Source organism: Rheinheimera lutimaris, from assembly GCF_013283795.1.
GTDB classification, from domain to species: domain Bacteria; phylum Pseudomonadota; class Gammaproteobacteria; order Enterobacterales; family Alteromonadaceae; genus Alishewanella; species Alishewanella lutimaris.
In genome coordinates this window covers 1-56796 of sequence record NZ_JABSOD010000014.1, presented here as the reverse complement: position 1 = coordinate 56796, position 56796 = coordinate 1, and the positions used below count along the sequence as shown (strand labels likewise).

The 56796-nt window shown below is 50.0% G+C and carries 57 protein-coding genes and 1 riboswitch (1 of these 58 only partly in view); of the genes, 33 read left to right on the top strand and 24 right to left on the bottom strand.

The window, feature by feature from the left end; translation table 11 throughout:
- A protein-coding gene (locus HRH59_RS13675) for a type I restriction endonuclease subunit R, EcoR124 family (RefSeq protein ID WP_173501835.1) crosses the window boundary here: on the top strand, positions 1 to 1266 show its 3' end. The gene continues 2559 nt to the left of window position 1, outside the view; 1266 of the gene's 3825 nt are visible here — the last part of the coding sequence; the start codon falls outside the window, past its left edge; the stop codon is at positions 1264 to 1266.
- 50 nt (positions 1267 to 1316) lie between these two features.
- Here HRH59_RS13675 and HRH59_RS13670 read toward each other — a convergent pair whose 3' ends face one another.
- Complete coding sequence (locus tag HRH59_RS13670; protein WP_173501834.1) at positions 1317 to 2177, bottom strand: YicC/YloC family endoribonuclease; 861 nt, start codon at positions 2175 to 2177, stop codon at positions 1317 to 1319.
- Positions 2178 to 2302: 125 nt separating this feature from the next.
- Between HRH59_RS13670 and rph the strand changes: the two genes are divergently transcribed.
- From rph to HRH59_RS13655, 3 genes are all read left to right on the top strand, one after another.
- Positions 2303 to 3016 carry a ribonuclease PH gene (gene rph / locus HRH59_RS13665; RefSeq protein WP_092789284.1) on the top strand — a complete coding sequence of 238 codons (714 nt, stop codon included), beginning with the start codon at positions 2303 to 2305 and terminating at the stop codon, positions 3014 to 3016.
- A 50-nt stretch (positions 3017 to 3066) separates the two neighbouring features.
- Positions 3067 to 3714, top strand: a complete 648-nt coding sequence (pyrE, locus tag HRH59_RS13660) for an orotate phosphoribosyltransferase (RefSeq protein WP_173501833.1) — start codon at positions 3067 to 3069, stop codon at positions 3712 to 3714.
- A gap of 185 nt (positions 3715 to 3899) precedes the next feature.
- Positions 3900 to 4271 (top strand): diacylglycerol kinase, encoded by a 372-nt coding sequence (locus HRH59_RS13655; RefSeq protein ID WP_173501832.1) that lies wholly within the window; start codon positions 3900 to 3902, stop codon positions 4269 to 4271.
- A gap of 172 nt (positions 4272 to 4443) precedes the next feature.
- Here HRH59_RS13655 and slmA read toward each other — a convergent pair whose 3' ends face one another.
- The 3 genes from slmA to coaBC all read right to left on the bottom strand — a co-directional run bounded on the left by slmA (position 4444) and on the right by coaBC (position 6929).
- Entirely contained in the window at positions 4444 to 5034 is a 591-nt protein-coding gene (gene slmA, locus HRH59_RS13650) for a nucleoid occlusion factor SlmA (RefSeq protein WP_173501831.1), read from the bottom strand.
- A 177-nt stretch (positions 5035 to 5211) separates the two neighbouring features.
- Positions 5212 to 5670, bottom strand: coding sequence for a dUTP diphosphatase (dut, locus tag HRH59_RS13645; protein ID WP_173501830.1), 459 nt, complete (start codon positions 5668 to 5670; stop codon positions 5212 to 5214).
- A gap of 47 nt (positions 5671 to 5717) precedes the next feature.
- Positions 5718 to 6929, bottom strand: a complete 1212-nt coding sequence (gene coaBC, locus HRH59_RS13640) for a bifunctional phosphopantothenoylcysteine decarboxylase/phosphopantothenate--cysteine ligase CoaBC (RefSeq protein WP_173501829.1) — start codon at positions 6927 to 6929, stop codon at positions 5718 to 5720.
- An 82-nt stretch (positions 6930 to 7011) separates the two neighbouring features.
- On the opposite strand from coaBC, the gene radC reads away from it, so the two are divergent.
- The 5 genes from radC to mutM all read left to right on the top strand — a co-directional run bounded on the left by radC (position 7012) and on the right by mutM (position 9640).
- Positions 7012 to 7686 carry a RadC family protein gene (radC, locus tag HRH59_RS13635; protein ID WP_173501828.1) on the top strand — a complete coding sequence of 225 codons (675 nt, stop codon included), beginning with the start codon at positions 7012 to 7014 and terminating at the stop codon, positions 7684 to 7686.
- A 164-nt stretch (positions 7687 to 7850) separates the two neighbouring features.
- Positions 7851 to 8087, top strand: coding sequence for a 50S ribosomal protein L28 (rpmB, locus tag HRH59_RS13630; protein ID WP_040551802.1), 237 nt, complete (start codon positions 7851 to 7853; stop codon positions 8085 to 8087).
- 11 nt (positions 8088 to 8098) lie between these two features.
- On the top strand, positions 8099 to 8254 hold the full coding sequence (gene rpmG / locus HRH59_RS13625) for a 50S ribosomal protein L33 (protein WP_008219722.1): 156 nt from the start codon (positions 8099 to 8101) through the stop codon (positions 8252 to 8254).
- 91 nt (positions 8255 to 8345) lie between these two features.
- Complete coding sequence (locus HRH59_RS13620; protein WP_173501827.1) at positions 8346 to 8828, top strand: hypothetical protein; 483 nt, start codon at positions 8346 to 8348, stop codon at positions 8826 to 8828.
- Positions 8829 to 8830: 2 nt separating this feature from the next.
- Positions 8831 to 9640 carry a bifunctional DNA-formamidopyrimidine glycosylase/DNA-(apurinic or apyrimidinic site) lyase gene (mutM, locus tag HRH59_RS13615; protein WP_173501826.1) on the top strand — a complete coding sequence of 270 codons (810 nt, stop codon included), beginning with the start codon at positions 8831 to 8833 and terminating at the stop codon, positions 9638 to 9640.
- Position 9641: 1 nt separating this feature from the next.
- Here the strand turns inward: mutM and HRH59_RS13610 are convergent, their stop codons facing one another.
- The 3 genes from HRH59_RS13610 to HRH59_RS13600 form a co-directional block, all read right to left on the bottom strand.
- Positions 9642 to 11258, bottom strand: coding sequence for a BamA/TamA family outer membrane protein (locus HRH59_RS13610; RefSeq protein ID WP_173501825.1), 1617 nt, complete (start codon positions 11256 to 11258; stop codon positions 9642 to 9644).
- 84 nt (positions 11259 to 11342) lie between these two features.
- Positions 11343 to 12191 carry a mechanosensitive ion channel family protein gene (locus HRH59_RS13605; protein WP_173501824.1) on the bottom strand — a complete coding sequence of 283 codons (849 nt, stop codon included), beginning with the start codon at positions 12189 to 12191 and terminating at the stop codon, positions 11343 to 11345.
- 12 nt (positions 12192 to 12203) lie between these two features.
- The gene (locus HRH59_RS13600) at positions 12204 to 13004 is read right to left on the bottom strand and encodes a DUF432 domain-containing protein (RefSeq protein ID WP_173501823.1); all 801 of its coding nucleotides are present in this window, start codon (positions 13002 to 13004) and stop codon (positions 12204 to 12206) included.
- Between the two features lie 162 nt (positions 13005 to 13166).
- On the opposite strand from HRH59_RS13600, the gene mgtE reads away from it, so the two are divergent.
- A complete protein-coding gene (mgtE, locus tag HRH59_RS13595; RefSeq protein ID WP_173501822.1) occupies positions 13167 to 14510 on the top strand; it encodes a magnesium transporter in 1344 nt (447 codons plus the stop codon).
- 218 nt (positions 14511 to 14728) lie between these two features.
- Here mgtE and HRH59_RS13590 read toward each other — a convergent pair whose 3' ends face one another.
- Positions 14729 to 15682: a Fic family protein gene (locus HRH59_RS13590; RefSeq protein ID WP_173501821.1), complete on the bottom strand. Its 954-nt coding sequence runs from the start codon at positions 15680 to 15682 to the stop codon at positions 14729 to 14731.
- Between the two features lie 40 nt (positions 15683 to 15722).
- A complete protein-coding gene (locus HRH59_RS13585; protein ID WP_173501820.1) occupies positions 15723 to 17363 on the bottom strand; it encodes a hypothetical protein in 1641 nt (546 codons plus the stop codon).
- Positions 17364 to 18771: 1408 nt separating this feature from the next.
- Between HRH59_RS13585 and HRH59_RS13580 the strand changes: the two genes are divergently transcribed.
- Positions 18772 to 19347 carry a hypothetical protein gene (locus HRH59_RS13580; protein ID WP_173501819.1) on the top strand — a complete coding sequence of 192 codons (576 nt, stop codon included), beginning with the start codon at positions 18772 to 18774 and terminating at the stop codon, positions 19345 to 19347.
- Positions 19348 to 19368: 21 nt separating this feature from the next.
- Here HRH59_RS13580 and HRH59_RS13575 read toward each other — a convergent pair whose 3' ends face one another.
- The 9 genes from HRH59_RS13575 to HRH59_RS13535 all read right to left on the bottom strand — a co-directional run bounded on the left by HRH59_RS13575 (position 19369) and on the right by HRH59_RS13535 (position 30341).
- Complete coding sequence (locus HRH59_RS13575; RefSeq protein WP_173501818.1) at positions 19369 to 20421, bottom strand: HlyD family secretion protein; 1053 nt, start codon at positions 20419 to 20421, stop codon at positions 19369 to 19371.
- Entirely contained in the window at positions 20421 to 21749 is a 1329-nt protein-coding gene (locus tag HRH59_RS13570; protein WP_173501817.1) for a glycosyltransferase family 2 protein, read from the bottom strand. The genes HRH59_RS13575 and HRH59_RS13570 overlap by 1 nt, the downstream gene beginning before the upstream one ends.
- Complete coding sequence (locus tag HRH59_RS13565) at positions 21746 to 23134, bottom strand: TackOD1 domain-containing metal-binding protein (RefSeq protein WP_173501816.1); 1389 nt, start codon at positions 23132 to 23134, stop codon at positions 21746 to 21748. The genes HRH59_RS13570 and HRH59_RS13565 overlap by 4 nt, the downstream gene beginning before the upstream one ends.
- A 314-nt stretch (positions 23135 to 23448) precedes the next feature.
- Positions 23449 to 25353 (bottom strand): putative bifunctional diguanylate cyclase/phosphodiesterase, encoded by a 1905-nt coding sequence (locus HRH59_RS13560; protein WP_173501815.1) that lies wholly within the window; start codon positions 25351 to 25353, stop codon positions 23449 to 23451.
- Positions 25354 to 25421: 68 nt separating this feature from the next.
- Complete coding sequence (locus HRH59_RS13555) at positions 25422 to 26285, bottom strand: cation diffusion facilitator family transporter (protein ID WP_173501814.1); 864 nt, start codon at positions 26283 to 26285, stop codon at positions 25422 to 25424.
- A gap of 58 nt (positions 26286 to 26343) precedes the next feature.
- A complete protein-coding gene (gene arsJ / locus HRH59_RS13550; RefSeq protein WP_218573525.1) occupies positions 26344 to 27546 on the bottom strand; it encodes an organoarsenical effux MFS transporter ArsJ in 1203 nt (400 codons plus the stop codon).
- Positions 27547 to 27569: 23 nt separating this feature from the next.
- Positions 27570 to 28580: an ArsJ-associated glyceraldehyde-3-phosphate dehydrogenase gene (locus HRH59_RS13545; RefSeq protein ID WP_173501812.1), complete on the bottom strand. Its 1011-nt coding sequence runs from the start codon at positions 28578 to 28580 to the stop codon at positions 27570 to 27572.
- Positions 28581 to 28597: 17 nt separating this feature from the next.
- Positions 28598 to 29371: a metalloregulator ArsR/SmtB family transcription factor gene (locus HRH59_RS13540; protein WP_173501811.1), complete on the bottom strand. Its 774-nt coding sequence runs from the start codon at positions 29369 to 29371 to the stop codon at positions 28598 to 28600.
- A gap of 121 nt (positions 29372 to 29492) precedes the next feature.
- The gene (locus tag HRH59_RS13535; protein ID WP_173501810.1) at positions 29493 to 30341 is read right to left on the bottom strand and encodes a hypothetical protein; all 849 of its coding nucleotides are present in this window, start codon (positions 30339 to 30341) and stop codon (positions 29493 to 29495) included.
- Positions 30342 to 30454: 113 nt separating this feature from the next.
- Positions 30455 to 30551: riboswitch (TPP riboswitch) on the top strand.
- A 39-nt stretch (positions 30552 to 30590) separates the two neighbouring features.
- Here HRH59_RS13535 and HRH59_RS13530 point away from each other — a divergent pair.
- The 4 genes from HRH59_RS13530 to HRH59_RS13515 are packed head-to-tail and all read left to right on the top strand — an operon-like array spanning position 30591 to position 34410.
- Positions 30591 to 32678: a TonB-dependent receptor gene (locus HRH59_RS13530; RefSeq protein ID WP_173501809.1), complete on the top strand. Its 2088-nt coding sequence runs from the start codon at positions 30591 to 30593 to the stop codon at positions 32676 to 32678.
- 30 nt (positions 32679 to 32708) lie between these two features.
- On the top strand, positions 32709 to 32957 hold the full coding sequence (locus tag HRH59_RS13525) for a YkoF family thiamine/hydroxymethylpyrimidine-binding protein (RefSeq protein ID WP_173501808.1): 249 nt from the start codon (positions 32709 to 32711) through the stop codon (positions 32955 to 32957).
- Positions 32954 to 33583, top strand: a complete 630-nt coding sequence (gene pnuC, locus HRH59_RS13520; protein ID WP_173501807.1) for a nicotinamide riboside transporter PnuC — start codon at positions 32954 to 32956, stop codon at positions 33581 to 33583. Before HRH59_RS13525 ends, pnuC begins: the two co-directional genes overlap by 4 nt.
- Positions 33535 to 34410: a phosphotransferase gene (locus HRH59_RS13515; protein WP_173501806.1), complete on the top strand. Its 876-nt coding sequence runs from the start codon at positions 33535 to 33537 to the stop codon at positions 34408 to 34410. The genes pnuC and HRH59_RS13515 overlap by 49 nt, the downstream gene beginning before the upstream one ends.
- Here HRH59_RS13515 and HRH59_RS13510 read toward each other — a convergent pair.
- On the bottom strand, positions 34396 to 34578 hold the full coding sequence (locus HRH59_RS13510; protein ID WP_173501805.1) for a MerR family transcriptional regulator: 183 nt from the start codon (positions 34576 to 34578) through the stop codon (positions 34396 to 34398). The genes HRH59_RS13515 and HRH59_RS13510 overlap by 15 nt on opposite strands.
- 189 nt (positions 34579 to 34767) lie before the next feature.
- Here HRH59_RS13510 and HRH59_RS13505 point away from each other — a divergent pair, with 189 nt between their 5' ends.
- The 7 genes from HRH59_RS13505 (at position 34768) to HRH59_RS13475 (ending at position 42765) form a co-directional block, all read left to right on the top strand.
- Positions 34768 to 36891, top strand: coding sequence for a S9 family peptidase (locus tag HRH59_RS13505; RefSeq protein WP_173501804.1), 2124 nt, complete (start codon positions 34768 to 34770; stop codon positions 36889 to 36891).
- Between the two features lie 155 nt (positions 36892 to 37046).
- On the top strand, positions 37047 to 37856 hold the full coding sequence (locus HRH59_RS13500; protein WP_173501803.1) for a DUF4198 domain-containing protein: 810 nt from the start codon (positions 37047 to 37049) through the stop codon (positions 37854 to 37856).
- Between the two features lie 29 nt (positions 37857 to 37885).
- On the top strand, positions 37886 to 38506 hold the full coding sequence (locus HRH59_RS13495) for an EF-hand domain-containing protein (protein WP_173501802.1): 621 nt from the start codon (positions 37886 to 37888) through the stop codon (positions 38504 to 38506).
- A gap of 22 nt (positions 38507 to 38528) precedes the next feature.
- Complete coding sequence (locus HRH59_RS13490) at positions 38529 to 40832, top strand: TonB-dependent hemoglobin/transferrin/lactoferrin family receptor (protein ID WP_173501801.1); 2304 nt, start codon at positions 38529 to 38531, stop codon at positions 40830 to 40832.
- 68 nt (positions 40833 to 40900) lie between these two features.
- Positions 40901 to 41626 (top strand): energy transducer TonB, encoded by a 726-nt coding sequence (locus tag HRH59_RS13485; protein ID WP_173501800.1) that lies wholly within the window; start codon positions 40901 to 40903, stop codon positions 41624 to 41626.
- Entirely contained in the window at positions 41626 to 42354 is a 729-nt protein-coding gene (locus HRH59_RS13480; RefSeq protein WP_173501799.1) for a MotA/TolQ/ExbB proton channel family protein, read from the top strand. Before HRH59_RS13485 ends, HRH59_RS13480 begins: the two co-directional genes overlap by 1 nt.
- Positions 42355 to 42765 carry an ExbD/TolR family protein gene (locus tag HRH59_RS13475; protein ID WP_173501798.1) on the top strand — a complete coding sequence of 137 codons (411 nt, stop codon included), beginning with the start codon at positions 42355 to 42357 and terminating at the stop codon, positions 42763 to 42765.
- A gap of 12 nt (positions 42766 to 42777) precedes the next feature.
- On the opposite strand, the gene HRH59_RS13470 is transcribed toward HRH59_RS13475, so the two are convergent.
- Positions 42778 to 43410 carry a hypothetical protein gene (locus HRH59_RS13470; protein WP_173501797.1) on the bottom strand — a complete coding sequence of 211 codons (633 nt, stop codon included), beginning with the start codon at positions 43408 to 43410 and terminating at the stop codon, positions 42778 to 42780.
- Between the two features lie 236 nt (positions 43411 to 43646).
- Between HRH59_RS13470 and HRH59_RS13465 the strand changes: the two genes are divergently transcribed.
- From HRH59_RS13465 to HRH59_RS13455, 3 genes are all read left to right on the top strand, one after another.
- A complete protein-coding gene (locus HRH59_RS13465; protein WP_173501796.1) occupies positions 43647 to 44417 on the top strand; it encodes a hypothetical protein in 771 nt (256 codons plus the stop codon).
- Positions 44414 to 44713 carry a hypothetical protein gene (locus HRH59_RS13460; RefSeq protein ID WP_173501795.1) on the top strand — a complete coding sequence of 100 codons (300 nt, stop codon included), beginning with the start codon at positions 44414 to 44416 and terminating at the stop codon, positions 44711 to 44713. Before HRH59_RS13465 ends, HRH59_RS13460 begins: the two co-directional genes overlap by 4 nt.
- Before the next feature lie 71 nt (positions 44714 to 44784).
- A complete protein-coding gene (locus HRH59_RS13455; RefSeq protein WP_173501794.1) occupies positions 44785 to 45645 on the top strand; it encodes a DMT family transporter in 861 nt (286 codons plus the stop codon).
- Positions 45646 to 45657: 12 nt separating this feature from the next.
- Here HRH59_RS13455 and HRH59_RS13450 read toward each other — a convergent pair whose 3' ends face one another.
- Entirely contained in the window at positions 45658 to 46254 is a 597-nt protein-coding gene (locus HRH59_RS13450; protein ID WP_218573524.1) for a TetR/AcrR family transcriptional regulator, read from the bottom strand.
- A gap of 191 nt (positions 46255 to 46445) precedes the next feature.
- Here HRH59_RS13450 and HRH59_RS13445 point away from each other — a divergent pair, with 191 nt between their 5' ends.
- Positions 46446 to 46838 carry a RidA family protein gene (locus HRH59_RS13445; protein ID WP_173501793.1) on the top strand — a complete coding sequence of 131 codons (393 nt, stop codon included), beginning with the start codon at positions 46446 to 46448 and terminating at the stop codon, positions 46836 to 46838.
- An 82-nt stretch (positions 46839 to 46920) separates the two neighbouring features.
- Here HRH59_RS13445 and HRH59_RS13440 read toward each other — a convergent pair whose 3' ends face one another.
- Positions 46921 to 48423 carry a S10 family peptidase gene (locus HRH59_RS13440; protein WP_173501792.1) on the bottom strand — a complete coding sequence of 501 codons (1503 nt, stop codon included), beginning with the start codon at positions 48421 to 48423 and terminating at the stop codon, positions 46921 to 46923.
- 269 nt (positions 48424 to 48692) lie between these two features.
- Between HRH59_RS13440 and bfr (HRH59_RS13435) the strand changes: the two genes are divergently transcribed.
- Positions 48693 to 49166 (top strand): bacterioferritin, encoded by a 474-nt coding sequence (gene bfr, locus HRH59_RS13435; protein WP_173501791.1) that lies wholly within the window; start codon positions 48693 to 48695, stop codon positions 49164 to 49166.
- A complete protein-coding gene (gene bfr / locus HRH59_RS13430) occupies positions 49167 to 49634 on the top strand; it encodes a bacterioferritin (protein ID WP_173501790.1) in 468 nt (155 codons plus the stop codon).
- Positions 49635 to 49643: 9 nt separating this feature from the next.
- On the opposite strand, the gene HRH59_RS13425 is transcribed toward bfr (HRH59_RS13430), so the two are convergent.
- Both HRH59_RS13425 and HRH59_RS13420 read right to left on the bottom strand, forming a co-directional pair.
- A complete protein-coding gene (locus HRH59_RS13425; protein WP_173501789.1) occupies positions 49644 to 50012 on the bottom strand; it encodes a hypothetical protein in 369 nt (122 codons plus the stop codon).
- Between the two features lie 34 nt (positions 50013 to 50046).
- Entirely contained in the window at positions 50047 to 50508 is a 462-nt protein-coding gene (locus HRH59_RS13420; protein ID WP_173501788.1) for a hypothetical protein, read from the bottom strand.
- Positions 50509 to 50605: 97 nt separating this feature from the next.
- Here HRH59_RS13420 and HRH59_RS13415 point away from each other — a divergent pair, with 97 nt between their 5' ends.
- From HRH59_RS13415 to HRH59_RS13400, 5 genes are all read left to right on the top strand, one after another.
- The gene (locus HRH59_RS13415) at positions 50606 to 51214 is read left to right on the top strand and encodes a superoxide dismutase (protein ID WP_173501787.1); all 609 of its coding nucleotides are present in this window, start codon (positions 50606 to 50608) and stop codon (positions 51212 to 51214) included.
- Complete coding sequence (locus tag HRH59_RS19200) at positions 51211 to 51540, top strand: hypothetical protein (RefSeq protein ID WP_218573523.1); 330 nt, start codon at positions 51211 to 51213, stop codon at positions 51538 to 51540. Before HRH59_RS13415 ends, HRH59_RS19200 begins: the two co-directional genes overlap by 4 nt.
- Before the next feature lie 21 nt (positions 51541 to 51561).
- Positions 51562 to 52101: a ZIP family metal transporter gene (locus HRH59_RS19195; protein ID WP_218573522.1), complete on the top strand. Its 540-nt coding sequence runs from the start codon at positions 51562 to 51564 to the stop codon at positions 52099 to 52101.
- A gap of 143 nt (positions 52102 to 52244) precedes the next feature.
- Positions 52245 to 53714: a hypothetical protein gene (locus HRH59_RS13405; RefSeq protein WP_173501786.1), complete on the top strand. Its 1470-nt coding sequence runs from the start codon at positions 52245 to 52247 to the stop codon at positions 53712 to 53714.
- Positions 53715 to 53874: 160 nt separating this feature from the next.
- Positions 53875 to 56754, top strand: a complete 2880-nt coding sequence (locus HRH59_RS13400; RefSeq protein WP_173501785.1) for an insulinase family protein — start codon at positions 53875 to 53877, stop codon at positions 56752 to 56754.
- The last annotated feature ends 42 nt before the right edge of the window (positions 56755 to 56796 follow it).

Here is a 56796-nt window from a genome sequence, read left to right as displayed (position 1 = left end):
GAATTCGTTAAACAGTTCCGCCAGTTGATCCGAACCTTAAACAAGCTCAAGTCTTTCACTGAATTTGACTGGAAAGATCTGCAGCTTGCTCAGCAAGAGTTTGAAGATTATAAGAGTAAGTATTTGGATATTTACGATTTTGCTCACAAAAAAGAGCCCGGCGCGTCGATTTTAGAAGAAGTCGATTTTGAGCTGGAGCTGATCCACCGTGACGAAGTAAATGTCGACTACATCTTGAATTTACTCAGCCAGTTGCAGAAAAGTCAGGCGAAGGCTGGTACAGCAGCCAGCGCTGACAGCACTACACAGCAAGTGCTTAACCTGCTGGCGAAAGAAACGCAGTTGCGCAGTAAACGCGAGCTGATAGAAAAGTTTATTGCCGACTATATGCCGAAATTATCGCCGCAGCAGGATTTACGCGATATTTTTACCGGCTTTTGGCAGCGGGAAAAACGTTTCGCTATTCATCAGTTATGTGAACGCGAGCAGCTGAATAAAGAAGCTGTATATCAACTTCTTGATGATTACAGCTTTACCGGTAAAGACCCACTGCGTGAGCAAGTATTTGCGGCCCTGAATTACCGGCCGAAACTGCTGGAGCGCAAGCAAATTTACGAGCGCATACTTCATGATTTAAAAGAGATTATTCAACGCTTTGAAGATCACACTGGTGCCTATGAAACCGGCGAGGAGCCGGGTGAGTATGAGTTTATTAGTCACTATGTACATCGACTGGGTGACTATGAGTTATTTTTTGCTGACGAAGTAAAAAAGTCCCGCTATGCCCATCAGCTGGCACGTTTTAGCATAGTGCTGGATAAACCTTATCAGGACGGCTTGCCCAGCTTGGCAGCTTATCCGGTTGGCAGTAACTTGTTAGGGCACGGCATCGCTAGTGAGGTAATGTTTGAGGACTACCTGCAGCTTACCAAGCAGTTTCAACAAACGTTAAGCCAGTACGGTTTTGAGTTCGATAGCAGTGAAAACTTTAAAGACGGTAGTGTATTCTGGGCGCTTGCAGAAGCGCGTGAAGGCAGTATCATTCTTGAGTTTGTTCTCGTTGTATGGATAACAGGCAAGGTAATAAATGGCGTGATGGACTTTTTGCAGAAATATAAAGGTTCTGCTGAAGGGTTAGACCGGTTGAAATCAGATATCACAACACACTTTATTGCGAAAACCGATGATTCAGCTAAACAAACTAGCATAATTATTACTGAGGATATTGAAGAAGAATTAAGAAAACTGCGTAATAAAAAACATTAAACAGCAGGTTGCTGATTGAACCTGCTATTTAACTGGTGATAGCTTTGCGTTTATTCCACGTTTTGGATCTGCTCGCGCATCTGCTCGATTAATACTTTAAGCTCTACCGCGGCATTAGTAATTTCAGTGCTGATGGCTTTGGACGACAGCGTGTTGGCTTCGCGGTTAAACTCCTGCATCATAAAATCGAGACGCCTTCCGCAGGCGCCGCCTTTTTTCAGCGTGTGGCGGGTTTCTTTGATGTGGGCATCAAGCCGGTCGAGCTCTTCGGCGACGTCAGATTTTGAGGCTAAAAACGCCATTTCCTGCTCCAAACGGCCTTGTTCAATATCGGCTTTAATTTCGTTTAAGCGATTTACAATGCGATCGCGCTGCCATTGCATGGCTTGCGGCAGGTGCGTGCGCACAAAGGCCACTTGCTCGCCAATGGCGGTTAAGCGCTGTTGGATCATACCTTCAATGGCGTCACCTTCGCGGCCGCGGCCGGCTAAGAAATCTTGTAGGGCAGCGTCAAAACCTGTCAATAGTTCGCCTTGCAGCGCGTCTAAGTCTTCAGTTGGTGTTTCCATTACGCCTGGCCAGCGCAGTATGTCGGCAATATTTAATTGCGCTTGCGGCGCTTTTTGCAGTAACTGTTGGGCTTTTTGCAGCAGTTGCTCGGCGAATACTTCATTTAAGGTTAGTTCGCCGGCGGCCTGGTTGGCGTGGTAGCGCAGGTTTACTTCAATTTTGCCGCGCTGCAGGGCGTTGCGCAGTTTGTCGCGCAGCAGGCTTTCTAAGCCGCGAAACTGCTCCGGCAAGCGAAAGTAGGATTCCAGGTAACGCTGGTTTACCGAGCGGATCTCCCACTGGGCGGTGCCCCAGCTGGCTTTGGTTTCGTGGCGGGCGAAGGCGGTCATGCTGTGGATCATAAAAGGCTCTCTGGCGACAAATAAAACCAGAGTATACCGCAGGGCAATCGAATTTGGCGAATTGATGGCTCTGAGTAACGTTAGCCCCTATAATAACCGCCATTGTTAATTTCAGGAGTGCAGCTATGCGTCCAAGTGGCAGAACCGCCAGTCAGATCCGTCCCCTTACTTTTACCCGTCAATTTACCGCTCATGCTGAAGGCTCAGTATTGGTTGAATTTGGTAATACCAAGGTAATTTGTACCGCCAGCGTAATTGAAGGTGTGCCGCGTTTTATGAAAGGCCAGGGCAAGGGCTGGATCACTGCCGAATACGGCATGCTGCCACGCGCTACCCATACCCGTAATGACCGCGAAGCGGCACGCGGTAAGCAAGGTGGCCGCACGATGGAAATTCAGCGCCTGATTGGCCGTGCGCTGCGCACGGCAGTAGATTTAAAACTGTTGGGCGAAAATACCATTACTATCGACTGTGATGTAATTCAGGCCGATGGCGGCACCCGCACTGCCTCTATTACCGGTGCTTGTGTGGCCTTAGTTGATGCACTTAACCATATGCGTGCTAAAGGTATTATTAAAACCAATCCGCTGAATTTTATGGTAGCCGCGGTATCGGTAGGTATTTATAAAGGTACGGCGGTGGCCGATTTAGATTATGCCGAAGATTCAAACGCTGAAACCGATATGAATATCGTCATGACCGAAACCGGCAAAGTGATTGAAATTCAGGGCACGGCCGAAGAAGCGCCGTTTAGCTTTGAAGAAATGCAGCAGATGATGGATTTAGGCAAGCATGCCATCCGTGAAATTATCGACGAGCAAAAGCGCGTGCTGGCTTAAGGCTGATTTAAGGTTCTGAGGTAATAATCTTTGAAGGTAAAGATCAGGCTATGAAACAATTTCAAATTGATTTTATTGAGTTTGCGCTGTCGCGCCAGGTACTTAAGTTTGGCAGTTTTACGCTGAAATCCGGCCGTACCAGCCCGTACTTTTTTAATGCCGGCTTGTTTAACAGCGGCGGCGATTTAGCCAAGCTGGGCCGTTTTTATGCTGCAGCGTTGCAAGACAGTGGCCTTGAATTTGATGTGCTGTTTGGCCCGGCGTATAAGGGTATTCCTATTGCTACTACTACAGCGGTAGCATTGGCGGATCATTATAACCGTGATGTGCCGTACTGCTTTAACCGCAAAGAAGCAAAAACCCATGGCGAGGGCGGCAATTTAGTTGGCTCGCCGCTAAAGGGTCGCATTATGCTGGTGGACGATGTCATTACCGCCGGCACGGCGATTCGCGAATCGATGCAGTTAATTCAGGCACAGGGCGCTGAGCTTACCGGTGTACTGATTGCACTGGACCGGCAAGAGCGCGGCCAGGGTGAGCTGTCGGCGATTCAGGAAGTGGAGCGTGATTTTAATACTAAGGTCATCTCTATTATCAGCCTGCCGGATTTAATCAGCTATTTAGCCGATAAGCCGGAAATGGCGCAGCATCTGGAAGCCGTGAAAGCGTATCGGGCGCAGTATGGGGTCAACGCGTAAGGACAACTGGGCTGCAGATTAGGGTACAGTGTCAGGAAATGCTTTCTGCACCGGCTTCAAGGATCACATCCCTGTGCCCTCTCAGCCTGCTCGGCATCCTTGCCGCTGTTCCGAAAGCACACCTGACCCTGTACCTGATGCTTCGGCCTTAGCTCGATACACAACAGCAATGAAGGACAGCAAAAATGTTAAAGCCAAACGGTGTCGGTTTAGGCCGCATTATTAAAGCCGCAAAATGCTCAATGCAGGGCTTTGCTGCCAGTTGGAAGTTTGAATCAGCCTTTCGTCAGGAAACTACCCTTGCTGTTATTTCTGTGCCGTTAGCGGCCTGGCTGGCGAATTCTGTCAGCCAGTTTGCGCTTTTGGTAAGTGTATGGTGTTTAGTGCTGGTGGTAGAGTTGCTTAACTCTGCTATTGAATCGCTTACTGACAGGGTAGGCCTGGAGCGGCATGAGCTGTCGGGCCGTGCCAAAGATATGGGTTCGGCGGCGGTGTTTGTCAGTTTAGTAATAGTGGCGCTGGTATGGGGCGCTGCACTTTATGAGCGCTTCGTTTAGCTTTTTGCTGACCGACCAATTCTTGCAATGTTAATTAAGGAAGGGATTAGGCATGCTTTCGTAGCAGCGGCATGGATGCCGCGCAGGCTGAGAGGGCACAGGGATGTGATCCTTGAAGCCGGCGAAGAAAGCATTGCCTAATCCCTGACGTTATCATCTGACCCGGCGTCGCTTAACCAAACAGTGTCTGTTGCAGTAATCCCCACTGATTAGCCCAGTGCTGGGTTGGCAAACGGGTGAAACCCGAGCGGACAAACTGACTGAGTTTACCCTCTACCGTGGCCAACAGCAGGTTAGCCAGCTCGCCTTCGTCAATATTAAAGCCTTTACCCTCACGTAGCTTACGCTCGCGCAGACATTGCTTTAACTGGGTTTCCAGCTTTTCAAACAACTGCGCTACCCGCTCTTGTAAGCGTTCCTGCTCGCCCTGCAGTGCATCACCGGTAAGTATGCGGCAAATGCCCGGGTTGCGCTCGGCAAACACCAATATCAGCTGCAGAATCAGCTCAGTGCGGCTGGCCGTGTCTTTATGCTCGTCCAGTATTACGTTAATGCGCGATAACAGCGTGTCTTCAATAAACTCGATTAAGCCTTCAAACATCCGCGCTTTGCTGGGAAAATGCCGGTACAGCGCAGCCTCAGAAACACCGACTTTTTCTGCCAGTGCGGCCGTGGTAATACGCTGGCCGTTATTGCTTTGCAGCATAGCGGCTAGGGCTTGCAGAATATCTTCTTTGCGGTTTGTACTGCGTGGTGCCGGCATTGCGTGTCCTGTAAAAAAGTAACTTAGAGTCTGGTGCAGGCGCCTGCAGCCGGAAATACTTATTTCGCCGCCTTCAAGGATCACATCCCTGTGCCCTCTCAGGCTCCGCGGCATCCATGCCGCTGCTGCATAAGTACACCGGCCTTCGGCGCCAGGTAAAACGGTGCTTTATACTAATTATGCTTTGCCGGAATGGCCGAAACCACCTTCGCCTCGCGCTGTCTGCTCAAAGCTGTCAACAATATTAAATTCGGCCTGCACTACCGGCATAAAAACCAGTTGGGCAATGCGGTCGCCCGGCTCAATGGTAAAGCTGTCACTGCCACGGTTCCACATCGATACCATTAACGGCCCCTGATAATCCGAGTCAATTAAGCCCACCAGGTTACCCAGCACTATGCCGTGCTTATGGCCCAGGCCGGAACGGGGCAGGATGGTGGCGCACAAATTAGCGTCGCCGATAAAAATCGATAAACCGGTTGGAATTAAGGTAGTTTCACCCGGCGCCAGGTTTAGCGTGCTATCTAAGCAAGCACGCAGGTCTAAGCCGGCAGAGCCCGGTGTGGCATACGCCGGTAGCGGAAACTCTGTACCAATACGCGGGTCAAGGATTTTTAAATCAATGGCTTTTTTCATTTACGGCTTAACTCTTATTTTAATGACAATTAGTATGTTGACGATAATCAGTTGGCAGAAAATTGAGCATAAATATGCTGCAATATGGCTTTGGCTAACTCAGCTTTAGGCTGCGGCGCTAATGCTTGCTCGCCATGCTGCCACACCAGGGTGACAGCATTATGATCACTGTTAAAACCCAGGGCTGTGCCGGATACGTCATTCGCACAAATTAAGTCCAGTTTTTTGCGAGCCAGCTTATCTTTGGCGTACTGCAGCAGGTTTTGCGTTTCAGCGGCAAAACCCACGGTGAATGGCCGCTTTGCAGTAAGGGCCGCTACGCTGGCGATAATATCCGGGTTTTGCACCAGCTTCAGCTCAAGAGCGCTGTCGGCTTTCTTCTTCATTTTCTCGCCGGCAACCTCTGCTACGCGATAATCGGCTACGGCCGCGCAACCAATAAAAATATCGCTCTGTGTCGCTTGTGCCAATGCAGCGTCGTGCATCTGCTGTGCTGTGGTCACATCAATACGCTTTACGCCAATGGGCGTGGCTAACTGCACCGGGCCGCTGATCAGCGTAACGTCGGCACCCATAGCTACAGCGGCAGCGGCTAAAGCAAAGCCCATTTTGCCCGAGCTGTGGTTAGAGATATAACGCACGGGGTCGATGGCTTCACGGGTGGGGCCGGCAGTGATTGTAATTTTAATGTTATTAAGTTGCTGTTCAGCTGAAAAATGTTCTTCTAGCGCGCTAACCAGCTGTAATGGCTCAAGCATGCGGCCTGCACCGGTATCACCACAGGCCTGATCACCAACTCCCGGGCCGTAAATGTAAAAATTATGTGCTGTAAGTGTGGCTAAATTCTGCGAAGTGGCTATGTTTTTATACATCTGTTGGTTCATTGCCGGCGCCACCGCAACCGGGGCAGCCGTGGCTAACACACAAGTAGTGAGTAAGTCGTTGGCTAAACCATGCGCCATGCGGGCGATAACGTCGGCACTGGCCGGGGCAATTAAGATGATGTCGGCCCATTTGGCCAGTTCGATATGGCCCATGGCAGCTTCGGCGGCCGGGTCGAGCAAACTGGTACTTACCGGGTTGCCGGATAGGGCCTGTAACGTTAGTGGCGTAATAAAGTGCTGGGCGGCGTCGGTTAAAATAACCCGCACATCGGCGCCACGCTCTTTTAAGCGGCGCACTAAGTCTGCACTTTTATAGGCGGCAATACCGCCGCTGATACCCAGTAAAATACGTTTATTGGCAAGCGTTTGCTGCATAACAGAGCCACCGGAAGTGGAAAAAACTGGCGCTAAGATAGCATGGAAACACAAATTCAGCATCAATTCAGGGAGTGATTGCATGAGTATTCGTCACTGGCCCGCCACGGAGCGGCCACGGGAAAAACTGCTCGACAGAGGCGCGATGGCGCTGTCAGACGCCGAGCTGCTGGCGATTTTTCTGCGCACCGGTATTGCCGGCACAGATGCAGTAACACTGGCAAGGCAATTATTAAATCAGTTTGGTTCGTTACGGCGTCTGCTTGGTGCCAGCCAGGCTGATTTTTGTTCGGCCAAAGGCTTGGGCGAGGCTAAGTTTGTGCAGTTACAGGCGGTGCTGGAGCTGAGTAAACGCTATTTACAGCAGCAGATACAACGCGATACTGTTTTTAACGATCCCGGTACCGTAAAGCGTTATTTGCAACATGCTATCAGTGGTGAACAGCGCGAGGTATTTTTACTGCTGTATTTAGACAGCCAGCACCGGCTGATTAAAGCCGAACCGCTGTTTTCCGGCACGATAGATGCGTCGCCGGTGTATCCGCGTATTGTAGTTCAGCAGGCTTTAGCGCATAATGCCGCCGCTGTTATTCTGGCGCACAATCATCCATCCGGCGTGGCCGAGCCCAGCCGGGCGGACAAAGCGATTACTGAACGCTTAGTTCAGGCGCTAATGTTGGTAGATATCAAGGTATTGGATCACTTTATAGTGGGCGATGCTGATGTGATCTCCTTTGCTGAGCGTGGCTGGCTGTGAAGATCTGCAGGGATCCTTGCCGGATCTCTGCGCGCGGGCGAAAGATTTCGCTTGAATAAGGCGGCTTATTCGTGTATAAATTGCGCCCTCTTGTTTTGGGGCAACCTTCTTGGCCGGAAGGGTGATGACAGCTCGAGCTGATGTAATTTTGGAGAACTATTGACATGTCTAGAGTGTGCCAAGTAACTGGTAAAGGTCCGATGGTGGGTAACCGTCGTTCACACGCCAACAATGCTACTAAGCGCCGTTTCCTGCCTAACCTGCAAACTCACCGTTTCTGGGTTGAAAGTGAAAACCGTTTTGTTACATTACGTACTTCTACCCGTGGTATGCGCATCATCGATAAGAAAGGTATCGATGCGGTATTAGCCGAAGTGCGTGCTAACGGTCACAAGGTGTAAGGAAATAAAAAATGCGCGATAAAATCCGTTTAGTCTCTTCTGCAGGCACTGGTTTCTTCTATACAACTACGAAGAACAAGCGCACCATGCCAGAAAAGATGGAAATCAAAAAGTTCGATCCTAAAGTGCGCAAGCATGTGATTTTCAAAGAAGCGAAAATCAAGTAATCGAACACAGAAACCCGGCCAACGCCGGGTTTTTGCTTTTTAAAGCCTGCCTGAGTTACTATGCCGCGTCATCTTACTGACAGGTATTATCATGATAAAACTGTCCCGTCGTAACTGGAATAACGTGCTTATTTTCGCGGTGTTGATCCTGATGTTTGCTCTGTACGGCATACCGCAGCGATTGCAGCAATTAAATACGCCGGAGCATCGGCTGATCCCGCTTGATACTGAGCTGCTGATGGTCGCCTTTGCTAACCAACGCTTAATTAAAGCAGGGCCACAATGGCAGTTGCAGCCAGCGCTGCAAAAACCGGTAGACGCAGCACAGCTGGCACTTGCCTGGCAACACAGCTTACTGACACCGGTTACAGTAGCAGCGGATAAAAGCCGTGTGCCGGTAGCCCAGGCCAGTGTGCAGTTGGTGGGGCAAAATGCGCCGCTGATTTGGTTATTGTATCCGGCCTCTGGCAGCCATGATGGCCGGTTTTTATTACAGCAGGCCGGGCAAAGCCAGTTTTATCAGTTAACGGCATCGCAGGCCGCACAATTGTTTTTAATTGATACGGCGGAGTAACCGTGCCTGAATTACCTGAAGTTGAAGTGTCGCGCCAGGGCATTAGCCCATACCTGGAAAATCAGCAGTTAGTTAAGGTGATTGCACGCCAGCGTCAGTTACGTTGGTGGGTACCGGATGAGGTATTAGCGCAAACCAACCAGCCGGTATTATCCGTTACCCGCCGCGCTAAGTATTTGCTTATTCAGCTGCCACGGGGCGATATTATTCTGCACCTGGGGATGTCCGGCCATTTAAAGGTTATCCCTTCTGGTACGCCGGCAACCAAACATGACCATATTGATTTAGTGTTAGCCAGTGGTATGGCACTTAGATTAAACGATACCCGCCGTTTTGGTGCGGTGTTGTGGCAGCAAAAAGGTGAAGTGCACCCGTTACTGGCCAGTTTAGGCCCGGAGCCACTGAGTGATAATTTTAACCTTGCGCATTTAACAGCCGCTTTTGCCAAACGCGGTAGCGCGGTAAAACTGGTGCTGATGGATAACCACGTCGTGGTGGGGGTGGGGAATATCTATGCCAACGAAGCGCTGTTTAAAGCCGGTATTTTGCCGTCTAAACCCGCCAAAGCAGTAACCCCGCAGCAGTTAGCAAAACTGCTGCCGGTGATTAAAGACACCTTGGCTGCAGCCATTAAACAAGGTGGTACCACGTTAAAAGATTTCAGCCAGGCCGATGGTAAGCCCGGCTATTTTGCCCAGCAGTTACTGGTGTATGGTCGTGGTGGCCAGCCTTGTGTCAGTTGTAGTAAAAACCTGACGGAAATCCGTCTGGGGCAGCGCAGCACCGTATTCTGTGCCAGTTGTCAGCAGTAACTCAGAAGGTCTTAGTGGCAGTAACCCGGAATTCAACAGAGTTCAGATTGTCGTTGTCAGTGAGTGCTTTAGTGATGTCCATATGGAGCATCGTACCGCGGCTGGAGTGATTTGACAGCAAGCGTACACCGGCCCCTAAGCCAACCAGGGTTCCCCCGGAGGACGTATTGGCGTCCTGCTCATCGGTTTGCCAGATTTTGCCGGCATCCAGATAACCGGCAAAAGCGACATCCAGCAGCTGCCACAGTGACCAGTCGGTAAAATGGCGATATTCCGCCGTGACAACTGTGCGGGCTTCGCCACCGCGAAAATACTCCGGATAAGCGCGAAGCTGATCATCGCCGCCGATATACAGCGGCTCATCACGAAACAGGTTTTCGCCTTTATCCAGCGCCAGCTTACCGACCAGGCTGCTGTAATCACCGAGCTGCTTCACCAATTGCCAATGCGTGCTGAATAAATACTGGGTTTGTTCAAACTCGCGTTGTGTCCAGCTGACGTCAGAGAGCAACCAAAGATCATTTGCCAGTTGCCAGTTTTTTGCTGCACTAAGCTGCCAGAATATCGCATTGACATCCGCACCAAGTGCTTTGCTGTGCTGTCCCAGCCGGGCATTGAGCTGCCAACCAAAGTTAAAATCTTCTGTGCGGTTAAATGATTGGATATTAAATAGTTTTTTGTAATCTGCCTGAACAAACTCATACTCCAGCCAGTAGCCGGTTAAATTGCGGTTCTCCGGTGCGCCGAATAAAGTGTCGCTGATTTCATAGAACTTGAAGTTATCCAGTTCGAATGCAGCTTTTAAACGGTGGATATTATTACTGCTGAAATTCAGCTTATAACCAAATTCGGCTTTGGCATGATTATGCTGGCGCTGGTACCGGTTATATTCGTCGCCGGCATCATATTCAATAATATCTTCTGACACGCGGTTAATTTCAAAGCCTAATGCCCACGGAGACGCTAAGCGGTAAAATGGCCGGTTTATACTGAGCTGATAGTTGTTGCCGTCACTGTTTTTGCTGTAGCCCAGTGCACTGTTCCAGAAGCTGCCAAACATATTTGGCGAGAAGAACATAAAACCTAACCCGGTGCGCTCACTTTCATGTTTATATTCCAGATTCAGGCGGTTACCGGTGCCAAGCAGGTTATCTTCTTCAAAGCCGATAGCACTTTTGCTGCGTCCGCCTTCACTGGAAAAGTCCAGTGTGGGCAGCAACGACCAGTTATCCCAGGTGGCAACATTAACAATAACGCTGTTGCTGTCAGCGCAATAATGGCTGATGCGTACCTCAGCTTCGCGCAGGTAGCGCCGGCTGCGAAGTAAACGTTCTGTTTCAGCTAAATCGTCCAGATGCAGTTTATCGCCCGCCTGAAACAGTAAATCATCTGCCAGCACAGACTCGCGGGTAACGGTATGGGTATAGTTAGCGAACTCATGCAACCAGAAAGAATCTTTGTCGGTCACGTCAAATACATTATTGGGGCTGTAAGTGACGCTATGTATGGTGACGTCAGACTCGTTGACCAGAAACTGATTATCAGCCACGGCCTGACACTCTGCCCGGACATATCCGGCAGAGAGCAGCAGCAGGGCGGAGCTGACGGTTAGTTTCATGATTCACTCCATTGAAGGTATCAGTCGAGAGTAGTGTACTTACCTTAAGGTAACATTAACCTTGTTAGGTGTCAGATATTTAGCTTAAGTTTTGTCGGCTGCGCCCTCGTTAACCTGAGTCTGCAGCAGTGAATTATTTATCTGGTTAAAGTGTACCGTGCGCTGCGGAAAGGGTATTTCTACGTCGGCTTTATCGAACGCCAGTTTGACCTCTTCCTGCAGGCTGTTGCGCAAATCGCGAAAATTCTCCCGTTTGCTCCAGACAGAAAACTGGATGTTCAGCGCTGAATCACCAAAACCCAGAAATAAAAACATCGGGTTGGGCTCGTCCAGACAAAGTGGGTTTTTATCAGCAACATCCAGTAATATTTTACGCACTGTGGCGATCTGCTCTTTGTATGCGACGCCCAGTAACAGATCAAAACGGCGGATCGGAAAGCGGGTCAGGTTTGTTACTTCGCTTTTAATCAGGGTTTCGTTTGGAATGCGGACAAACAGGTTGTCAAAAGTACGTAGCTTCACCGACAGCAAATCAATCGACAGCACCTCCCCCGTGGTATTGCCCACCTTTATCGTATCGCCCAGTTTAAACGGCTGCTCGCCAATCAAAAATAAACCGCTTATAAGGTTTGATGCTGAGGTTTGTGATGCAAAACCCAGCGCTACCGACAACACACCGGCCGCACCCAATAGTACACTTAGAGAAAAGCCAAGCTGTTTCAGGGCCGACGCGACAAACAACGCAACAATCAGCCAATACAGCAGCCGTTTAAACAATACAATATGATGCTGGGAGAAGTTTTTACTGAAAAACCGGGTGACGGCGCGTGATGCCATACTGGCACAGATAAAACCTGCCAGCAGCAGGATAGAGGCCTTAATGATATGGCCGATATGTTCGCTTTGCAGCCACTGTAGTAATGACTCTGTCATAGATCCTCCGGGTTAATCACTGAAGATATCGGTAAAAGCGCGCACCAGGCTGTGCTTCTCTGGTTTTTGTACAGGCTCTGACAGCAGGGTTGCGCCCTGAGCCTCAGCTGCTGATAGTTTGCCGGTGCGGAAGTGCGCTAATGCCTGCAAGCCTTCATGGCTGAGCGTCACCGGATCTGTCCAAAGGCTACCGTCAGGTAAAGCGTATAATGCGAGAAAAGGTACAGGGATACTGAGTTTGTCTATCGACAACATCTGAGTTGAGCGGTTATGCACCGTTACCGGTGTCACAGCCCGGTGCGGTCGCAGTGATAACTCTGCTTTAGCATGACGGGCATGGGTTTTATCGGCATAGCACAGCTCACCTATCTGGGTAGACGGGCCAAACCAGGTGTCAGATAAACGCTGAACCGCTATGTTTTGTAGTAACATGTCAGGCTGAGTAAGCATCACACTTAATGATACCGGCGAGCTGATATACAGCGTAGTCTGCTCGTTCGGTGGCAGATTAACCGGTTGTATGGTTTTGACCACGACCGGTCTGTCCATCAGGCGGGGCAACAGCTGATAGTTGGCGGGACTTAGGCTGATTAAATAGCGCTGGCTGGTCAGGTGCAGCGGGATCACGCTGATGTCGGTATGGCACGGCGCCTGTTGCATGTCTTCTGTACTGTATTCGTGAGCCAGCAACCATTGCTGGCGTTGGCGCTGTAAATAGATATTCAGCGGGCCCAGCCGGTAGTGCCTGCAGGCATCGATGGCAAGTTCTTGTGGCTGCCACCAGGAGCAAGGATTGTTGTGCGTGTTTGGCATCTGATCACACCTATTATGCTTGATGCCGCTATCTTAACAAGAAGCACGGTCTGCGCCCAAGGTGATATTCAGTTGAGATTCACAGCAAGGCTTTATAAAATAGCGCCAATTTTTGCTTATTCAGCAATATGTTAATTCACAACTGCGGAGGGTGACACTGCTATGGAATTGCCAGCGCTAATCGCCACGCTTCGCAGTGCGCTCGAATCCGGTACTGTGCCGCAGCTGCGTGAACAACTGGATGATGTGCACCCGGCTGACTTGGCCAGTGCGCTGGTGGAGTTTGCACCGAACGATTTATGGACCTTGCTGACGGTATTTCCGCGTGCTGAACAAGCCGAAGTATTCGGCTATTTACCGGCAGAAGATCAGGTTAACTTATCTATCAGTATCAGCCGGCGCAAGCTGGCGCCTATTATCCGCCAGATGTCATCTGATGAACGGGCTGATTTATTTAACCGGCTGGATGATGAGCAGCGCGAAACCCTGCTGCCGGCGCTGGCCCAGGCCGAGCGCGAAGATTTATTACGGCTGACGTCGTACAAAGAAGGTACCGCCGGTGCCATTATGACCTCAGACTATGCCATCCTTGCGGCCGAGCTGACAGTGACCCAGGCGCTGGATTCTTTGCGCCGTGAAGCGCCGGATAAGGAAACCATTTATTCTGCTTATGTGGTAGATGCTGCGCGCAAGCTTATCGGTGTGGTGTCGTTGCGTGATCTTATTCTGGCACCGCTGCAGATGGCGCTGGAAGAGTTGATTAACCACGACCCTATCTATGCTGTTGTCGATATGCCACAGGAAGAAGTGGCAGCACTGATTGCCAAGTACGACTTACTCGCGCTGCCAATTGTAAACAGTGAACATCAGATGGTCGGCATTGTTACCTACGACGATGCGATGGACGTCGCTGCGGCAGAAGCCACAGAGGATTTTCACAAAACCGCTACCATCGGTAAGCTGGAAACCAGTGTTAAAGACGCCGGCATCGCCTTGTTGTATCGCAAACGGGTGTTTTGGCTGGTTATTTTGGTGTTCGGTAATATTTTCTCCGGCGCCGGTATCGCCTATTTTGAAGGCATTATTTCTAACCATATCGCATTGTTATTCTTTTTGCCGCTGTTAATCGGCAGCAGCGGCAATGCCGGTGCTCAATCGGGCACGCTTATGGTGCGGGCACTGGCTACCGGCGACATTAAACTGCGTGATTGGGGCTATTTGCTCGGTAAAGAATGTCTGGTCGCCGGCTTACTGGGTCTAACCATGGCTGCTGCCGTAGTGGGCTTAGGCTGGTGGCGCGGTGGCTATGATATTGCCGTAGTCGTGGCCCTTACCATGATGCTGGTGGTATTAGCCGGCAGCTTAATTGGTTTATCACTGCCGTTTTTGCTCAGCCGCTTTAAACTCGACCCCGCCACCGCTAGCGGCCCATTGATTACTTCAATAGCCGACGTGGCCGGGGTGGTATTGTATTTCTCTATCGCCAGCTGGTATTTGGCGTTGTAGCACCGGGTGTTAAGCCTTTTAATTGCGCCGGCGCGTCAGTCTTAGGTATTATCCGCCGCTTTGTGTTTACTATGTAAACAAAGGAGACTTAAAGTAAATTAACAATATAGTGGTACGGGTGGCAATCGGACTGAGATAGGCAGGAAAAATGCTGTTTCTGGTTGTTGCCAAAGTTACAACATAAAATCGTTTGTCATTGTTACCAGATTATGCACGGTTCAAGCAGAGGCAAACAAAGCTGCTTCTACGTACTCATGAGCAGCAAGGATATCATTAGCAACAAAGCAGAGTTCATTCTGGAAGGTGTTAATGGAGATGACTTGGCGGTTTAGTAGGATATCCAGTCCGTGTTTGGTTACGGAATAATCGGAGACTTTTGCGGGTATTGTTTTGACACTGATAATAGGATTTTGCCAGAAAAGATGCATTAAGGGGTGATACCAATTACCGGTTTGCATAAATAGCATTTTGTTACTCACTTTCTCACATGCTGTGTGCTCGATAGCCGTTATTTGCTTCAGAAAGTGTTCTTTCCATGTCGAATAATCATTAATAAATCTCCGGCCAATATTGTTAAAGGTATCATCTTGATGCGAATGGAGGAAACCAATAAAGTCATCCATACGGTTGCTGGCTAGTACAAACAGATAAGGCGATAACATAGTGTGGTGGCAACAGCTCTGGTTTAAGGCTTCAAACAAAGCGCGAGTTGTCCGGCCATTACCTTCGGTAAATGGGTGGTTAAGAGTAATGTGTGCCATCAGCGCCAATATCTGTTCGGTTGTACTGTGATTTGGCTGTACTTTGCTTAATTGTTTAATGGTTTGCTCAATTGCTTGCTCCGGGACTGGACAGTGATAATGGTTCATTGCCCGCAGGGCATGAAATATCAAAGGTTTATTGCGAAGTATTGGGCTATCCAGTTTCCCTCTTAAAGTATTATTGATGGTGCTCAATAGCCCCAAATTAAGTTGAGTGATTTGGGTCAGCAAAGTAACTGCAGAGCTAAAGCGGTGTGTTGCAGCAGCAACTTCCAAAGCCTGAGGTGTGGCATTTTGAATGCCGGACCGGGCAATGATGAACTCGCGACGATTGATTTTCCGCCCTTGACGGAGCGCAGGGCCACCGGCCAGGTAGCGGTGGAAGTATTCCATTTTTAGATAGCTGTTCAACTCATCTATTCCATTGCTTTCGTAGTCATCTTGGCATCTGCTACTTGATGGTTGCCAAATTAAGAGTTTCGGAAAGCTGCATCATTTTGCCAAAATCAAGACCAATTTCACTGGCAAACTGTAGCGGAGTCTGGCCCACATTATTCGTGATTTCCACATTTAAACCATAGGGGATCAGTTTGACAATTTCATCTATTCGTTGTTGAGCAATTAGCATGAAAACAGCATTGTCCGGAATTTGAGCGAGCTGAGACATTTGAACTAGTTGATCGACATCGGCATGGTGACTAAGCATGCTGATAAACAGTAGCTGATCAAACTCTGGGTGGGCACCACCCAAGCTGCCGTATTTCTCCAGCAAAGCGACAACGCTATCATAATCACCGGCATCGACAGTTTTTTGTGTATCAAGAGCCAAGGTTAATGCAAAAATCTCTTCTTCGCTCATTTTATTCATTCTAGGGAGTGATGACAGCCAATCTTGCATGTTTTTATGTCCTTCTTCGTCGAACAAAGCATACAGACTTATGTCGAACTCGCCACAGTTATGTTGCTGGACGCTTAACCTGTCTAGCAGTGCATAGTAGACAGACTGAGTCTGTCGCACTTGTTCCAGGAATTGAACTTGCTCTTTTGGAATACGGCTATCGCCGGTTAATTGTTCAAAGCTATCTGACAGTTGCAGCAAGTCTTGGTATTGTCGATTGGTCCATTGATGAATCCGGCTAAGGGTGTGAGGATAATTAGCTTGTACCCCGTATTTAACAAGGAAATCTAGGATGGCTAATGCTTGCGCCTGCTCATGTTCGTTGACAGGAACGGGTAGAATGTCGAGAGAGCTGTAAAAATCAGGCACGATATTGTGTCTTACGCCATGGCTGCTCCACAGTTTAAGCGCAGGGTAGTGCAACATTTCTGTACTCAAGGTAACCAAGTTATAGAACTTACCGTTAGCTTGAAAAAGGGTGTTTAGATCGCCTTGATATGACTGCGCAAGCGCGTCAAGCACTAACTCGTTTTGTTTTGTGAGAGTGGCAAAAACCAAATCGGTTAGTGTGACTTTGATTCCGGCGCTACCTATTTGTTGCAAGGTAGATGGATCCAACTGGGAATGTAGCATTATGGTGGATAAGATATTCCAGCCATCAAAGGTAGAGTTTTGTGTTAGCTTACCATTTTTCAGCATCTGAATGATGTCGAGGTTGCTCGACTTAGCGAGCGCCAACGTCAGTTGGTAGCTGGCTGGAGGCATTACAGGCTGTGGCTGGGAGTTAAAAGCAAAATTGACAAGGTTATTCGGAGCAAAACCAACTCGTTTGGTACGAAAGTTACTCACCGGAAAGCCTGCAGCACTATAAAGCGCATTTTTGCCTTTAATACTTATGTCTGCCTGTGCAAGTGAGTCATACAATAGAGTTTCGGCTTCCAGCATACGAGCGCGAGTTGTTGCTAGCTCATTTCTTAATTGCTCGAGACTCTCACAGATGGGAGCGTTAGTCCTGTTAACCTGCGATGGTAAAGTAGCAAGTGTTGTAGCACTATACTCGGTATACTGAGGTTTACTATATGTTAGTGTTGTATCATCATTGTTGTGAGCGGTATTGCCATCCGAGTTTTGCAGTACGGCTATAACAATAAAAAATAAAGAAAAAAAAGTGCCAATTACAAATTTTTTTTTCATTATGTGTGCCTTTTAGTAGGGGCTTTGTTTGTATCTCTGAATATTATTTTTTATTGTTATTCTCGAGTGAGTCAATTGTTTTTTCTAAGTAGTAAAAGATGCTGCTTACTGAAACTACGATAATAGAAAATGAACCTATAGATAGTGATAAGGGGCTCTTTCCGAATGTTCCTAGTATGTAATATTCTGACAGGTTAATTAAGAAAGTTATCGCTGTAATTAATGAAATGGTAATATATTTACCTTTCTTGATGATTGTTTTGGCTGATTTTTCCATAACTAGTTCCGGTAATATGTATCGTCTCTAAGTTGCCAAGAGAAGATTCAGGGTTATTATCATAAAAATCAGTGGCTTGCCGTATTTCTTCGGGGCGAGCTTCCTACGTTTCATTCATACCCACGCAGAAACGCTGTTTCTGAATGGGTATTCAAGTAGTTAAACTATATAGTATTGTAATTAGAACCGGCATTAGGGAATTGCTGTACAGCCATATGCTCCGCAGCCGCCACCGCCTCCTCCATATCCACCACCATTCAGAGCGAACAGTGTGCTACAGTGATAAGTGTGTTCATTATATCTGATGCCACAATTTCTCCCCTCCCAAAGCCCTCCTACACTTGCAACTGCAACACAAGCTGCTACTGCTGGTGGGAATGCAAAACCAGTACATAAGCCAGATGTTAAAACAGCTACAGAGCCAGCAAGGAACATACAATGCTCCTTATCATTAGCTGCATCAGCTACACATCTCTCATAACTAATAGGTCTATAGTCATTTGGTTGTGTTGGCGTTGGTGGTGGAGTATATCCGCCGCCGCCACCACCCTCATTGTTAGGGGGGCCAGAGTTATCACCACAGTACCAAGAGCATGGATCTGGCCATCCCCAGCCACCGCCGGGAGGTGGCCTATGACATACTTGCATATCACCACCATATCCTGGCCCACATTCCGCATTTGCATTATTCAAACCTAATCGCCAGCCCCAGCCGCTGCTAAGCTGCTCAGACGATTCGCTAAATTGTACATGGGAAGTATTGTCTGGGCTGTGCTCTATATCAAGCAGTAATAACGGAAGACACAAAGCAATCCGGCTAAGTCGCCTCATCAGAACTCTCCTTATCAGCAAAATGGAAGATACATTTTTTTACCATGACGCGCGCAGTCCCAACTCTATCTCAATTGTTTTTTTATGTCAATTATTTGTTGTTTATTTGTTTCCCTACAACGTAGTAAGCCAAGCAGAGTAAAATTAGAGATCCAATAAACCAAGACGAAAAAGCAATGTAGTATGCAAGCATATCACTCTATCCTTTTCTGTAGCTTATAGCGTTAACTCTGGGCTGGTTGGTGGAATTCAGGTATTATTCGCCGCTTCATGTTAACAATGTAAACAAAGAGTGTGGATATGCGGTTTGGTAATGTTGTGGCGACGGGCCTGGTGTTGGTTGCTGCGTTGGCGGTATTGCCGCTGCAAGCAGCGGCTTGGGGTGGTAATGAGCAAAAGATAGTATCGCTGTTTACCGAGCAAGGCGATAAAGCGGAAAGTGCCGGTTTATCGCTGGCGTTGCGCCGCGTTGAGCGCAATGATCTTTATATGCAGGCCGGTATTAGCTATCAGCGTATTGCGCTAAATGCCACGCCTGCCGGGTACGCGGATGGCCGTGTCAGGCCGGTGTTTATTTATGGTCGCGTGGGTATGGATTGGTGGCTCAGCCCCTATATCCAGGCGGGGCTGGATATTAATGACAGCCTGTTTTACTGGTTAAACAGTGCCGATGACAATTGTTGCCATGTTATGGCAAAAACCGGGCTGGAAGTTAAGCTGCATGACAATTTACGGCTTGAGCTGTACGGTAATTGGTACAGCTTACGCTATCAAACCGGCTATGAGCCGGCGATGTTTCCGGACTATCAGGACAGAACGCACTACAGCCGGTTTAGCCGCACTACGCTGGGGGCGCAATTATCTTTAGTGTTTTAAGCTGTAGTAATGTAGTGCCGTTTACCACAAATAATCAAAGCTGACCTCGACCGGTACACCCTCTACTCCGGTCACCGGCTGCTGTGGCGTTAAGGTTAATTTCAGTACTGCCTGCTCGCCGTCGAACGGGCCGGCCAGTTTGGCGGGTAAGCGCTCGAGCAGCTGAGCGGGTTCTGTGACTTCAGCCCGCACTTTATCGCCGTTCGGTAAGGTAACACTGGCTTTAGCGCCTGGTTTGGCGTAATCCAAATATTTCGGCGCCAGATAAGCAAAGATCACCGGCTGTGGCCGGTTAGACAGCAACAGCAGCGGCTGGTTTTGCTGCACAAATTCACCGCGTTTTACCTGAATATCGATTACATGGCCGGAAGCCACTGCACGGATTTGCAGCTGTTCCTGTTGTGCCTGCAGCTGTGCCAGCGCTTGCTTAAGTTGACGCCTTGCCTGCGCCACACTGCCGGCCAGTTGCTCCACTTCTTGCTGTTGGCGCAGCTGTATTACATCAGTTTTCGCTTGTTCTAACGCCAGTTTTGCGTTGGTCAGGGTTTGTTGTACTGCAGCCATTTCATGCGTTAAAACCAAGCCGGAGCGCTTAAAGTTCCGGTAGCTGTCCATATATTCGCTTTGCTGCACTACGGCTTGTTCCGCAATTCGGATACCGGCTTCGCGTTGTTGCAATATTGCAGCGTTAGCGGTATTTACCGGTTGGGCTAACTGCGCCAGTTGGTTTTGCAGTTCCGCTATTTGTGCATCCAGCTGCGGGTTGTGCAATTGCAGCAGCAAGCTACCGGGTTGCAGCTGCTGGCCTTCGGTTACGGCGATATTTAACAACCTTGCTGTGACAGGCGCGCGTAATTCCAGCGGGTCAGTAGTGACTATGCCGGGTGCCAATACCAACAACTGTGGTCGCAGCAGTAACCAAAGGATAAACAGCATTGGCAGGATAATCACCGCCAGCAGCATATACCAACGGGCTTTATAAGCACCGCGCTTCGCTGCAGCGTAGTCTACTTTCAGGCCTTGCTCTACCGCAGGTTTCGTGGTTTTAGCGCTGGATGAATAACTGATTTTCATTAAAACTTTCTTCCACGTTTCAGCACCCACCAAGGCGCCATTGAGCTTTCTTCATGTGAGCGGCGTACCACTTCATTGAGCAGGGCAAATAAGCATACCAGCCGCATAAAGAAGGCGTAAAAGGGGTATAACGGTAGCCAGGGCAGCAGGCGCAGGTCTTGCTTTAGCCGTTCGGAAATAGCAATAAGCACCAGCAGATAGAAAAAGCTCAGTATCGCCAGATACAGCAAATACACACCGATGCCGATGCTGGCGTAAATTTGCCACGGATAACTGATTGCCAGCCCTATGCTGTAAGCCACGATAACAAAGGGCATTAACACATTTTGTACCACGCCGTACAGCAGAGTAAAAAGAAAGGTGCCACTACCGAGCAGGCGCGGCGTAAAGGCCGGCCAGTGTTTACGTAGGTACAGGAAGAGTAAGTCACCGTCCCAGCGCAGCCGCTGCAATACCAGGGTTTTTAAATCGGCCGGAGCGTCGGTATGACCAATGGCCAGAGTGGCAAACGGAATGCGCATATTGGGGTGGCGGCCAAAGTACTGCTTGATGCGTACGGTTAAATCGAGATCTTCGGCGGTATGGGTATCCCAGCCGCCGATTTGCTGCAGGAAACTACGGCGAAAAGCACCAAAGGCGCCGGAGATATTGTTCAGCAGGTTCCATTGGCTCAGGCCGGTTTTACCGCCCTGCATAGAGATTAAATATTCAATGGCCTGCATCCGGGTTAACAGGCTGTCCTGTACATTGCGCACCCGTAAAGCGCCACCTAAAGCCGGTACATTGGGGTCGGCAAAGTAGGGCACCACTTCGCTTATCATAGTGTTATCAAAGGAGGTGTCGGCATCGGCGTTCATTACAATTTCGCCACTGGCAATACTTAGCCCGGCATTGAGGGTGGACACCCGGCCACCGCGCTGCCACTTCGGCAGTACAATAACGCGCCGGTTCGGCAGCTTACAGGCGGCTGCCGCCGCTTTGGCTACGCTGTAGGTCAGGGCGTTTTGTACGGCGCCGTCCACTACGGCAATGATCTCTATCTCGCCGTCGTAGCTTTGTTCGGCTAACGAATCTATGGTGGCTTTTACTGCTTCACCCTCAGCATAGCAGGTAATGATACAGCTGACTTTAGGCCGGTATAGTGACTGCTTTGGTACCGTCATATAGCGCTGATGATAAAACCGCACTATGCCGCTTACCACCAGCAGCATCAGCGGCAGCTCGTACAGCAGCACCAAAGGCAGCAGCCAAACCAACAGGGATAAGTGTGTTGCCAGCGTATGCCACATACCCAGCAGGATATAGGCCAGGGTATTCAAATCACTCATAGCAATGGCGTGGCTTTAACCAGCTCGTCTGTTAGCCAGTCGGCAATATTGTCGCCGGTATCTGCCGGCAGTGTTATGGCCTTTACACTGAGCTCAAGTGCCGGAGTTTCTTGTTTTTGCTGAATATCCAAAAGCTTAGAGTAAACATGTTTTATCTGTGCCAATCCGGTGAGCGGCAGCAACATCAGTAAGCCATCGCGGCTGTAGTTGCTGCAGGCATCGGTGATCCGGATCATATTGCGTAACCTGTCTTGCAGGGCATCCAATTGTGCAAAGCCTTTGGCTTCGCCGGCTGCAGCAAGAAAGCGCTCGAGATTTAATAATTGCACCGACAGAATGCAATGGGTTTGTTTATGCCGCCTGGCCAGTTTGTTTTGCCAATCTATCAGCCAATAGAATTGTGCCATCGGCATTTGCTCACCGGGCGTCAGGCTAAACACGCTGTGGTTTCTGCCCTGACGCAGCAGGCTGCGACCGTTTGCCGCCAGCTTATAGCTGTAAACATTACGTACCTGCAAATCATTCAGGTTGCTGTTGCTGTGGCAATGCAAACATTCGGCCTGTACTAATGCATCGGTAAACAAGGTATCGCAACTGTTGCAGTGCTGATTTTCAATCGGCCGGTCGTAATCGACACCAATATGACGTAACTGCTGCAGGCAGTTCGGGCAGCTCAGCGTCGACAGCTTGCGAAACGACGCCTGGGCGCCGACATGGCCGCAGCTGAAACAATGCAAACTGCTTTGCGCTTCGGTATCTATGCTGTGGCACTGCGGGCACACATCAATATAATTTAAGTGGCCGGAGTGACAACAAGGGCAAAAGCGCACGCGGTTTTCCAGCTTACCGGCGTCTAACCAGCTTTGCTGTTTTAAGCCGCTGAGCCAGCTGAAACTGTCTTCCGGCTTTATCCCCCAGGCTTTTAACAGCGGATATTGGTACAGCCAGGGTTTAGCCGGCACCGCATGGGGTTGTAACACTTCATCGTGCAGCCACAGATAAGCCAGCAGTTTATGGGCGGTATCGTCCTGATAGGCCAGCTTAAGCTGTTGCTTACGCAACTGGTAGGCTTGATACTGCTCTTTGTATTGGCTTTGCCACAGACCGTTGGCTAAAAACGGTGACAAGACACTTTCGTGTCGTGTCAGGATCAGGCAATGCGAGGTTAAGTCGGCGCGACGTAAACTGAGTAACAGCGCATCCTGCTCTTCAGCTTGTGCGGCAATAACAATCATTTGCGGTGCTTTCGCTGCCGCTATCACTTCCTCTGCCGAGTGAAAATTGTCAAACCAGGGATGCCAGGGTTCAGCGCTATGTTGGCCCAGCCAAACGAAATAAGGGTGGGGGAGTGTTACCGTGCTGTGTTTAGCGCTAACGTCTGACATGATACAACCTGATCTACTGCAACTGTCCCTGGTGAATACTTTGGCTGGCGTCAATGCCGGCCAAACAATTAAGGTGTATTAATTGTTTGGATGTTTACTACGTGAATGCTAAGCGTCACTTAGAATAAATAATTTCTAATTTAGGGAAACACCTTGCATCAGGGCGGCGATTATATACACAATTTGATTATTTTTTAAGTTATTCAGCCGGTTTAACAAGAAAATACTGATATATTTTTAAAATGATTTATAAACAAAAAAGCGTATTTATTTATTTTGTTTCTATGTTTATTTATTGTTTTTTATTTGTGATTTTAGTTTTTATTGTTTGGTGTGTTGTTGTGTTGGTTAATCAGTGTTATCAATGCTGTCTCAGCTATGGCAGCAGACCAATAAAACCCCTGACCTTCATCGCAGCCCAGTGCTTTTAAGCGCTGCAGGGTGGCGGCATCTTCGATACCTTCAGCGACGGTTTTCAGGCCTAAGCTGGCGGCCATATTAATAATGGCATGCACCAGCGGTTCGTCACGCTCTGATACACACAATGAAGCAATAAAAGAGCGGTCTATTTTTAAAGTGGTGGCATTAAAACTGCGTAAATAACTCAGGTTGGAATAACCGGTACCAAAATCATCAATAGCAAAGGTGACGCCCAGCTGGCTTAAGGCATTTAACTGTTGCTGAATAACATCGGTGTCACCGATCAATAACGACTCTGTCAGCTCTAACTCCAGCGCGGAGGCAGGCAGGGCGGCATCGCGCAGCGCTTGCTGTACCACTTGCTCCAGCCTAGTGTTTTTAAATTGCACGTACGACAGGTTTACCGCCATGCGCAGCTTAGTAAAACCTTGTGCTCTTAAGCGCGCGCCGGCGCGGCAAGCCTCATTAATGACCCAGTTGCCCAGCTCAGTGATCAGGCCGCTGTGCTCGGCCAGCGGAATAAATTCTGCCGGGCTTATCATGCTGCCGTCCTGTTGCGGCCAGCGCAGCAGTGCCTCTACCGAGGTAATATGGCCACTGCGTAAGTTTATTTTCGGCTGGTAATGCAGCTCAAAGCCTTGCTCTTTAATCGCCAGGCGCAGCCGTTGTAATAAATTAAACTTGTCGACATTGTCCTGATCCAGCTTGTCGTCGTAAAAGCGAAAAGTATTGCGGCCATCTTCTTTGGCTTTATACATGGCTAAATCGGCTTTGCGGCACAATACATTAAACTCGTTGCCGTCACCCGGCGCGATGGCAATGCCGATAGAGCCGGATACGCTGACATCTGTTTGCATAATCGTAAACGGTTTGGTGACTTCCGCGATAAGTTGCGTCGCCAATTGGCTGAGTTGCTGCTTGTCGGCATCGGAAGGCACCAGAAACAGAAATTCATCGCCGCCGAAACGGATAACTTTTTGCTCTTTGCTTAAAACCTGTTGGAGCCGCTGCGCTAACTGACGTAGCAGAATATCGCCGGCTGAATGACCTAAGGAATCATTTACCGGCTTAAAGTTATCCAGATCGAGAAATAACACCGCCAATTGCAGCTGATGTTGCCGGCAATGTTGCAGTAATTGATTATATAACTGCTCGCCGGAAATACGGTTGGGTAAGGTGGTTAAGGGGTCATGATGCGCCAGTCGCTCTATTTCCTTGCGGCTGTGGCGTACTTTTTCATTTTCCCGTTGCAAAGACAGCATAAGCAGGCGCATATCACGCACCATTAAGTACACGCTAAAGCCGGTTACCGCCATAATAACGGCAACAAACAACAGATGTTGCCAGCCCAGCGCCGGGATCTGTGGTTGCAGGTAGCCGTTAAGAGTCAGTGCGGTAAGCAAGGTGCAAAACAGCATCACAAAGCTCAATAATGAGTAAAACAGCCCGACACTGCCCAAAATGGCGGCGTACACCAGCAAACCCGGAAAACCCAGCAAAGCCAGGTCGCGCAGCCCGCCGGAGACATAAGCCAGTGCAGACAGCATCAATGCCATTGACCAAAGCAGAATATAAGCAGAAATCAGCGCTTGTTGTTTTAACGCAAAACTACCGGCAACCAACAGCGAAACGCAGCCGGCCAGGATCAGGAGTTTAGTGGTGCCGCCGGCGACTGCCATAGCGAGAATTAAGCCAAATAAGGTAAAACCGGTAATTTGCAGTAAACGGCGGATGCGGAAATGGCTGATTTGCTGTCGGAAATCGTCAGTATTGTTAGTGGCAAAGAACTGTTCCGGCATACTGCGCTGGCGCCATATTAATTTAGCTGGGTCTGATTAACTGTAGCGCTGAATAACAAAAACACCAGTTAATCAGTGGTTTTTGGCTCAATATGCACCACCAGCTCTACCCCCAGTTGCTGTATTGCCAATTCGGCATCATCGGCTAATTGATGCGCTTGCTGCACTGTCCAGTGCGGCGGCACCTGCATATCTACCTGGGCAAATTGTAAGGTGGCGGCTGCACGGGTACGTAAGTTGATAAACTGCACTTTACCACTGGCAAACTGCGCCAGGGCTTGCTCAATCTGCCGGATACGGGGCTCCGGCAGAGCTTTATCCATTAAACCGTTCACCGCACGGTATAAAATACCACCGCCTTCGTGCAAAATATGCAGCGCTACGGCTATTGCTACCAGCGGATCCAGCCAGTGCAGGCCGCTGACTACCGCCAGCATTACGCCTGTAACTACGCCGGCTGTGGTCCAGACATCGGTCATCAGATGTTTGCCGTCGCCTTCCAGCGCCGGTGAATTATGCTGTTTGCCACCATGCAGCAGCAACAGCGCAATACCCAGATTAATTAAGCTGGCCACTACTGTCAGGGCGGTGCCAACGCCAAGAGTGGCGATAGCTTGCGGGTTAATCAGGCGCTCTGCTGCAGTAATCACAATGGCTATAGCGGCGAGAAAAATCATGCCGCCTTCAAAAGCCGCAGATAAATACTCGGCCTTGCTGTGGCCATAAGGGTGACTGTTATCAGCGGGGCGGCGGGCAATACTGACCATTACCAGTGCAAAGCCGGCCCCGGCAACATTAACCAGTGATTCTATGGCGTCAGATAGAAAACCGACCGAGCCGGTTAAATACCAGGCCAGGGTTTTCAGTGCCATCGTGATAAAGGCAGCCAGCAACGACAACAGCAGCAATTGACGCGGGCGCAGGTTTAACATGAGGTATTCCAAACAGTATCAGTGGCTTAATGCAGTGTAGAGCAGGCGTTGGCTAAAGTCATGCCTGGTGTTTAGGCAGCAAGGTGGACACCAGTACTGTGGCCACCAGCATGGCACTCGAGATCCATAAGCAGGCAGCTAATCCCGCCTGTTGGTATACCCAGCCGGATAGCACCGTGCCAATTAAGCGGCCCATGGCATTGGCCATATAATAAAAGCCGACATCCAGCGACACACCATCGCTTTTAGCGTAACTGACAATCATATAGCTGTGTAAGGAGGAGTTAATGGCAAACACGGCACCAAACAGCAGCAGGCCGCCGGGTAGGGCGGTTTCGGCCTGCCACTGTTGCTGCAGTGCTACCGCAATAGCGGCTGGTATCGCACACAATAACAGTGCCCATAATGTCAACGTGCGACCATCAGGCAGGCGGGTTTTGCCGGTAAGCATGGGCGCTGCGCTTTGTACCGCGCCATAGCCAATAACCCACAGCGCCAAAAAGCTACCCACTGCCCAGTGGCTCCAGCCAAACTGGCTGGCCAGGGCTAGTGGCAGCGCAATCACAAACCAGACATCGCGGGCGCCAAACAACAGCATGCGTGCTGCCGATAGCGCGTTAATGGCGCGGCTTTTTGACAATAATTCAGTAAACTTTGGCTTGGTTTTACTCTTACCTAAATCCGCCTTTAAACGCCACAGGCTAAACAGCCATACCGCTGTTAACATCAGTAACAGCAACAATATAGCCATGCTAAAACCGTACAGGCTAAGCAATAAACCCCCGAGGAAAAAGCCAATGCCTTTCAGTGCATTTTTCGAGCCGGTAAGCATGGCAACCCATTTAAATAAGCTGCTTTGCGCATCATCTGCCACCAGCATTTTAATACTGCTTTTGGCGCTCATTTTGTTGAGGTCTTTAGCAATACCAGATAGCGCCTGCGCCGCCATTACCCAGGGCACAATTAAATACTCTGCCGGCAGCAGCAACATGGCCAATGCCAGTATTTGCAGCAACAGGCCGATATTCATGGTTTTGTTCAGGCCGATACGGGCACCCAGCCAGCCGCCCACCAGGTTGGTAATCACGCCGAAGATCTCATAAAACAAAAACAGCATAGCAATGGCCAGGCCGCTGTAACCCAGGCTATAAAAATGCAGCACCACCAGCATGCGCAGTGCGCCATCAGTTAAGGTAAAAGCCCAGTAATTCGCCGTTACCAACATATACTGCCGCAGTTGTGGGCTTAGCGCGCTTAACATAGGCATGTTCCGAAGTGCATCGCTTAGTGTTTATCCTGCAGACCAACCAGTTTGGCTAATTCCACCGTGCGGTTGGCATAGCCCCATTCATTGTCATACCAGGCATAAATTTTCAGCTGGGTGCCGTTAACCACCATGGTAGATAAGGCATCAATAATGCTTGAGCGCGGGTCGGTTTTGTAATCGACCGATACCAGAGGCCGGGTTTCATAGCCGAGAATATCTTTTAACTCGCCTTCAGAAGCGGCTTTTAGCAGGGCATTAACCTCCTCAGCAGTTGTGGCGCGTTCTACTTCAAATACGCAGTCGGTTAACGAAGCATTGGCCAGCGGCACCCGCACAGCATGGCCGTTTAAGCGGCCTTTTAACTCCGGGAAAATCTCCGTAATGGCGGTGGCTGAGCCGGTGGTGGTAGGAATTAGGCTGCTGCCACAGGCGCGGGCGCGGCGTAAGTCTTTATGCGGTGTGTCCAGAATACTTTGGGTATTGGTTAAATCATGAATGGTAGTAATGCTGCCGTGTTTAATACCCAGCTGTTCGTGTATGACTTTTACCACCGGCGCCAGGCAGTTAGTGGTGCAGCTGGCGGCGGTAACAATGCGGTGCAGCTCTTTGTCATACAGCTGCTGGTTTACACCCATGACGACGTTCAAAACGCCCGGCTCTTTTACCGGCGCACTGACCACTACCCGTTTTACGCCTTGCGCCAGGTAGGCATTTAATACTGCCGTGCTCTTCATTTTACCGGACGCTTCAATGACCACATCACATTGCGACCAGTCAGTATCAGCAATCGCCTTATTGCTGCTTACAGTTATTGTTTTACCGTTGATCACGATGTTATCGCCATCGGCCGTGGCGTTATGACGCCAGATGCCGTGTACCGAGTCAAAGTTTAACAAATGCGCGAAAGTGGCGGCATCGGCGGCCGGGTCGTTAATCTGCACAAATTCCAGCTCCGGCCAGTCAAACGCCGCCCGCAGGGCCAGGCGGCCAATACGGCCAAAGCCGTTAATACCTACTTTAATTGTCATCTGGCTATTCCTTATGTTCAGTTACATAGCGCGGCGCGCTGTGGCCGGTCGCCCATTTCATTTAGTTTATTCAGGTTAGCAGCGATCAGGGCGCTGTTATTGCTGGCGGTAAGGCGCAGTACCTCCAATGCCCAGCCGGGTAGATTATCGGCGAGGCGATAAAACACCCACTGGCCATGGCGCCGGTCTTGTAAAATGGCGGCGTTACGCAATTGCGCCAAATGGCGGGAAATCTTCGGCTGGGTTTCATCCAGCGCTGCGGTCAGCTCGCAAACACACAGCTCCTGCTGTTGCTGAATAAGCAACAGGGTTTTTAACCGCGTATCATCTGCCAATGCTTTATAAAAGCTTAATGCATCGCTCAGTTGCTCTGGTTTAACGCGGTATTTTTGGCTAAACAGTAAGAAGTATTTAATCCGCTCACTCAGTTCGTTTAGCACTACGTCAAAGGCTTTGGTGCCGGCTTTGGCTTTGGGGTCGGCAAAATCCCATGCCAAAATTTGCGCTGCCTTTACCTGGGTTACACAGCTTTGATGGGCTTTGTCACAGAGCGTAATGGCATAGTCGAAATGACGCTGATTCAGGCTACTCAAGTCTTTACTGTGCAGGTTTTCAGCTGAGATATGCCTGGCATTTAACACTGCAAATACCCGTGGGTCTATTGGCTCCGGCGCGGTGCCGGCGCTGTATACCTCAAACTCTGCCCCCGCCATCTGGCGGAACAACGCTTCGGCTAATTGTGAGCGGGCTGAATTACCGGTGCAAATAAACAGCAGTGATTTTTTCTGCATTTTGCATATCTTAGAGTTTGAATATGTGAAATATCATATATTCAAATAAAAGCATGTCAAATGACATTTTGATGACAGCGGGCTAATGAGGGGTAAGTAATAGTAGTCAGAGCAGTATTGTTCAGGTCGGCGGGCAGCTGCGGTAAATAGCCATCATCTGGCTGCCGGTTTGCATCAGGCTTAGCAGCAGGCTGGCAAAATAAATTAACCCCAGGCTTAGCAAAGCAGAAAATACAATTTTGCCGCTGTTCAGCTGTTGTTGTTTGCCATAGGCAAACCAGGCAATAAACAGCCAGCAGGCCAGAATCAGCTGGATTACGGCTTGCAAGCCGGCTCCCAGCAAAAACAATGTCCGTTCTGTTGCTTGCAGATACAGGGTTTGTGCCTGCGTCAGTTGCTGCTGTAATTGCTCGCCCAAAGCGGGGTCGGCTATCAGCTCACCGTCGGCATCGGTGTGACACATTAACTGTTCCATTGCAGGTTTCAGCGCCTGTGCGCTTTGCTCCAGTTGGATCCAGCTTTTGGCAACGACAGGGTCTATCATGCCGATATTGGTCAGCGCATTGGCAAACACCAGCAACACCATGCTAATACCGCAAAAAAAGGCAAACAGGCGGAAAAAGCTAAAGAAACTGCTGGCTACACCGACCATGCGCAGGCAGCCAAACGCGATGGCAGCGGCGAAAAACAGCAGAAATAAATCAAACAGCGCGCGGCTGGTCAGTTGTGTAAAGGCGGCGTCATCGGCGGGCAGTGACACAGGATTAGTGGCCTCCGGCAACACCTGGCTGATAAATAACGCAATAAGAAACGACAGAATTAAAAACTCGACACCTTTGCTAACGGCATCGGGCTGTTCAGCAATAGCCTGTTGCTGCTGGATAAAGTGCCTTGGACGGAATAAACACTGGCTGAAATGAGAAAAAAACAATGGAATTTCAGCAATAACACGTTCGATATAGCTTTTCATTATGTGTCCTTGTCAGCGTATAAGCCGGCGGATACAACATAATTCCGCTTCAACTATAGGTGCTGAAACGGCTTTTGCACATTGCATGCACAAATAAAAGGCTTTACACTTGCCGCGCAACCAAGGGGTGCAATTGCTGAGATGCCGAAAGGCGAACCCTTAGAACCTGATCCGGATTATACCGGCGGAGGGATGGTGCTAACTCCTCAAGCTGGTGTGATCTCTGAAGTTTTGGAGATTCATACAACAATGCGTTTTATACCCTCGTTACTTACTTTGGCTGTGTGCAGCAGTTTTTCTCTTCAGGCCAATGAAGCAGAAGCTTCAATTGAGCGCGTCACTGTGCAGGGCGACTTGCGACAGCAATCGGTGCAGCAATTGGCCGGCAGCATTGCGGTGGTCAGTGAGCAGGATGTTAAGCGTACTTCCGCGCAGCATCTGGATGACTTACTTAATCAGTTTGCCAATGTAAACTTTACTGCCGGTGCTTCGCGCGGCCGCTACATTCAAATGCGCGGCATTGGTGAGCGCAGCGAGTTTGTCGATACTATTAACCCGTCGGTGGGCATTTTAATTGATGGTATTGAATACTCCGGCTTAGGCATCAGCGGCATTAGTGATTTGGCGCAACTGGAGGTATTTCGCGGCCCGGAAGCAACCCGCTTTGGCGCCAATGCGCTGGCCGGCATGCTCAACCTGACCAGCAAAGGCCCTACAGCCACACCGGAAGGCAAACTCAGCGCCACCCTGGCCAATTACAACAGCCGCCAGCTGGCCGCACAGTATAGCAACAGCGTTAACTCACAGCTGGGTTACAGCTTTGCGCTGGAGCAGCAAAACTCTGACGGCTTTATCGACAATGCTTTTTTAAATCGCGACGATACCAATAATATCGACGAATTTACCGGCCGGTTTAAGTTGCGTTACCAGGCATCAGACGCACTGGCACTGCAATTGGTCACGCATTTTGTTGATCAGGACAACGGCTATGATGCTTTCTCGTTAGACCGTAACCGCACCACCTTATCTGATGAACCGGGCCAGGACCAAATTCGCAGTAAAGCCGTGGCACTGCAAGCTGATTACACCGGCTTAGCCTTTGCCACTGTGTTGGCGCAGCTCAGTTATTTAACCGCTGACAGCGACTACGGCTTTGATGAAGACTGGAGTTATGTCGGTATTCACCCGGATGAATACGCCACCACCGATCGCTATTTGCGCGCCCGCGATCAGCTAACGCTGGATTATCGCTTTATCTCTACGCCACAAGGCAAGTTGGCTGGCAGCGACTGGGTATTTGGCCTGTATGCGGCGAATAAAAGCTTTGATTTAACCCGGCAGTTTTGGAACTGGGATTTATGGCAAGCCGACAGCTTTGTCAGTGAACTCAGCCGCAGTAATGCTGCCGTGTATGGTGAGCTTACCACGCCGTTAAGCAGCGGCTGGAGTGTGGTGTCCGGGCTGCGCTTAGAACGCTACGACGATGATTACAGCGACAGCAGCGGTAATGCCATTAAAAACCACGATACTATGTGGGGCGCTAAACTCAGTCTGAACTATCAGGTTAATACGCAGGCGCTGGTGTATTTGCTGGCATCGCGCGGTTATAAAGCCGGCGGCGTTAACGGCGATGCGCTGGCCAAAGCTGTGGGTGGAGACTTAACGGAGTTAAACAGCAAAGCCAGCTTTAAACCGGAAACCCTGTATAACGCCGAGTTTGGTGTAAAGGGCAGTGCGTTGGATCAAAGCCTTACCGCGCGGGTAGCGGCGTTTTATATGTGGCGTGACGATATGCAGGTAAAAGGCTGGCTGAACCCGAACAGCGGCCCGCAATTTGCCGGCTTTATTGATAATGCCGGCAGTGGCCGCAACTACGGCATCGAGATGGAAAACCGGCTGCAGTTGCACCCGCAACTGGCGCTGTTTTTATCTGCCAGTTGGCTGAAAACCAAACTGGGTGATTATATTACCCTGGACGGCGAAAACTTCAGCGGCCGTGAGCAGGCGCAGGCACCGCGTTTTCAATACAGTGTAGCCACCGACTGGTATATCAGCGACGCTCTGACTTTTAACCTCAGCCTGCAGGGTAAAGACGCGTTTTTCTACTCTGATGGCCACAATGCCCGCTCGAAGCGCTATGAGTTAGTAAATGCCCGTATCAGCTATCAATTGGCTGATTGGGAATTGGCCGCCTGGACGCGCAACGCGCTGGATAAAGATATCGGCGTGCGCGGTTTTTACTTTGGCAACGACCCGCGTGACGGCTACGAGCCGCATGTGTACGAACAGTTTGCTGAGCCGCGCCGTTTCGGTATCAGTGCCAGCTATCAGTTCTAAGGTTAAACATCAGTTTCTCAGGAGAGTGCTATGCAATTATCTGTCGAGATCAGTAAGTATCCGTTAGCCGATGATTATATCGGGCCGATTAAAGGTTTTATTGCCGAGCTTAATAAGTATCCGGACGTAACCGTGCTTACCAACACCATGAGCACGCAACTGTTTGGCGATTATGATGCAGTAATGCAGGCGCTGCAGGCCTGCATAAAATGGTCATTTGCGCAGTACGGCAAGGTAGTGTTTGTCTGCAAGTTTATCCACGGCGACCTGCGGCCATGAATGAGCTGATAAGCCAGGCAATAGCGCAGTGGCAGCTGATGCACAGCATCGAGCTGGTGGCCACTTTGCTGGCGCTGGCTTATGTGATTTTGGCACTGCAGCAAAGCCTTTGGTGCTGGCCGGCAGCGTTGTTAAGCACGGTGTTATTTACCCATGTGATGTGGCAGTCGGCGTTATTATCTGACGCCTTGTTGCAGCTGTATTATGCCGGTATGGCCCTGTATGGTTGGTGGCGCTGGCAACAGTTAAAGCAGGGCAGTGCCGGTTCCCGCGGGCCGGTGTATGAGTGGCCGTGGCAGCGTCATTGCTGGCTAATCATGGCGACTGCTGTGGCCGGGCTGGCGCTGGGCGCGGTAATGGCCAACTACACCCATGCTGAATTTGCTTATCTGGATGCGCAAACCACCGTATTCAGTGTTATGGCCACCTGGCTGGTGGCGCGTAAACTGGTATCAAACTGGTTGTACTGGGTAGTGATAGATGCGGTATCCATTTACGTTTATGCGCAAAAACATCTGTATTTCCTCACCGGCTTGTTTATGCTGTATACGGTTATCGCTATTGCAGGGTACTTTATTTGGCGCAGTCATTATCAGCAACAACCGGCAGTGAGATTGAGCGTGTAACGCGGTTATGCCGGCGGTTGGAGTTTTTTGTTGCCAGACCGCCGTTGCAGGTTCGCCCGTTATCGCACGGCGAAAGTAACCAGAGCTACTATGTTAAAACGGCGCAGGCCGAATATGTACTGCGCTGTTATCCGGCCGATCTTGCCGTATGCCGTCAACAAGAACTGCGCTGCCAGCATGCCGCCGCAGCAAGAGGATTGGCGCCGGCACCTCTGTGTTTAAATAATCATTATCAGGTGATGCTAAGCGACTATATCAGCAACGGTCAGCCGTTTGATTATCAGCGTCACGGCCACAAAGCCTTGCTGGCCACTTTGGCGGCATTTCATCAGCTGAGTGTGCAAACTGCAGTGCTGGAGCCCTATGATTATTTGCAGCAGCAATTGGCTTTACTGCCCCGTGCAATACGTCCGGCACCGGCTGATTTGGCAACGTTGTACCGTGCGGTAACTCAGTTAGCAAACCAACCGGCGGACAAGGTATTGTGTCATCTGGATTTGCATGCCGGCAATTTACTGTGGGCGTCACAGCGTTTGTGGTTACTGGATTTTGAGTACAGCCAGCAGGCTGACAGCAGCCTGGATTTGGCGGCGCTGAGTTTGCATTTTAAATTGAATGAAACCGCAGAGCAGTTGCTGATAAGCGGTTATGCCGCAGAGCGCGGCGTGGCAGAGTTAACCGAAGTGTTGCAGCAAAAAATATTGCCGGCAAAACAGCTGTACAGCGGTTTTTGCTGGCTATGGTATCTGGGCTTACCCAACGCTCAGGCGCAAGCTGCTTACTGGCAGCAAAACATGCAGCAGTTGGCCGCGTTACAGGCCACCTAAACGTTCGGCCAGGGTTTTATAGCGCTTTACGTCTTCTTCACTGAACATAGGTTTGCCGTTGGCATCCTTATCTGCCGGTACCAATAGGTTTTCCCGGGCTAAACGTTCTACCCTGATAGTTTGCACGCCCAGAAATTCCGCTACCTGGTCGACAGTCATTAACGCCATGTTATTTTCCTTATCTCTAATAAACTTAGAAGTAATAGCTTAAAATCAGCCATTTGTGAATAGCCTGGCAGCAAGCGGGGCGAATATTTACTGCCAAACATACCCGGTTACACTTTTTTGCCGGCTGAGTGTAGGTTGGATGTTTTTATTATGTTAATTTCCTGAGGTTGAGATCAGGAGAAACTAACGATGTATAAAAATTCAATCGCTTTACTGGTGGGTGCCGCCTGCTTAAGCAGCTTATGGCTGCAAGCTGCTGAAATAGCTGCGCCGCTGGCGGTGCAGCAACCTTATACTGTGGCGTCGCCACATGGTGACAGGCAAGACCCTTATTACTGGCTGCGTGACGACAGCCGTACTTCGCCCACCGTGCTGGACTATTTACACCGCGAAAATGACTACGCCGATAAGTATGCCAGTGCTTATCAACCGCTTAGCGATAAGCTGACAGCAGAAATTATCGGCCGCATTAAGCAAGACGACAGCTCAGTACCCTATACCAAGGGTGATTACAGCTACTACAGCCGCGTAGAAAGCGGCAAAGAATATCCGATTTATGCCCGTAAATCCTTAGCCGATGGCACCGAGCAAATCATGTTGGATGTGAACAGGCTGGCCAAAGGCAAAAGTTATTATGCGGTAGCTAACTGGCAGGTAAGTCCGGATCAAAACTTTATTGCCTATATGGAAGATGACAGTGGCCGCCGGCAGTACAGATTAAAAGTGCGTGACCTGCGAACGGGTCAGGATTTGCCTGACGTGTTAACGGGATTATCGTCCAGCCTGGCATGGGCTAAAGACAGCAAAACCCTGTACCTGGTAAAAAATGACCCGGTAACTTTGCTCAGCACTCAAGTATTGCAACACACCCTGGGGCAAGACCCTGCTAAAGCCAGGCTGGTGTATGAAGAAACGGATAACAGCTTTTATATGGGCGTGGGCAATACCACCGACGATAACTATGTGGTGATTTACACAGAAAGCACCGTATCGGGCGAAATGCAGGTGATGGATGCCAGCAAGCCGGGCAGTGCATTTAAAAGCCTGGCGCCGCGTGAACGCGACGTTAAATATCGCGCTGATCATTTAAACGGCCGCTGGATTATCCAAACTGACTGGCAGGCACCTAATTACCGCATTATGGCGGTTGATGCCGATAAAATTGGCGACCGCGCGCAGTGGCAGCCGGTAGTTGCGCACCGTGACGATGTGTTTATTCAGGGCTTTACCGCTTTTAACAATTACCTTGCTATTAATGAGCGTAGCGACGGTTTGCGCCGTATTAAAATCATGCCGTGGGCTGCGCCGGCGAAATCGGTTTATATTGCTTCAGATGAAGCCGCTTACGTTACCGGGTTTGAGATTAACCCGGAGCAAAACACCGATTGGTTGCGTTATACCTATACCTCGCTAACGACGCCGGCCAGTGTGTACCGGCTGAATATGCAAAGTGGCGAGAAACAACTGCTGAAGCAAACCGAAGTGCCGGGCGGCTTTGACAAAAATAATTACGCTACCGAGCGGGTATGGGCCACGGCGCGTGGTGGTGTAAAAGTGCCGGTATCCTTGTTGTACAAAAAAGACTTTAAACGTGATGGCACAGCGCCGTTGTATCAGTATGCCTATGGCTCTTATGGTAGTTCATCTGATCCACGTTTTCGCGATACCGTGCTGTCGTTGGTAGACCGTGGCTTTGTTTATGCCATCGCCCATATTCGCGGCGGCCAGGAAATGGGCCGGCACTGGTATGAAGACGGTAAATTGCTGAATAAAATCAATACCTTTACTGACTATATCGACGTAACGGATTATCTGGTAGCCAATAACTATGCTGCCAAAGATAAAGTTTTTGGCATGGGCGGCAGCGCCGGTGGTTTGCTAATGGGTGCGGTAGCCAATATGGCGCCGGAGAAATATCGCGGCTTAGTTGCGCATGTACCCTTTGTTGATGTGGTTACCACCATGCTGGATGAAAGCATACCGCTTACCACTAACGAGTTTGACGAGTGGGGCAATCCAAAACAGAAAGCTTACTATGATTATATGCTGTCATATTCACCTTATGATCAAATCAGCAAACAGGCTTATCCGGCCATGCTGGTCACCACCGGTTTGCATGACTCTCAGGTGCAGTACTTTGAACCGGCAAAATGGGTGGCGAAGTTACGTACCCACAAAACTGATGCTAACCCCTTGCTATTTAAAACCACGATGGAAGCCGGCCACGGCGGTAAATCCGGCCGTTTTGCCCGTCAGGCACAAACAGGCGAAGAGTATGCCTTTATTCTGAACCTGCTTGGCATCACAGACTAGTTTGCTGTTGCAGTAAAAATTGAACCGGGCCTGTGCCCGGTTTTTTCTTGTCTTAAGGCATTTAAATAAGATCAATTATCATTTGCAACTGATTCTCAATTAGATTAAAGTGCGGCTCGAAAGTTAATAGGAATTATTATCATTAAGGAGCCGTTATGTCGTTGCCGCTTAACCGTGCCATTTTAGTTGCCGCTATGCTGGGGGGCAGCTTTGCCGCCCATTTTGCGGCACAAGCCCATGTACCGTATTTGCAGCCAGCCAGTTTTGAGCCCATTCGTGGTGGTTGGGTAAGCCTGGATGCGGCCTTTGCCGACCGCTTTTTTATTCCCGAAGTCGCCTTTGATAACAGCCGCTTTAGTGTGCTGACGCCCGCCGGTACTGCCGTAGCTCCAACATTAGTGCAATACAGTCATACCCGTACTACGGCTGAGCATCAGTTAACCGATGACGGCACTTACCGTTTCAGTACCGGCCTGCGTTATGGCGCCACCTTTCATACTTATGAGCAAAACGGTGAGCGTAAAAACAGCCGTGATGAAAACTTTGTCTTACCGGCCGGGGCTAAGTCTGTCGCGCATTTTCAGGCGGTAACCCGGGCTGAAACCTATGTCAGCAAAGGTGCGCCGGATCACTCTGCGCTTAAGCCCACAGCAGAAGCACTGGAACTGGAGTTTCTGACCCACCCGAATGACCTTTATACCGATAGCATAGTACGCGCGCGCGTGCTGTTTAACGGCAAGCCGCTGCCGCAGCAGGCAGTGAATGCCTATTTTGTTGAAGCTGGCGCTAATGATGAAAAAGTCACGCAGCAGCTTACTACCGATGCTGCCGGTATTATCAGTTTTCAGCCGCAGCAAGCCGGCACCTATTTGCTGTTAAGCCGCTACCGTGCCGACGCACCGGCCGGTGCCAACGTACCGCAATACAGTTACAGCTACAGCGTAGTGCTGGAAGTTACCCAATAGCGCTCACCCGTACCGCAGGAGTTTTACTGATGAACAAACAACACTTATACACCACGTTATTTTTGGCGCTGAGCAGTGCCTACCTTAGCGCCTGCAGCAGCCAGGCTGGTGCGGATAGGCTTCAGCTGGACGAGGCGCAGCAACAGCAACTTTCTGCCGAACGCGCCGGCCATTTACGCCAAACCCATGTGCGTTTTAATGCGCTGGATAAAGATGAAGACGGTTATATCAGTCGTGTTGAGTTTAGCCGCTCCGGCGACAGTGCCTTTAGCCGTATGGACACCAATAAAGATGGCGTGTTATCTGCCGCCGATCCTAAGCCGGCGCCGCGTGGCGAGGATACGCGCTCTGAGCAAACCAGGGCAGAGCAAAGCCAGCAACAAGCGCAAAACCCGCCGCCACGGCGCGAACGCCTGCTGCAAATGCCGACCACTCACTCAGTAGCGGGCATGCTGGCAATGTACGACAGCAACAAGGATGGCAGGGTAAGCCGCGCCGAATATGAGCAAGGCCGTGCCGCCCAGTTTGCCGGTGTCGATACTAACCGCGATGGTGCACTGAGCTATGACGAATATGTCAGTGAATTTGCCGACCGGCTGGACCAGCAGATTAGCCGCACTGTGACTGAACGCACAGCGCTTAGCAAATAAACCGCGGCAGGAGAGTATTACTATGCAGTACACCTTATTGGCGTTGGCTGTTAGCCATGCTATTGCTTTGCCGCTGCTGGCACAAAGCACAACCCCGGAGCTGGATACCGTATCGGTAACTGCGCAGGCACCGCAAACAGCCAACAGCAAACAAACGCAGCAGCTTAGTGCCGCTGAGCTACAACAACAACAGGCACAAAACATTGCCGATGTGGTGCGCTTTGTACCGGGTGTCACCACCACCGATATGGGCCGTTTTGGCAGCAACGGCTTTAATATTCGCGGCCTGGACGGCGACCGGGTTGCTATTACCGTCGACGGTTTAGCACTGGGCGAAACGCTGGACCCGCCCAGCTTTGTTGCCTATGAGTTTTTCCGCTCTGCCCGTGGTGGTGTGGATATTGATGCGTTAAAGCAGGTTGAAATTATCAAAGGTGCCGATGCCATTGCTGCCGGCAGCGGTGCTTTGGCCGGTGCGGTATTGTTTGTTACCAAAGATCCGGCTGACTATCTTGGGCCACAAGGCGACGACAGCCATCTTGGGCTAAAAGCCGGCTTCAGCGGTTTAAATGATGAAACCTCGTTCAGTACCACCCTGGCAAACCGCAGCGGCAAGCTGGAATCTTTGCTGGTGTACACCCGCCGCGACGGGGAAGAAAACAAAACCGCCCGCTCCGGCGAAAATATCAGCGGTGCCGGTCGCACCCTTGCTGATCCGCTGGATTACAGCAGTGATAACGTGCTGGCTAAGTTGCAGTATCAGTTAACTGATGCTCAGCGACTGGGCTGGACCGGCGAATATTTTACGCAAAGTAGCGAGCTGGATAATCAATCCAGGCTGGATAGCGTGTATTTATTGCGCCGCGGCAATGATGACATTGAGCGCAAGCGCTTTGGTCTGCAGTATGAGTGGCTGGCGGCGCAAACCTTTGCTGATAGTGTCAATGCCACCCTGGATTACCAGTCCAATTACACCAATGGTTTAACCACCATGCTGACCACCGGCTGCAGCGGTGCAAGCAATGGCGAAGTATCGCCTTGTCTGCGCAGTGAAGATCGCGACTTTAAGCAACAACAAGTGAAACTGGCGGTAGCACTGGATAAAGAACTGTTTGGCAACATTGTGCAGCAGCAATGGCTGTATGGTGGCTCAGTTGAACAGCGTAAAGTGGAATACTCTGCGATAGACCGGCGTTATATCGGCCAAACCGGCGAGCTGGCCAGCCCGCCGGTCATTGACCCGGATCAGGTGCCTGAAACCGACGTAACGGCAATAAGCCTGTATGCCCGCGACGTTATTAAACTGGCGCCGCGCTGGACATTAAGCCTGGGCGGCCGTTTTGACGCACTAAAATACCGCCCGCAGTTGGACGAGCAGTTCAGTGACAACACCCAAACCGTCGCTGATGTCGATTTTTCCGCCTTTACCTGGCAAAGCAATCTGACTTATCAGTTGGATACCGCGCAGCAAGTTTGGCTGCAGGCCGGGCGCGGCTTTCGTGCGCCGACGGTAGCCGAAATGTATTCGCCAACGTCGCTTATCAGCCGCACCGAACAGGCTACCGGCATAGTGGTAGATGACTTATGGAGCAGTATCGCCAACCCCGATCTAAAAGCCGAGCGTAGCCTGAATCTGGAAGCCGGTTACCGTTATCAAACCGACACGGTATTGTTTGGCGTATCGATATTTAATGACCGTTACAGCGATATGATAGATACCGTAGTATTGCTGCAAAACCCCGATACTGTTTACGAGAGTTGCTTCCGCGGCGTTTGTACTGAATCGCAGGGCAACCAATATACCACTATGGCCAATACCGGCGAAGCTGATGTCAAAGGTATAGAACTGGAAGCAGCTTGGCGCATCAGCCACGCCGTTAGCTCGCGGCTGGCGCTGTCCTATAACGATGGCGAAACCAAAGATGGTGAGCCACTGCGCAGTGTTAACCCAGCCTCTGCCGTATTGGGCCTGCGCTACGATGCTGCCAACTGGGACCTGACAGCGAATATTACCCACAGCGCGGCGAAGAAAGCCAAAGATGCTTACAACGCCGATGGCAGTGAAGCCGCAACCTACCCGTATCTGACCGACAGTTACACCGTAGTTGATCTAATGGCCAACTTTGACATCAGCCCGCAGTGGCGCTTAAGTGCCGGTATTTATAACTTGTTCGATGAAGAATATTACCAATGGCAGCGGGTGCGGTTTGTCACTAATTGGGTGGGCAGTGGTGTGCGCGGCGGTGTACTGCCGGGCGGTGAAGGTTTGCAGCGTTACAGTGAACCGGGCCGTTACGCCAAACTGGCCATCAGCTACAGCTTTTAATGTTTTCTCCCGCCGCTATGCAACCGCTGGCGCACAGCCTTCCCCCTGCTGTAAAAGCAGGGGGCTTTTTGCTGACGCTGGGCACGGTATTAACAGCACATTTATTGCCGCTGTTTTGGTATCTTGCTGAGGATAACAGCAGTGCGCTAATAACTCAGCCGCCAGTGTTAACCGGCGTATTTGTGCAACAGCCGGCCTCACAAGCTGTAGCAGCGCAGTCGTCGCCACCGCCAAAGCACAAGCGGGAAGCAGAAAATAAGTCCGAAGTTAAACCTGAACCTGCCAGGGCGCAGGCAAAACCCGCCGCGGTTAAGCAGCCCAACGCAATATCAGCTAAGCCCGATAAGCCTGCAACCAAACCTGTCCAGCCGGCAACAGCAGCCGCACGTCAGCCAGAGCCTGTCTCGTTAGCTGACACGGCGACTGTTGCCGACACAGTTGTTGATACTGTTGCCGATAATGCGGCCACCAAACATAGCGCAGCGGCTGCAGCCGTGCCGGTATCGGCGCCGTTAGTGAATGCCTCGGCGCACTATAATGCACCACCGCTGTATCCGCAGTTATCGCGCAAACTGCGCGAGCAGGGCACGGTAGTGCTGCAGCTGACTGTGCTGGCCAGCGGCAAGGTAGCTGATGTCACCCTAGCGCAAAGCAGTGGTTACGCCAGGTTAGACAAGGCAGCGTTGCTGGCGGTGCAGCACTGGCGCTATCAACCGGCACAGCGTGCCGGCAAAGCAATAGATTACCGCTACCGTCAGCGGGTAGAGTTTTCCTTAACCGAAGGAGTGAAATAATGACGCAACTAACTGACAATCCGTACGGCATGGCAGCGCTGTGGGCTCAGGGCGATTGGGTGATTAAAGGCGTTGCAATCTTACTGCTGTTAATGTCGGTGGCCAGCTGGAGTGTCATTATCTGGCGCAGCCTGCAGCTGTGGCGTCTGCGCCCGGCTAATAACGCTTCGCGTGACTTTTGGCACGCACAAAGTTTTGCCGAAGGTTTGCAGTTGTTGCAGCCCGGTAGCAGTGCCAGCCCGTATCGCATGTTGGCTGAAGAAGGTCAGGCGGCGGTGGATCATCACCGGCTGCATAAGGCCGATTTACACGGCCAACTGAGTTTAAACGACTGGCTAAGTGCCTGCTTACGTAATGCTATTGATGACAACGTACAACAACTGCAGCGCGGCCTGCCGGTGTTGGCGTCGGTAGGCTCAACTGCACCCTTTATCGGCCTGTTTGGCACGGTGTGGGGCATTTATCATGCGCTGGTCAGTATTGGCGTGTCCGGCCAGGCGGGTATTGATAAAGTGGCCGGCCCGGTTGGCGAAGCGCTGATCATGACGGCAGTAGGCCTGGCAGTAGCGATACCGGCGGTGCTGGGTTATAACGCTTTGCAGCGCGCTAATAAAGGCGTGATTACCCGACTTAACCGCTTTGCTCATCAGTTGCACGCCTATTTTCTTACCGGCGCTGCGCCCAAAGCCAATGTCAGTGTGCTAACCAATAAGCAGGAGAGTGCGTAAATGGCGTTTTCTGTTGCTTCGCCGGATGATGACATCATCAGTGAAATTAATATGACACCGCTGGTTGATGTGATGCTGGTACTGCTGATTATTTTTATGATCACCATGCCGGTATTAACTCAATCGGTGCTGGTAGAGTTACCTCAGGCCAGTGCAGAGCCCACTACGACACAACCCGAAAGTATCGCTATCAGCGTACTGCGCGATGGCACAGTGCAGTGGAACAGCGAGCCGCTAACCGCTGCACAACTGCAACAACGGCTTACGCAAGTTGCCGCCATGCCACAGCAGCCACCGCTGCAATTAATGGCTGATAAAGCGGTGGAATACCAGCATGTGTTAACGGTCATGGCACTGGCGCAGCAGTTAGGTATTACCCGGCTGGGGTTTGTCACTGAGCCGATACATTAGCTGGCAATATGCTTACTGCCGCAGTTGCCGGGTTAGCGCAGGTAGCAGCGGTTGCCAATTGTGGTTAAGGATATGGCAGACGTCAAAATCTGCCACCTGTTGCTTGGCAATACCGGCCAATTCAGGCTGCTGTGTTAAAAACCGCTCTGCGGTGCGGCCGTCTTCCAGCACTATTTCCACCCGGCCTTGCAACATCAGGCCAAAAGCTTGTTCGTCACTGCTAACCAGTACCCTTACTCCGGCAAATTCCTGCTGCTCTGCCATCTTAAAACCACGAATATGGCTTATCAGCAAATCGCTGCGCTGTTGCCAGTTAACCAGCTTATCTGCCGATAAGCTGTAGGCATTTAGCCGCAAGGTATCCAAAGGTACCGGCACCACCAGCAGTTCCGGGTGTGTTTCATCTAATTGGCAAATGCGGAACAAATCAGCATCAATCAGCCCGTCTTTTAATAGCCGGAAGCGTCGCTGCGACGGCAGGGCAATAAACTGTGGCTGATAGCCCAGGCCGGTATAAGCCTGCGTCAGCTGTCGCTGCAGTTTTTGCCTGAGTGCGGAGTCACCCAGCGGCATGCCAATACGCACCGGTTGCGCCAAAGCACAACTACAGACCAGTAACAGCACAGCAAGCACAGATGGTTTCACACAGAAATCCGGTGGTGGCGGTAAATACAGTATAGCCAGGCTGGCAATTTGCCAAACCGGCATGGGAGGGCAGCATAACAACATCGTCTCGGGCAGCAAGCTCATGTTTAATGCCTTCTGTGGAATCGACAGAAAGCTGGTTTTCGCTTTCAGACTTATATTTGTTTCAATTAATTATCAAAATGTTTAATATTCGGCTCAATTAAATGTCTCTATGTGATCGAAAAAAGGAATTTATGTCTGCACTTAGCTTAAACGCATCCGAAAAACAGGATATCCAACATTTTGTTGAATCTCTGCAGAAAGTTGAACAAACAGAGAAAGATCGTTTCCTTGCGAATTTTGCCGGTAGTAACGAAGCCGGCTGGCGTCGGTTTATTAAAGGTGGATACAACCATCCCATTACTTGGTGGATTGGAATATTTCAGTTACAGATGCAAATGGGAATGTGGGGGCACGGACACAAAGGTGCTGCAAGCATCAGAGCAAATGAACTCTGGAAAATTACTCAGCCATTGCGTGATGAAATTACCGGTAAAGTTACGGGGGGTAAAACGCCGATACTTTCAGACATTGTTCGTTATAACTTTAAATACCGTAAAGCCGATATTGCCGGTCGTCTTTTGGGCGGAAAATTTACCAATTATGCCAGTACGGGAGGAAAGTTAGGCAATAAAAATCTGCCGGGCAGTGCCAAAGTTGCTGTGGCAATTACTAATTTCGGCATCGCGTCTTACGGAGCAGGTATAAAGGCTATCGCTGAGGGACACAAATCGCTTGATGCAGTTATTCAATCAGTTTTAACCGGTAGACCCGATGGTTTGCCACCGGGATATAACAAGTTGGCGGATAATTCTGTAACACCACAAGAGCTGGAACTGGTGCATGGCTTAGAGTTAGGGGTATCCGAAATAATGACCTTGTCACAAGTTGAACCCGCGCCACTACCAATTAAAGAGTTTTGTGCTAAGCCGGAAAATATAAATTTAAAAGGCCTTTGTAAATGAGTGGAACCTCTCGCTTTGTCATGGGGTTGCGTCGTTTTCTGGCGGACCTGTCTTTTGAGATTTTTCTGTATGCCGGCTTAATTTCTGCTGCGGTGATCTGGTGGCAGACCGGATCTTTGTATGCTGCTATTGCCGGCTTTGTTTTGGTAACTGCAGTGCTTGGCGCGGTTTCATACCGTCTGATTGATGCCGGGCAAGTGGATGATCAAAAACGCTCCTGGCTGCCGTTGTTTGGAGTGGTTGGTGTTATTGCCTTCGGTACCTTGTTGGCTTACCTGTGGCAGTATTTTGTTTGAGGGTCACAATGTAAACCGTGTCATTTTAATGCTAGCCTGCTGCAGAGAATTTCGTTTTCTGAGGCCTTTCAATGCCCTATACCCGTGTTGTGTTGTTAACCCTGCTGGCACTTGTTGCTTTTGCCGGTAACTCCTTGTTGTGCCGTGCGGCATTGGCGCACACCCAAATTGATGCTGCCAGTTTTACCACTATCCGGCTGCTATCCGGCGCAGTGGTGTTATGGGTATTAGTGGTGCTGCGTAACAGAAACCGCCGTGACAGTGTGAAAGTGACAGGGCATGGTAATTGGCAATCGGCACTGGCGTTGTTTGTTTATGCTGCAGGGTTTTCCTTTGCCTATATCCAACTTAATACCGGCGTGGGGGCGTTGATCCTGTTTGGCGCGGTGCAAACCAGCATGATAGCGTTTGGTTTGTGGCGTGGTGAGCGTTTTACAACCGCACAGTGGCTGGGTTTGCTACTGGCCTTTTCGGGGCTAATCGGGCTGTTATTGCCGGGGCTGTCGGCACCACCTCTTACCGGCGCTATGTTGATGATTGCTGCCGGTGTCGCCTGGGGTGTGTATTCGTTGCGCGGTAAAGGCGCCGGCGATCCTCTGCAGGTTACAGCCGGTAATTTCAGCCGCACGGTGCCGATGGCGTTGCTGTTAAGTCTGATGTTACTTAGCCGGGTATCATTAGACAGCACCGGGGTTTATTATGCGTTGCTGTCCGGTGCTTTAACCTCAGGTGTCGGCTATGCCATCTGGTACAGCGCTTTGCCGCTGCTTAAAGCTACTACTGCAGCAACGGTGCAATTAAGTGTACCTTTGCTGGCAGCGCTTGGTGGTGTAGTACTGTTGCAAGAGCCGGTTACATTACGTTTGCTGTTGGCAGCATTGGCGATTTTGGGTGGTATCGCGCTGGTGGTGCTGACAGCTAAGCGCCTTTAGCCTTGCAGCAGACTATTTAATTGCCGACGGGGCTAGCAGTCCGGATGCTAACATCCGGAAGGCTTCAACAGCTTTGGCAGTAACCGCTTCCGGTGAGGCACTGGCAGCAATCCACAGTGCGGCGTTCAGCGCGGCACCACTTAGCAACCTGGCGGCAGCCTCGGTATCTACAGGTTTTAATACACCTTGCGTAATCAACAGTTCTAATTTTTGCCGGGTTGCCTGCAAACAACTGCTTTGGCTGGGCCATTGTGACGGATCGCCCAGTACTGCCGGGCCATCAAGTAATACAATACGTTGTACCTCAGGCTCCAGCGCCATGCGGATATAGGCCGCGCCTTCAGCCAGTAAGCCTTGCCAGCTATCGGTTTCTGCCGCCGCAATTTGTTGTGCGCGCTGCGCCATGTCGGAGTCAATCTGGTCGACCACCGCTGCCAGCAGCCCACGCTTGTCGCCAAAATTGTGATACAGCGCGCCCCGCGTTAAGCCCGCTGCTGCCGTCAACTCATCCATAGAAGCTGCGGCATAGCCTTTTTCGGCAAAAGCTTTTCTGGCTGCAGATATCAGCCTGGCGCGGTTATCCGCCATAGTTGTGGCGCGTTTGTTCAATTATTTATCCTCAACATCATATACGGGGCGTATATTAATTTGACATACGTCTCGTATAATTATAATTTGACATACGCAGCGTATGTTTTGCTTTGTAAGGTTACCATATAGCAGATGTCGTTGCAGTTTGTGAAGCCCTGACAGCACTTTGTTGTATTTGTCGGTTGTTATTAAGCAAAGAGAGTATACCTATGTCACAACGCGAAGCTATTTTCCCGGCCAACCGGCATGCACTTTATGAGGAGCACGGCTATTCAGCGGCTATTCGTTCCGGCGATCTGTTGTTTGTGTCCGGTCAGGTAGGCAGCCGTGCCGATGGCAGCCCGGAACCTGAATTTGCCCGCCAGGTTGAACTGGCATTTGACAACCTGCAGGCCACACTGGCAGCAGCAGGTTGTACATTGGATGACATTGTGGATGTCACGACCTTTCACACCGACCCGCAAAATCAGTTTGAGAGCATTATGCAGGTGAAGCAAAAAGTGTTTCCTGCTAAGCCTTACCCAAACTGGACTGCTGTTGGTGTTACCTGGTTGGCCGGCTTTGATTTTGAAATCAAGGTTATTGCACGTATCCCGTCATAGCACGCTGTTGTAGCATAGTCATCGCGTCATAATGAAAAATCCCTGCCGAAGCAGGGATTTTGTTATGTCATTAGCTGCATGCTCAATACTTGGCAGCAACGCCTTCGGCCGGGATGGCATCTAAGATAAACTGGCGCAAATCGTCGTTAGATTTCTGTAAATCCTCAGCGCGCAGATACATCATATGGCCGCTGCGGTAGCCTTTAAAGCTAAGGCGGTGCTTCATTTTGCCGCTGGGGTCTAACTGCCACATATTGTATTTTGCGTCGAAATAGTTGGTAGCGCCGTCATAATAACCTGACTGGGTTAACACCTTTAAGTAAGGGTTTTGTGCCATCGCCTGGCGCAGGTTTTCGCCGGTGTTGTCATCACTTCTGTCCCACGGATGCACCGGGCCAAACATATTGTATTTAATGTCGGTTTTGTAGTTCAGCTCGTTACGCAGGTAGTAGTTAATGGCCGGGGTAAATGAGTGTAACCAAGAGGTTAGCTCTGCATTGTAGTCTGGGCGGTCGCCAGCGTCGCGTTTATCAATGCCTAAGTAGCGTGAATCCAGCCGGCCGACGGTTTGGCCGCGATCACGCAGCAGCTCTTTCCAGTAGTAATTAGTAGGAATATCCAGATTGTTTTGCAATACCGCCTGCAGTGACAAGCCGGAATAGCGGGCTACCTGCTGAGCTATACGTTGCTTCTCCTCGTCGCTGATGGCATTACCCTTGGCCAGCGCCGGCAAGTACTGGTTTAAGGTAAATTGTTCTACTTCCGGCAGAATGTCGTATAAGTCTTTTTGTTGCAGCTCGCTTGCCAGTTTGTTGTGGTACCAGGCTGTGGCAGCAAAATATGGCAGGCGGTTAGCTGCTTCAACCGGACCTTCACGCTTGATCCCAAGCTCTGTTGGTGACACCAGCACTACGCCGTTTAAATACATCCACTGCTGGTTTTGCAGGGCCAGTGCCAGGCCGGATACCCGGGTAGTACCGTAGCTTTCACCGATTAAAAACTTCGGTGACTGCCAACGTTCATTGCGCGTGACAAAAGTATTAACCCATTCAGCCAGGTACTTTACGTCGGCATTGACGCCAAAAAACATTTTTTGCTGCTGCTCTTTTGACGGCATTTTGCCGTCTTTGCCCGGCAACACACGTGAGTAACCGGTATTTACCGGATTAACAAACACGATGTCAGCGACATCCAATACCGAATAAGGGTTGGTTTTTACGCCATAAGGCTGCAGCGGATAACCTTCGTCGTCGACATTTAAAACTTTAGGGCCGGTGTAAGCGACATGCATCCATACCGAGGCCGAGCCCGGGCCGCCGTTAAAAGAAATAAGTAACGGGCGCTTACTGCGATCTTTAATATCACTGCGCTGGTAGTAGGTATAAAACAAGGTGGCGGTAGGGTTGCCTTCTTCATCCCATACCGGCTGGGTACCGGTTGTAGCGCTGTAGCTGAAGCGCTTACCGTTTACTTCGGTTTTATGCTCGCTTACCACAGAGCTGTCAATTTCTATCTGGCGCTCTGTGGCCATTAACGCCGTGCTGCTTAGTAAGATCAGCAGAGCGAAAGATTGCAGTAGTTTCATCGGACCCCCGGATTATTATTATAAAAAGTATTATAGCTGTACGCGGTAGCGCAAAAAGGTAGCCTAAAAAACAGCTGAATACAAAAGGCTTGAGACCAGGTAACGAAAAAACGCTGCCATATACAGTCGCGAAAGCGGGAAGCGAAACAAGTTAATAACGCGAATTGTTATCAGTAGTATGATATTGAATTTAAACATAATTTTGCCAGTTCCGCCATCTTGCGCTATACTTGTCGGCATATTTTCCGCCGCATAAAAAGGTTCACGCAATGAAAGGCAATCCACAGGTGCTGTCAAAACTAAACGAGGTGCTGACAGCCGAATTAACCTCGATTAATCAATATTTTTTACACGCCCGTATTTATAAAAACCGTGGTTTAAAAGCGCTGAACGACGCGTGCTACAAAAAGTCGATTAAAGATATGAAGCAAGCCGATGAGCTGATAGAGCGCATTTTAATGCTGGAAGGCCTGCCGAATTTGCAGGCGCTGGGTAAGCTGCGTATTGGTGAAGACAGTGAAGAAATGCTGCAGTGCGATATGGATTTTCAAATTGAACAGTTGCCGTTGTTACGCGCGACTATCGCGCTGTGCGAAACGGAACAGGATTATGTCAGCCGCGATATGCTGACAGAAATGCTGGAATACGAAGAAGAGCACCTTGACTGGCTGGAAACGCAACAGCATCAAATTAGTATTATGGGGCTGGCAAATTACCTGCAGGCACAGCTGGGAGGCGAGTAAATGAAAGGCAATAAAACCATTATTGATGCGCTGAATGTGCTGTTAGCGAATGAGCTGGCTGCGATGGATCAGTACTTTATTCACTCACGGATGTATCACGACTGGGGTTTGCATAAGCTGTTCGAGCGTATCGATCATGAATTCGACGACGAAAAAGGCCATGCTTCCAAACTTATTGAACGCATAATCTTCTTAGAAGGTGTGCCGGATATGAGCAAGCGTGATGCTATTCACGTTGGCAAAGATGTACCGGCCATGCTGCAAAATGACTTAAATGTGGAATACACGGTGCAAAAGCTGCTAAAGCAAACCATGGCATTGTGTGAGCAACAGCAGGACTACGTTACCCGCGCTATGTTGCAGCAGTTATTGGATGATACAGAAGTTGACCACGCCCATTGGCTGGAGCAACAGCTTAACCTGATTAAACTGCTGGGCCTGCCCAACTATCTGCAATCGCAGATGTAACAGGTGCTTTTAGCTACATGCAAAACAATACTTCAGTTTTGCATGTAGCGCTGCCAGTTCAGCTTTGCCCTCCGGCTGACAGCGGTACAGTCTGGTAAGGGCTGTCAGCGGCATATACAGCATATCCAAACACAGTCGTTTTTGATCGTCGCTATGGCCGGCATCTGTCGCTGCGTCGGCCAGAGTAAATAAGGCATAGCGCAAGCACCATTCCTGCAACAGGCTGTTACGTTGCAATGCCAATTGGGTGGCCAGCCGGCAACAGCAGCCGCAATAGTCAGACACCAGCCGGTAGTAGTCACAAGGCTGCACATCACTTTGCTTTAACAGCCTGCTCAGACGGCTGAAATCCTGCCACAGCGCGGTGTTGATCAGCATAAGCATTTATCTCCGTTTTGAATATTAAGCTGCATTAATGCAAAGCATGTGACACCGGTAACGCATGACAGAATATCTTGTCCTGTAGCGCTGGCGCGGCCAACTGACTAAAGCGGCACAGCTCGCGGCGCAGATTACAGCTTTCCCGCAGCAGGGCGATATTGGCCGGATGCGCCGGCGGTATTTGTTGTTGCAGCTGTATTACCTGCTGCAAGGCGCGGTTTAACGTGCTTAGACAGCGGCGCCAACGTTGTTGCCTGGCGTAAGTTTGCGCCAGGTTTTGCACACTGATCGATAGGCAGATAATCAGTAGGGCGGTGCCGTCTTCGCCGCGCGGCACCGTCGCTCTTGCCAGTTGCGCTTCGTGTTGTGGCCAGCTTTGTGCCAGCATAAATGTGGCCTGGCGGTATAAGTCGGCAGCCAGGGCGTAGTGGTCGTGGGCAAAAGCGCTATTGGCCTGGCGGATAATGTGTTTCCAATGTTCAATCGCATCCATATTCTTCATCCTGTCAGAAGTTCGCTTAAAAATATGGCTTGTTTTTCCCTTAAATGCAAATGATAATGGTTATCATTAATAAATTAAGGAGTGCACCATGTCTTTTACTCTGCCGGACTTACCCTATGCTTATACGGCACTGGAACCCCATCTTGATGCGTTAACCATGCAAATCCACCACAGCCGCCATCATCAAACTTATGTCAACGGCTTAAATGCGGCGCTGCAAGGCAGCGCCTATACTGACTGGTCGTTAACGCGTTTACTGCGCGAAATACATACACTGCCAGAAGCTTTGCAACAAGCTGTGCGTAACCATGGCGGCGGTCATGCTAACCACAGTTTGTTTTGGCAGGTAATGGCGCCGGAAGGCGGCGGCGAGCCGGCCGGGAAATTGGCTCAGGCAATACAGCTACGTTTTGGCAGTTTTGCCGAATTTAAGCAGCAGTTTATTCAGGCCGCACTAAGCCGGTTTGGCAGTGGTTGGGCCTGGTTGGTGGTGGATCAGCAAGACCAGCTACAAGTAAGCAGCAGCGCCAACCAGGACAGCCCGTTGATGGATGGTTTAACACCTATACTGGGATTAGACGTATGGGAGCATGCCTACTATTTGCAGTACCAAAATAAACGGCCGGACTATGTGGCGGCCTTTTTTAATGTAATTAACTGGCCACAGGTTGCACAGTGGTATTCGGAGCAGGTATGAAGCTGTCGTTGTTGCAATCCCCCGGGTTCGGCGGCCGTAAGTTTGCCGGCGCGGCCATTGTGTTACTGGGTGCGGGTTATGGTTTGCAGCAGTTGCTACTATTGCTGCAACAACAACCTCAGGTAGGTTATGCCTTTTATGCCGGTATGATAGCTGCAGCCGCTACCGCTGCCGGCGCAGTGCCGGCACTGTTTATGCGGCGTTTATCGCAAAAGCTGCATGATGTGATGTTGGGCTTTGGTGCCGGCGTTATGCTGGCCGCTTGTATGTTTTCCTTAATTGTTCCTGCGTTGGCGTTACTAACCGCTGGCGGCACTGCACCCTAGTACAGCTCCGGCAGTGTAGCATTGGCCATTTTACTTGGTGGGGCTTTTATGTTGTTGCTGGAACGTTTGGTGCCGCATCAGCATTTTATTAAAGCTGAGGACCGGCTGCGTGGTCAAACCTTACGCCGCAGCTGGTTATTTGTGTTTGCCATAGCGCTGCATAATATTCCCGAAGGCCTGGCCATAGGGGCTTCTTTTGCTAGCGGCGACACTGCCGCAGCCACGGCCCTGGCTACCGGCATTTCTGTGCAAGATATTCCCGAGGGCCTGGTGGTAGCGATGGCCTTGTTGGCGGTGGGCTATAGCCGCGCACTTGCGGTGGGCATAGCCGTGTTGTCCGGTTTAACCGAGCCGGTGATGGCGATTATTGGTGCGGCCGTGTTGGGCGAGTCCAGCCTGTTGTTGCCCTGGGGCCTGGCACTGGCTGCAGGCGCTATGTTGTTTGTTATAAGCCATGAAATGATCCCCGAATCACATCGTCAGGGCCATGAACTGGCGGCGACCAATGGTTTAATGTTGGGCTTTGTCTTAATGATGCTATTGGATACCGGCTTGGGTTGATATGAAAACAGGCACTATTGTTACTGCTAAAGTATTTATGTAATTAATTTGCTTTTTTTAAATAAAAACATTGCTTATTTTTTAATGTGGAATGAATATATGCTGCTAAAAATTATTCTTTTACATTAACTTACGGAATTAGCATGGAAGTTAAATATAACGCTTTTAAAGCAGCACTGGTCGTATCGCTGGCCTGCGGTTTGGCAGCTTGTGGTGGCGGTAGCAGCAGTGATAATTCAGGGGCTGTTGTGCCTGAACCGGTTGCAACATCGTTGCTCAATGGCAAAGTTATCGACGGTTATGTCAGTGGTGCTAAAGTATGGCTGGACATTAACGGTAATGGCGTGTTGGATGAAGCTGAGCCTTCTACTGTATCAATCCAGGCCGGTGACTATGCTCTGGAGCTGACGGCTGCCCAGCGTGAATGCGTAACTTACGCTACCTTGTACGTTGATGTGCCGGTAGGTGCAATAGACGAAGACAGCGGCGAAGTAACCGAAGCCTATCAAATGGCCAGGCCGGCGCAGTTTCAGCCGTTAAATGAAGCCGCTTTACGACATATCTCGCCGTTAACATCGGTATTATGGCAACAGGTACAGGCGCAGTTATCCGACAGCGGGCAGCAGCAATTATCGTGTGCCGCGCTAAAAGCCAAAAGTGAATTGGCTGCACAGATCCGTCATGAGATTGATGACATTATTCGTACTACAGTAGACAAATATAATATTACCGCAGATAAGATTTTTGCCGACTTTATTGCCGCTGACGATGAGCCAAGTTACCAGTTGGCGCAAAGTATCGTTAAAGGCTTAAAAGCCACTTTTGCCTACAAGCAGCAATTGAAGCAACAATATCCAGATGCCACTTATATCCGCAATCAGTTTTATCAGGGTAGCGACATAGATAACAACAATGCTTACCCACAGGCCTGGTATCGCGACACTATGCTGTCATTTAATAGCGGCTACAGCACTGAGCTGGTAAAAATGAATGACGAGCTGACGGAAGTGGTGCGCGATATTTATTTGCGTGAGCATACAGATGTAGCTTGGGGTGACGGTATGTTAAGCCAGACAAAAGATATTTACAGCTACGGCGGTGATGGCGCGGAGTACACATGCTCTAATATTGAAGCCGTATCTGTGATTAAAAGTGGCGTAACTTATGGCCTGTCAGGTAGTGGTAATGCCACTGCAGCAGCAACAGTGGCTGAATGTAACAATAACGATTTTGGCAGTGCCGGAGGCAGCAGCTTTAGTGTTGACTACGTGGAAGCGGGTATTCACTATTACACCAGATTAGATGTTGCTAAAGACAAAGCAGAATACCAGCTGTTTGCGCACTGGAATGACTTGCAGGATAAAGCCGGTGAGTTAGATTTTGCCGATTTAATATCCTACCTGAACAACAGCGGTTATAAGTTTAATGACACAGTATTGTTGGATGTTAGCTATTGGCATAAAAGATCTACCGACGATCGAACAGCTAACCGTGTGCAAGTGGATAAGTTCTCCGATCGGCCGTGGGAAAAACTGCAATATCAAGCCGATGGTACGTACATTAAAACCTGTAGCACTGATGAAGGTCAAAGCTGGGTAGCGTGTAACGAATAACAGCCGGCTTTTATGCCTTATCTAAGGTAGCCTGACGCCCTGTCAGGCTACCGACACATTTTATTACAATCCTGCTGCAGCCTTTACTGGCAGCCAGAGCATCAATTCATTACATTAAAGTAAACTTACCCTCATTCTTTGTTTGTTCACAGGTATTAAGATGAAAAAACTATTTGTTATCAGCGCTGTAGCGCTGGCTGTACTAACCGGCTGTGCCGGCGAACGCGGTATGTCTGCTGATGCGCAAGCTGCACAGCAACAGCTGCAGGGCCAGGTGTTGGTAAGCCCGAATGACAACCGCGCTTATAAAACCCTGGTGCTGCCGAATAAACTGGAAGTGATGCTGGTATCGGATCCAACAGCCGAAAAATCTGCTGCCGCTTTAAGTGTTGGTGTGGGGTTATTACAAGACCCGATGAGCCAGCAGGGCATGGCGCATTATTTAGAGCATATGCTGTTTTTGGGCACCGAGCGCTACCCGGATACCAAGGGCTACAGCGAGTTTATGACTGCCAATGGCGGTGCGCAAAATGCCTATACCTGGCTCGATATTACCAACTATATGTTTAAGGTAAACAACGGCGCTTACGACGAAGCATTAGACCGCTTTTCAGACTTTTTTAAAGCGCCCAAGCTGTATCCGGAGTACACCGATAAAGAGAAAATTGCGGTTAATGCTGAGTGGTCAATGCGCCGTGAGATGGACTTTTTTGGTCAGTACAATTTATCGCGCAGCATGATGGGTAGCCACCCGGCTAACCGGTTTTTAATCGGTAACCTGGAAACACTCGGCGATAAGGAGGACAGCAAGTTACACCCGGAAACCGTAGCGTTTTACCAAAAGTACTATTCAGCCAATATTATGAAAGTGGCGCTGCTGAGTAATTTACCGCTGCGTGAGATGGAACAATTGGCGGTAAAACATTTCAGCAGTATTGAAAACAAAAACATTGAAAAGCCCGGCGTTACGGCAGAGTTAGATTTTAGCCGTTTAGGCGGAAAACGTATTCATTATGTGCCGAACCAGGATGTAAAACAGCTGCGGCTGGATTTTACCATCGCCAATAACACTGAGCGTTTTGCCGCTAAACCGAATGAGTTTATCAGCTACCTGCTGGGTTCTGAAATGCCGGGCACGCCGGCTGAGCAGCTAAAAGCCATGGGGTTGATTTCAAAGCTTAACGTCAGTGCCACGCCGGACTTATACGGCAACTATGGCTCGTTAAGTATTGATGTTGAGCTGACCGATGCCGGCATGCAAGCGCGCGAAGGTATAGTGGCAACTATTATGCAGTACATCGAACTGGTAAAACGCCAGGGCGTGGACAGTAAATACTTCAGCGAGATACAAACCAGCCTGAATAACCAATTCCGCTTTTTGGAAAAAGGCGATGAGTTTGGCTATGTGTCTAACCTCGCCGATGCGATGCAAAAAGTACCGGCGCGCAACGCTGTTAATGCCCCCTTCTACTATCAGCGTTTTGACGCGGCAGCCATACAGGATGTATTGGCGCAACTAACGCCAGAGCGCCTGCGGGTGTGGTATATCAGCAAGCAAGAGCCGCATAACAGCAGCCTGCATTTTTATGACGGCAAGTACAAAATTGCTGATATCAGCGCGGAAGAGCAGCAAAGCTGGCAACAAAGCCCGCAACTGGCCCTGACACTGCCGGCGGTAAACCGCTTACTACCGGAAAACTTTGCCGTTAAAGCGCCACAGGCACAGCAAAAGCCGGAGTTAGTGCTGCAACAAGACGGTATCAGCGCTTGGTTATATCCCAGCCAGCAGTTTGCCGATCAGCCGCGTGGTGTGCTGGAAATCTTCTTTAACACCAAAGCACCGCAACAAGACATAAAAGCCAAAGTGTTACTGGCGCTGTGGCACGATTTATATAACCTGCAGCAAAGCGCTCTGGCTACAGAAGCCGATATTGCCGGCATGCAATTACGCCTGACTGCCGGCAGCGGTATGGCGCTGACGGTGGCCGGTTTTACTGACAAACAACCACAGCTGTTGCAACAGGCGCTGGCCGGTTTAACGCTGAACAGCGACGTGCAAAGCTTTGCTCAGGCCAAAGATCGCTATGTGCGCGGTTTGCAAAATCAGGCGAAGCAATTCCCGTTTTATCAGGCCTTTAATGCTTACAACAGCCTGGTTCGTAACGGTAATTATGAAACAGAGCAGTTAGTGGCAACGGCAAATGCCTTAACCGCAGACGAGCTGCAGGCGTTTATCAATACTACGCTGGCGCAAAACCAACTGCGTATTTTTGCTTTTGGTAACTACGATAAGGCGGCGGTAGAACAGGTGGTGGCTACAGTAAACCGCGCTTTGCCGGCACAGCGTAGCGAACTGCCATACAGCCGCACCGCTTACTGGCAACCGGCACCTGGTGACACCCTGGTGCTGCAAAAAGACATTGATGTGGCCGATGTAGCGCTGGTTGATGTACACGTACACCCCGAGCCGTCTTACGCTCAGTTAGCCCGCGCCACCGTGTTGAAAAGCCATTTCAGCAATGTCGCTTTTGACAAACTGCGCACAGAAGAGCAGTTAGCCTATGCGGTAGGCGGTACAGCCATGCAGTTGGAAGATTATGTCGGCTTTGCTATGTATATCCAAACGCCGGTAAAAGGTGTGGCCGATATGCAGGCACGGTTTGATTTATTTAAACAACAGTACGCCAAAGAACTGGATGCTTTAACTGAAGAAGCGTTTGCACAGTTAAAAGCCAGTACTTTGGTTACATTAAAAGAGCCGCCAAAGAACCTGCAGGATGAAGTAGGGCCGTTAATTACCGACTGGTATCGTGAGAAGTTCAGTTTTGACAGCAAGCTGCAGTTAATTGCGGCCGTTGAGCAGGTTAGCCTGGCCGATGTAAAAGCGTTTTACCACGAAACCATGTTAAACGCCAAAGCGCCGCGCATTTCGGTGCAAATGCGGGGTACTAAGTTCCGCGACCAGCCGTTTGCCGATTTACCCGGCCAGACAAAAGTAACCGACATTGCCGCCTTTCATCAGCAGATGAAAAAGCAGTAAGCCGGCACCGCTAAGTAAAAATCCACCTCCATAGGAGGTGGC

Bases quoted from the DNA above. Each gene is read 5' to 3' on its own strand.
- HRH59_RS13670 (WP_173501834.1), bottom strand. From the start codon at position 2,177: ATGATCCACAGCATGACCGCCTTCGCCCGCCACGAAACCAAAGCCAGC.
- rph (WP_092789284.1), top strand. From the start codon at position 2,303: ATGCGTCCAAGTGGCAGAACCGCCAGTCAGATCCGTCCCCTTACTTTT.
- pyrE (WP_173501833.1), top strand. From the start codon at position 3,067: ATGAAACAATTTCAAATTGATTTTATTGAGTTTGCGCTGTCGCGCCAG.
- HRH59_RS13655 (WP_173501832.1), top strand. From the start codon at position 3,900: ATGTTAAAGCCAAACGGTGTCGGTTTAGGCCGCATTATTAAAGCCGCA.
- slmA (WP_173501831.1), bottom strand. From the start codon at position 5,034: ATGCCGGCACCACGCAGTACAAACCGCAAAGAAGATATTCTGCAAGCC.
- dut (WP_173501830.1), bottom strand. From the start codon at position 5,670: ATGAAAAAAGCCATTGATTTAAAAATCCTTGACCCGCGTATTGGTACA.
- coaBC (WP_173501829.1), bottom strand. From the start codon at position 6,929: ATGCAGCAAACGCTTGCCAATAAACGTATTTTACTGGGTATCAGCGGC.
- radC (WP_173501828.1), top strand. From the start codon at position 7,012: ATGAGTATTCGTCACTGGCCCGCCACGGAGCGGCCACGGGAAAAACTG.
- rpmB (WP_040551802.1), top strand. From the start codon at position 7,851: ATGTCTAGAGTGTGCCAAGTAACTGGTAAAGGTCCGATGGTGGGTAAC.
- rpmG (WP_008219722.1), top strand. From the start codon at position 8,099: ATGCGCGATAAAATCCGTTTAGTCTCTTCTGCAGGCACTGGTTTCTTC.
- HRH59_RS13620 (WP_173501827.1), top strand. From the start codon at position 8,346: ATGATAAAACTGTCCCGTCGTAACTGGAATAACGTGCTTATTTTCGCG.
- HRH59_RS13610 (WP_173501825.1), bottom strand. From the start codon at position 11,258: ATGAAACTAACCGTCAGCTCCGCCCTGCTGCTGCTCTCTGCCGGATAT.
- HRH59_RS13605 (WP_173501824.1), bottom strand. From the start codon at position 12,191: ATGACAGAGTCATTACTACAGTGGCTGCAAAGCGAACATATCGGCCAT.
- HRH59_RS13600 (WP_173501823.1), bottom strand. From the start codon at position 13,004: ATGCCAAACACGCACAACAATCCTTGCTCCTGGTGGCAGCCACAAGAA.
- mgtE (WP_173501822.1), top strand. From the start codon at position 13,167: ATGGAATTGCCAGCGCTAATCGCCACGCTTCGCAGTGCGCTCGAATCC.
- HRH59_RS13585 (WP_173501820.1), bottom strand. From the start codon at position 17,363: ATGAAAAAAAAATTTGTAATTGGCACTTTTTTTTCTTTATTTTTTATT.
- HRH59_RS13580 (WP_173501819.1), top strand. From the start codon at position 18,772: ATGCGGTTTGGTAATGTTGTGGCGACGGGCCTGGTGTTGGTTGCTGCG.
- HRH59_RS13575 (WP_173501818.1), bottom strand. From the start codon at position 20,421: ATGAAAATCAGTTATTCATCCAGCGCTAAAACCACGAAACCTGCGGTA.
- HRH59_RS13570 (WP_173501817.1), bottom strand. From the start codon at position 21,749: ATGAGTGATTTGAATACCCTGGCCTATATCCTGCTGGGTATGTGGCAT.
- HRH59_RS13565 (WP_173501816.1), bottom strand. From the start codon at position 23,134: ATGTCAGACGTTAGCGCTAAACACAGCACGGTAACACTCCCCCACCCT.
- HRH59_RS13560 (WP_173501815.1), bottom strand. From the start codon at position 25,353: ATGCCGGAACAGTTCTTTGCCACTAACAATACTGACGATTTCCGACAG.
- HRH59_RS13555 (WP_173501814.1), bottom strand. From the start codon at position 26,285: ATGTTAAACCTGCGCCCGCGTCAATTGCTGCTGTTGTCGTTGCTGGCT.
- arsJ (WP_218573525.1), bottom strand. From the start codon at position 27,546: ATGTTAAGCGCGCTAAGCCCACAACTGCGGCAGTATATGTTGGTAACG.
- HRH59_RS13545 (WP_173501812.1), bottom strand. From the start codon at position 28,580: ATGACAATTAAAGTAGGTATTAACGGCTTTGGCCGTATTGGCCGCCTG.
- HRH59_RS13540 (WP_173501811.1), bottom strand. From the start codon at position 29,371: ATGCAGAAAAAATCACTGCTGTTTATTTGCACCGGTAATTCAGCCCGC.
- HRH59_RS13535 (WP_173501810.1), bottom strand. From the start codon at position 30,341: ATGAAAAGCTATATCGAACGTGTTATTGCTGAAATTCCATTGTTTTTT.
- HRH59_RS13530 (WP_173501809.1), top strand. From the start codon at position 30,591: ATGCGTTTTATACCCTCGTTACTTACTTTGGCTGTGTGCAGCAGTTTT.
- HRH59_RS13525 (WP_173501808.1), top strand. From the start codon at position 32,709: ATGCAATTATCTGTCGAGATCAGTAAGTATCCGTTAGCCGATGATTAT.
- pnuC (WP_173501807.1), top strand. From the start codon at position 32,954: ATGAATGAGCTGATAAGCCAGGCAATAGCGCAGTGGCAGCTGATGCAC.
- HRH59_RS13510 (WP_173501805.1), bottom strand. From the start codon at position 34,578: ATGGCGTTAATGACTGTCGACCAGGTAGCGGAATTTCTGGGCGTGCAA.
- HRH59_RS13505 (WP_173501804.1), top strand. From the start codon at position 34,768: ATGTATAAAAATTCAATCGCTTTACTGGTGGGTGCCGCCTGCTTAAGC.
- HRH59_RS13500 (WP_173501803.1), top strand. From the start codon at position 37,047: ATGTCGTTGCCGCTTAACCGTGCCATTTTAGTTGCCGCTATGCTGGGG.
- HRH59_RS13495 (WP_173501802.1), top strand. From the start codon at position 37,886: ATGAACAAACAACACTTATACACCACGTTATTTTTGGCGCTGAGCAGT.
- HRH59_RS13490 (WP_173501801.1), top strand. From the start codon at position 38,529: ATGCAGTACACCTTATTGGCGTTGGCTGTTAGCCATGCTATTGCTTTG.
- HRH59_RS13480 (WP_173501799.1), top strand. From the start codon at position 41,626: ATGACGCAACTAACTGACAATCCGTACGGCATGGCAGCGCTGTGGGCT.
- HRH59_RS13475 (WP_173501798.1), top strand. From the start codon at position 42,355: ATGGCGTTTTCTGTTGCTTCGCCGGATGATGACATCATCAGTGAAATT.
- HRH59_RS13465 (WP_173501796.1), top strand. From the start codon at position 43,647: ATGTCTGCACTTAGCTTAAACGCATCCGAAAAACAGGATATCCAACAT.
- HRH59_RS13460 (WP_173501795.1), top strand. From the start codon at position 44,414: ATGAGTGGAACCTCTCGCTTTGTCATGGGGTTGCGTCGTTTTCTGGCG.
- HRH59_RS13455 (WP_173501794.1), top strand. From the start codon at position 44,785: ATGCCCTATACCCGTGTTGTGTTGTTAACCCTGCTGGCACTTGTTGCT.
- HRH59_RS13445 (WP_173501793.1), top strand. From the start codon at position 46,446: ATGTCACAACGCGAAGCTATTTTCCCGGCCAACCGGCATGCACTTTAT.
- HRH59_RS13440 (WP_173501792.1), bottom strand. From the start codon at position 48,423: ATGAAACTACTGCAATCTTTCGCTCTGCTGATCTTACTAAGCAGCACG.
- bfr (WP_173501791.1), top strand. From the start codon at position 48,693: ATGAAAGGCAATCCACAGGTGCTGTCAAAACTAAACGAGGTGCTGACA.
- bfr (WP_173501790.1), top strand. From the start codon at position 49,167: ATGAAAGGCAATAAAACCATTATTGATGCGCTGAATGTGCTGTTAGCG.
- HRH59_RS13425 (WP_173501789.1), bottom strand. From the start codon at position 50,012: ATGCTGATCAACACCGCGCTGTGGCAGGATTTCAGCCGTCTGAGCAGG.
- HRH59_RS13420 (WP_173501788.1), bottom strand. From the start codon at position 50,508: ATGGATGCGATTGAACATTGGAAACACATTATCCGCCAGGCCAATAGC.
- HRH59_RS13415 (WP_173501787.1), top strand. From the start codon at position 50,606: ATGTCTTTTACTCTGCCGGACTTACCCTATGCTTATACGGCACTGGAA.
- HRH59_RS19200 (WP_218573523.1), top strand. From the start codon at position 51,211: ATGAAGCTGTCGTTGTTGCAATCCCCCGGGTTCGGCGGCCGTAAGTTT.
- HRH59_RS13405 (WP_173501786.1), top strand. From the start codon at position 52,245: ATGGAAGTTAAATATAACGCTTTTAAAGCAGCACTGGTCGTATCGCTG.
- HRH59_RS13400 (WP_173501785.1), top strand. From the start codon at position 53,875: ATGAAAAAACTATTTGTTATCAGCGCTGTAGCGCTGGCTGTACTAACC.